Genomic DNA, 57671 nt, shown 5'->3' on the forward strand with positions numbered 1-57671 from the left:
CAGCGTCCTTCTCCCGCCTCCTAGAGGCACTGAACAAGCTGAAAGCTGAGGGGTTCATTTCAGCTCATTCGCTGTTCTCTCCCAATGACCCCGCGCAGCGTGAGGTGCGCGGCGTTGGTGACTGCTGGAACTTTCTGTCGGACGAGGTAGCCAATGGGGAGAACATGAGCGGCAAGCTCCCTCGCCGCGGATGGGTGATCCTCAGACCCGGTGAAGGTAGGCCGCTTCCTCGAGCGGCTCTCGTGGTGCACATTGCAATGGGCAGCAGTGATATCTACTGGGTCGAGATCGAACGACGCACAGCCCACGACGGCATGCGCTCTCCTATCCTGGCCAATATTCCAGCGTCACGAGCTGAGTCAATCATCGGGGAAATGCTGCTTAAGATTGCCGAAAGCGAAGGTCGAGGGCTGCCGGCGATCGCCCGGCGGGCGGTGGCTGACCAAAGTTCGCCTGCCAATTCTGCCGTGTTCAAGCACGCCTACACCTACAAGAAATCGCCCCCGATGTCGCCGACCGAAGCCAAGCAGGCCGACGAGAGCGCGGCCTCTGATGCTGCTGCAAGCCAGTCAGCCGAGGGCGACTCGCCTGTGCAGAAAGAGCAACCACCGGCGCGGATTGTCGAGGGACTAAACATCGAGGCGATGAAACGGGTGCTACGGCTGGCCATCGGCGCGCCAAGCACGTTGAAGAAGGAGGCGGCCGCATAGAGGGGCCCAACCATCGTCTGTCGAACCGCCTTGTGTTCGACTTCCCGTCTCCTCACGTGGCCCAGCCGTCGGATGGGCCAGCCATCGTCCGAGCCGTCGTTTGATTCGAGCCTGGGGCGTGTCGTACCTATGCTGACCAGTGGCGGAGAGTCCTTTGGCTGCCGGATGACAGGCCACCGTCTCTACGGGTCATCGCCACCAAACTCGGTGCGAGCAGCGTGCAGCACACGATTTGGGTCGACGGTGAGCATTGCAGCCGGTGAGATATCGTCGAGAAGGCGGTGCGCGGAGAGGAACCATTCGAGCTCGCCCCATCCAGTGGTACGACGCATCCCGCCTGACTCGCGCTCAAAAGGTCCGAAGTCGCGTAGCACTGCCAAGATCTCGGCCAACTGGCCTATTGGGCGGCCATCGGCATGAAACTGCCAGGGAGGGTACCGGTAGCCCGGGGCCGGGTGGGCGACGTAAACACCCAGCAGGTGCCCACTGCGGCGCAGCTCGCTGACGTAGCGGATGCCGCGGCCGCGCTGTGCGCCTATGTTGTCTCCAACCTCTTCTGCACCGAGCCATTCGTTGCTCAGCTCCACGCGCAGCGCGGCCGCATCGAGCAGGATCGCCTGTGCAGGGTCCTCCGTACTGATCTCAACTACCAGGTTCGGATCAAACTCAGCATTCTCTGGGCACCAGCGTCCTTCTGAATCGATCAGGGGGTAGCCCAGAGGGTTGCAGACGACTCTGGCTTTACCCACCTGGTAGTCGATTGAATCGTGGATGTGGCCGTGGATCCACAGATCTGCCTTGGACACCAACGCCTCCAAGTCCGAAGCGTAGGCCGCCGACAGAGAATGCCCGCTGTATCTGTCAGGGACTGATCGCGCAGACGGCGCCATGTGGGTGACAACAACCGTCGAACCAGCAAACGGCTTCGCCAGCTGGCTCGCAAGCCAGCGTCGTTCATCCGAATGCCACTGAAGGACATCGATGGGCCGGATCTTTCGGTATCCGGCTCTGGCCAGCCTGATCTTCCGATAGTCGTTCATTGACGTCGCGGCCGATTGCATCGCTTCCCGAACGCTGTCTGGGCCCAGCAGGCGGAAGTCTGTCCACAGGGTTGCGCCGAGAATACGCACGTTCCCTACGACCAGCTCGCCCTTATCGAGAAAGTGAATATGGCCGGTGGCGGAGCAGGCTTCAGCCAGCTTTACCTTCAGGGTGTCGATCTTCTGTCCATAGGCCTCGTGGTTCCCATGGACATAGACAACCGGGAGGTCGGGAAAGGTCTGGTCGGCCCACGATACGGCTCGCTCACCCACATCAATGTCGCCGGCCAGAATGACCAGGCTTGGCTGACATATACCCAAGTTGGGCTGCAAAGCACCCAAGAGCTGCTGCGCCTGCTGAGGTGCATCACCCCACACCTCATGATGGAGGTCGGACAAGATCAAGATTGGCATCGCTAGACGCCTCAGCTCTAAGCACAACGCCCGCACTTGGCCGCGAGACCGCGCCATTGTCACAGGCACGGTCGCCAGTGCGCGCTACAACCTTGCACCCTTGGTTGAACGGTGTCTATCGCGTGAGCCTGCTGGTACGCCTCGCGCCTGAGCCACTCCGGCCTATGGCAATAGCCACGCTATTGGACATGGCCACGCGCAACCCAAGGAAGCTGTTCAGCTATTCAGCGTTCGACAAAGTGCCCCTCCCGTAACGTTGCGATGACCAGTGGCTTACCAGAGGGGCGTGGCTATACTCAACCGGCCCACGGAGCGCATGGAGACACAATGGGATGGGTCAAGCACATGTGGATGGACGCCCAGGAGCGTGGGTGGAACTCGCTTGAGGGAAAAGCCTGCGAGAGCTGCGTAAATCAGAAGGATATATGGCGACTGTCGCACTCATGCATTGAGAACGGACAATGCGACTACTGTGAGAAGCCGGACACCGCTGTTCTAGCCGTCGACAAGGTGCAAGAGCACCTGTATGAGGTCCTTGATGCTTACTACGCGGAGCCTGCGAACGCAGGTACGCCCTGGGTCGATGGCGAATGGATCGTAGAGTTGATCGACACGGACGATGTCCTGCAGGACCTCGGCTTCTATCCCAATGACGCGCTACGCGCTGAGATCATTGATGCGGATCTGACGGAGCAGTGGGTCAGGGCTGCACGCGGCCATTGGGCAGACATCCAGGATGAGGAGGTGATGCTCTACTCCTGGGACAGCTTCTGCCAGGCGACAAAGCACCAGACCAGGTTCAACTTCCGAAGCGTGCGCCATGAAGCGTATGAGCAGGAAGTACCCGTTGCAGACATGCTGGACGTTGTTGGAAATGCAGTAAGCGCGCTGATCAAGACGCTTCCAGATGGGACAGAGCTGTATCGGGCAAGGTATCTTCCCGCTGCCGAGTTAGCTCAGGTATCAGCATCTACCATGGGGCCTCCACCCAAGGAGGTGGCTTCGGCTGGACGTATGAATCCTGCTGGGATCCCCTACTTCTACGCGGCGTTCGACGTGTCCACAGCGCTCGCGGAGATCGGGCCAGCCCCTGAGGGAAAGCTGCCGGCAGCCGCGATATTCCACAACTCAAAGCCGCTTAAGGTTGTGGACTTTTGTGAGCTGCCAGACGTTCCCTCGGTGTTCGCAACGGATCAAAGGGCCGAAAGGGTTACGGCGCGCTTTTTGCAAGGGTTCGTGAGCGCGATTACTCGCCGTGTCGAGAAGGATGGACGGGAGCACATTGACTATGTCCCTTCGCAGATCGTTTGTGAATACCTGGCGCAGTCATACACGCCTGAGGGAGACGAAGCGATCGATGGAATACTATTCCCCAGTGCGGTGCACGAGGGCGGAAGGAATCTTGTCGTCTTCCCGTCAGGAAAGTACTTCCAGACGGATCGATTCAAAGCACTGTCGTTCGTAGGTGCCGCCCAGGTTTGACGCCCCTTCGCCCGCTTCCCACGGATCTGCCACCTCCTTCCAGTGGCGTCACCTTGCTGCCGAAAGGAAGTGAGGGCGGCGATGATCGTTCCCTGCCATGGCCTTGGGCTAGCGCGCAGCTAGCCTTGTCGGTTTGGAGTGCGTGCCTGCGGTGGCCGTCCGAGGCCCGTGCTTAAAGCGGGTGACGCGTTACCGACTGAGCCTGCGCAAAAGCGCATCTCTTTCCCGGCTTGTACGTCCCCATTGGTCTCAGCCGTGGCGATGCCTGCTTCCCAAGCCATCGCCGCCGCTCCGGCGTCGCCGGCGGCCAAGTGCGCCTTTCCCAGCAACTTCCAGGCTGCCGAATAGTCAGCCTTCTGCCTGGTGGCCTCGGACAGGTGCTCCACAGCCTTTGGATAGTGCTGCTGGTCAAGATAGGCCTTGCCCAGACCGAAGCGAAGCAGCGCCGAATCAAGCCCAGCCTCTAGCATTCGCTCTAAGGCTTGGAGGTCAGTCATGACCAGGTCCCCGCGGCACCGGCAGGGTCAGATAGCCGCCTCGGTGAAAGATCAGTGGCGCTCCCTCGGGCTAGGCCATCTCAAGTACCCAACCAATGATCAGGTGATGATCGCCCAGGCGCTGCGCCTGGTAGGTATCACACTGAAATGTTGCCACTGCCCGCAAGGCATAGGCAGCCGGGCAGTGAAAAGAGGCCGTCAGGTACCTATTTTGGTCCATTCGGTCCAGAACGGTCCAAATTCTCACTGGAACAGAACGTGCCTAATCAATTAATCCGCTACACGGCACGCACGCACTATGCCTTCCACCTCCAGCGAGCACTGCTCGGCACCGCCCGTGGTGGGAGCCTTGAGCGTAAGATCGGCGTTTAGACCCTTCCTCCTTGGCTGTTCCAACTCCCTGCGAGATGCCATGAGCGAGTCGTTTTCCCGAGAAGATCGGCAACTTGCCGGCCCAGCGATGAAGGCGTTCACCCAGATCGCCCACGCTTGGTCACTGAGCTCGCAGGAACAGACCGCGCTTCTGGGACGGCCTGTGGAATTGGCATTCGCGATCCTGGACACAGGCATTGCTGATCGCCATTGGCCTGAAACCTTGGAGCGGATCAGCTACCTGATCGGGATCTACCGCCTGCTGCACCTCATCTTCTCTGATCAGCACCAGGCAGATGGGTGGGTCCGACGCCCCAACAGCGCCAGCCTATGCAAAGGAAAGAGTGCACTGGAACTCATGTGCAGTGGACAAATGGCTGACTTGGCCGCGGTGCGCCAACATCTGGAAGCCAATGCTCTGGGCTAAGCCTGCTTGAGGCTACCCGACCCGCCACGATCGGCGGTCCCGACACAAAGCCAGCCCGTCAGCTGGCCCCTCAACCAGCTTGGCAGCAACGCTCTGGCGACTGGCCCCGGCAGCCGCCCTATATAACCTGTAGGCAACCACTGAACTGCAGGCTTTTCGATCCCTAGACGCCCCTGCGGCAGCGCCCAGCTGCCACCCCATCCTGGGGCGTTCGGCCAGGACGCCATCACCCAGGCCTGCTGAGTTGGAAACAAGATCGAACATCCATCGCCAACGTTCTTGCAACCTGCCTAAATAGATATGTGGACATCCCTTGATGGGCGGCAATGATGCCGAGGTCCACGAACCTTTAGGAGATAAAATCTATGAAAATCAACATTTGCCGTATCACCCTCAATCGCTTCATCGCCGTTCCACAGGGTCACGCCCTGCCTGAGTCTTGGGCAGGAGCCAAGTTCTTCAAGACCATCGACCTCCATCCCGACGATGAAAGGATTGGTATTGGGAACCCCAAAGCCATCCTGGCAGCAATCGAGCAGGACGGCTTCGCGCTGATGTGAAGACCCGGGGCGCAATCGCCCTTGTAAGTTTGGTCACCCTCACGGGGAAGTCCACAGGGCGGCAATCGATGCCGCCCGTGACTTCTACAATCTTCCGGGTTGGCAACAGCAAAGGCCGATCAGGCTTTCCGAGAGTGGAATTGGACCATCACCAGCGAGCAGTCCATGGCCATCGCGTTCATGGCCTGGGCATCTCCGCGGCAATGGAAACCGGCCCAGTCTGCTTGGGCAATGCCGCCCAGACCCGTATGTTCGATGCTTATGGGCTGCCTATGCTTGACAGCGTGGACAAGAGCCACCCCGAAGTTCAGCGGCTGCGGGAATGGTCACTGTGGTCCGAGGGACAGGTCTGGGTTTCGCCAGAGCGACACGGAGCCGTCACTGGCGTGTCCAAGAACCAGCTCGACTGGTTGCCGTTCGAGGATGGCGTTGTGCGCCCCACGCAGGGCAGGACGCTGGCGGTGATGCAGGTGAGCGGTGGCTCCCAATCGTTCAATACGGTCAAGACCCTGCGGGTGCTCGGCCGGTGCCGGATCGCGCGTCCTCTTATCAGGGGCCAGTCCTCGATGCCTAGCCTCCAGGATCGGCTAGCTACCTGATTCTTCCGGGTTGGCCAGCTGCACTCGGTCGCCCAGCAAATCATTCTCGACCAGGTCGAACAGGCTGGCTATGAAGTGCGGCAGGGTGCGCTCCGTGGAACTCGGCCAGTGTTCGAGCTCACCGATCACGTCGGGCAGCAGTTCCTGGAGCTAGCAAGCAGCGTCGTCGAGGTCGCTCATACAAGTGACCGTAACATCGATATTTAACCGTAACACCTGCCGGTTACGGTCAAATCTATCTGTTACGGTCCCGCGCACGAACGTATTAATGGCTTTCTTGGTAGTGCAATAGCCAACGAACGCCATTGAGGGACTCTAAGCAATCTATATAAGTCCGGATCAGGATGATTCGTCCCCAGACGTAATACGCTACTCGCAGTCGATGTCTGCTCTCGGCCAGCAGAGGAAATTTTTGATGCAACAGAGAAGCGCTAAGCTTGCCGTCCTCGCACTGGCACTCCAATGCGTTCGCGCAAGTGAGGGGGCGCTGGAAGTGGCGTACTTGGAAGCCGCCTCGATCCATAGATCAAGCTTTTCATCTAGTTCAAGTCCAACAGCCGAGACGTCGGAATCTCCCAGCTGACCAAACAGCGCTGACGGCTTGTCGAAGTTCACCTCCATTGAACTTTCATCGAACTTCACAAAGATAGCGCTAAGCGGGGCGTAGAGCGCGACGCTAACATTATGACACGCCATAGAGATTATGATCAGAGGATTCACCAGGGGGACGGAAATAGAACTTTCCGACAAGTCGTCGCTGAGCGGCCAGCTCTGGGAAGGTGGCGACGATGCCGCTGGAGGTATAGCGATCCAGAATGCCGAATTCCTTCTCCCGCAGGCGCTCATCAATGACCAAACGCCGGTCATTGCCGCGCACGTCTGCCACTGCCTGTGCGGTTTGCTGCGCACGCACATACGGAGAGGCCAGTACAACCTGAGGTCGCTGATGTTCCTTAAGTCCCTTGATCCATGCGCCAAGCGCTTGGGATTGGCGCTGCCCAAGCGATGAGAGCGGTACATCTGCATCGCGGTGTTCCAGTTCGATCAGAGTGATGTTGTTTGCCTCGGCGTAGTCACGTGCCACGTTCCCAGCACTCTGGCCATGCCGTACCACCCAGATTCTCTCCGGCCACCGCGTGGTGCCCCCCTCCATCGCACTACTATGCTGCACGTCGGCCTCCTGCATCTCCTGTTCGGTCGTTCTAGCCCGGAGGGAGTAATTCAGGCGTGAATTTAACTCTGCCCCTACCACGCCCTGAAGCACTCCTAGCGCAATTTAGTTACCGATCAGCGAGCCGATATGTCCCAATTGATGCATGTTCTTTCCGAACATTATCAGCGCACCATTGCAGAGATTTAAGCTTATGAGGGAGAAAATTTCGGTGCGTGACGGACCAGTGCAAATATTACTTGGTTGGTGGTGGCCGCAAGGCAGAGGGCATTGATGCGCAGTTGCCGCAGGGTTAGGCATCGAATCGATGTGGGCTTGGGGCGAAAAGTCGCTACTCTTACCGCAAGATCATGTTCAACAGGGTCTATTCATGTCTGAACGGGAAATCCCGGACTTGTAGAAGGGACAGGAATTTTCAGGCCGGCTGTTGGGCGAGATTCAGGTGACCAGAACGTCGTAGGCTCAAAGGATGATCGGGGCTCGACGGTCGTGGCGACACTCGTCCGTGGACCACGCGGCGAATCCGAGGACACTTGCCCGCTCAGCTGCTCTTTAGAAGAGTGTTCGCTCGACACCTGTGGCGGCGACCGCGCTCTTGCTGTTGTTCCTCAAAGTTAAATCCCTTCCAAATACACGCGGCACTTGGGCATCAAGGAGCTGAAGAAAAATTAGTCGGAAAAGCTATTTTGCGTCATGGAAGATAATACCCAGCGTGTGTCGCTGGCCCGCGAGCAGCCTGCTCACCCCATGTCGTAAATTAGCTCTGTAGAATCCCCTTGCCGAACGTACCGGCCGATGGTTGACGGCGAATACCACTGCATCGCCTTGGCCCAAGGGCACCACCTCTGCCCTGCCTGGTCGCTTGGGATCGCTCTCAGTCAGCAGCAGCTCTCCTCCTTCAAAATCCCGGCCGGGCTGATCCAACAGAAACACTACCTGCAGCGGGAAGACGTGATCGCCGTACAGGTCTTGGTGCAAGCAGCAGTAATCGCCGGCTTGGTATCGCAGCAACAGTGGGGTTGGGCGCGGCTGGCCGGCCCGGTTGCAAATCTCCCGAAACTCCGCATGGGTAGCAGGAAAGCGCTCTCCAATGCGCATTGCGGTATGCCAACGGTTGGCTATGGGGGCGAGATGCGAATACAAGGATTCGCGCAGGCGACCCACTAGATCCGGCAACGGATAGCGAAAGTACTTGTAGACGCCTCGACCAAACGCGTAACGTTCCATCACAATGCGACTGCGGAACAAATCCTCTTCTAAAAATAGATCTGCTGTCTGGCGACACTGCGCAGGACTTAGCAGCCCGGGCAGGACGGCAAGCCCCTCGCGGGTGAGCTGGGTTTCAAGCGTGTTCCAGGCGCTGTGTTCGATTCGATCTTCCAGGCTTAGGTAATCGACAGGAAGAGGGCCGGGAAGGGACGTCTCAGGGAGGGTGAACAGGGTTTGCGTCGTCATGATCATGTCGCTTTCTTTGGGGAGTTTTCAGCCTTCCAAGCTGCGTACCGCTCAGGCATGCATACTGCACATGGGCGGTAGCCGGCGGCCACTGCTGTTGCTTCGTCGATGAAAAAGACGCGATGTTTGACGTACCCCCCCCGGGCGATGGCCTGGAGCGCTGCCCGACAGTTCAGCCGACCATATATCTTCCCGCCTCGATGCCCGCCCAGTGTTCCCGGCACACTGCTGGCGTATGGTTTCTTGTCCGCGCCAAGCAGTGTCCATGACTTTGCAGACACGGAAGTCGGGCGCGGAAGGCCGGTGTCATCGCGTGTCATGGAAGAAAAGCTCCAGTCCCCGACGTTCACCGCTGCGCACCCTGCTGATGGCGTGCTTGAGATTTACCCGGTAATACCCCTTACTGCCCTTGAAGGGCCGCTGTGCGGTGCTGATGATGGCCGCATCTCCTTGGGTCAGGGGCAGCACCATAGGCCGGGACTGCATGCGTGGCCTCTGTTCGGTCATCACGAATTCGCCGCCAGTGAAGTCTTGCCCAGGCGCCGACAACAGACCGATCAGCTGCAAGGGGAATATCAGCTCGTCCTCGGCGCGTTGGTGAAGCGCCAAGTAGTCCGATTCGCCAAGTTGGGACAGATGGCTCTGGCCACGCACCTGCCCCACTTCACGCTGCCGTTGTTGGAAGGCCTTGAGCGTTAGCGGGTAACGGTCATCGACTCCCAGTACCTGATTCCAGCTGTTGGCGATCGCGGCCAAATGCGGATAAAGCGACTGGCGCAGAGTGCCCAACGGTTCGGGCATATCGTCGGCATAGTAGTAGAGTTTGCCTCGCCCCATATCTACCGAGGTCAGGGACACCCATCCTTCGTCCGTTCCCTCCTCTATCGACGGCAAATCCGGCAACAGTAGACCGGGCAGGAGTGCATAGCCCTCCCCATCCAGCTGGCGGGCAATTTCTTCCCAATCCAAGGCTTCAATGGTGGTTGCCAATACACTCATGATTGCTGTCCTTTTGTAGCCTGCACCTCACGGCGCAATAGTTCTCGTTTACGCTCCACCCCCCAACGATAGCCCGATATATCACCGTTTCGTCGCACGACACGGTGACAAGGAATGGCAACCGCCAAGTGATTGGCAGCGCAGGCCTGGGCCACTGCACGCACCGCTTTGGGCGTGCCGATGCGCTCGGCGATCTGCGCATAGCTGGCGGTCTCGCCAGCAGGTATCTCACGAAGGGCTTGCCACACGCGCTGCTGAAAGACCGTACCTCGCACGTCCAATGGCAAATTCAGTCCAATCCCGGGCGCCTCAATGAACCCAACCACTTGGGCAACCAGCTTCTCGAAGTTGCCATCTCCGCCCACGAGCTCCGCTTTGGGGAACTGGTCCTGTAAGTCGCGCACCAGCCGATCAGGGTCGTCGCCCAAGAGAATGGTGCAAATGCCGCGTTGGCTCTGTGCCACCAAAATTGCGCCCAGTGCAGATTCACCTACAGCGAACCGAATCACCGTTCCGATGCCGCCCGCACGATACTCCTTTGCTCGCATGCCCAAGACCTCCTCGGACGTTTCGTAAAAACGGCTGTTGGAGTTGAAGCCCGCGCCGTAGATGGCGTCGGTCACCGTGCCGACGGACGAGTTCAATTCCTCACGCAGTTTGCGGGCACGAAATGCGGTGACGTAGGCCTTGGGCGTCAGGCCGGTTTCCGCTTTGAAAACGCGATGGAAGTGGAAGGGACTCATTCCCGCTTCCGCGGCCAACTCATCCAGATTTGGAGCGGTTTCGGCTGTCTCGATCTGACGGCAGGCACGCGCCACCAAGGCCGTGCGTTGTGCTGCGGCGATGGTGCGATCGCCCTTGGCGCGACGGCTCGCACGGTAGCCTGCTGCTTCAGCTGCCTGCTCGGAGTCAAAGAACACCACGTTCGCGCGCTTTGGCAGCCGCGCCGAAGAACTAGGGCGGCAATACACACCTGTGGTCCGCACGGCATAGACGAAGTGGCCGTCTGCGTGGACGTCTCTCGCCTGCACCGCTTCCCAGCGCGCATCGTCAGTATCGTAAGCAAAAGGAGAAGGATCTTGCATGTTCATGGTGTGGTCCTGAGTTCACGACGTGGACACTGTAAATTACAATTCATGCGCAAGAAATCTATTTCTTGCTATCGAACTCAAGCCCCTGTTCACGTGCTGGCAACCTCCAGAGATACCAAGCCGCCACTGTCCGATACGGACTCCAAGCCCGGCCCAGCTCACGCATCTGGCGTGGTGTTGGAGCTTTTTCCAGGTCTTTGAGGCGCCGATAGCCCTCTCGCACTCCAAAGTCATCCACTGGCAGGATGTCTGAACGCTCCAAGCTGTAAATCAGAAACATCTCCACGGTCCAGCGCCCGACCCCTTTGAGCGAAACCAGCCTTTCGATCAGCGCCTCGTCACTCAAAGCGCGCGCCTCTGCAAGGTTGGGGACCACGCCCTCCAGCGTAGCCTGGGCGATTCCCCGGATGGTGGCGAGCTTGGCCGCCGAAAACCCGCAAGCGAGTTGTTGCTCTGGATCAGTTGCCAGCAGCTGAGTTGCTGAGGGGAACGTCGAATCTGGGTACAACGCCAAAAATCGCGCCAAGATGGCGTCACCGGCCTTGGCGTGCAGTTGCTGGTAGGCGATGGCACGGACCAAGGCCTCATAAGGCTCTCGTGCCGGTTTCGCCGTGTGCCGGCACGGGCCGACCATCTCGATGTGGCGGGCCCATGCCGGATCAAGAGCGGAAAGAAAGGCGACCGCCTTTGCATAGGCGTGCGGCGAAAGGTCGGCTGCGCCAGCGGTAGTTGTCGAGGCAAGGATCATCGAATGCGGTTCTTATCTGGACCATCGTTGTGCTGCGGCCGGCGACGGCAACGTTGAACAGGGGCCACCTCATTCGGTGGCCCCCTTGCGGAGGAGGCGAGCGGCGGCGCGGGACTATCAGGCTCCCGGCCCAGGCGTTTCCGGCGCAGCTTGACCCAGCCGATCCAGCTCGGCGAAATCTTCGGCAGAGAGCTGAAGTCCCGCCGCAGCGACGTTCTCCTCAAGGTGCCTAACCTTACCGGTCCCGGGGATCGGCAACGTTACCGGGCTGCGCTGCAGCACCCATGCCAAAGCAATTTGTCCGGGGGTGAAACCCGTCCGCTTGGAGAGCCGATCCAGGAAGGAGCCCGGCTTGACCAAATCGCCCGCGCCCAGCGGGAACCATGGAATAAAGCCGATGCCTTGGTCTTGGCAGTAGTTGAGCACCGATTCGTGCCTGCGGGTCACCAGGTTGAACATGTTCTGAACCGTCACCACCGGAAAGTGCTGCTGCGCGGCCTGTATCTCATCAACGCCCACTTCGCTCAGACCAACATGGCGGATCAGCCCCTCCCTTTGCATCTGAGCGATGGCATCGAACTGCTCATCCTGCGGGACCTTGGGATCAATGCGATGCAGCTGCCACAGGTCGATCCGTTCTACGTTCAGGCGCCGCATGCTCTGCAGCACTGCATGCCGGAGGTATTCAGGGCGTCCCAGCGGCGCCCATTGATTCTCCCCATGACGAACGAACCCCCCTTTGGTAGCGATGAGCAACCCATCGTAGGGATACAACGCCTCCCGAATCAGTTCCTCACTGTCGTACGGGCCGTAGCTATCAGCGGTGTCGATGAAGTTCACACCGAGCTCCGGCAGTCGCCGAAGCGTCCGAAGGGCCTCGTGCACGTCCTTTGGAGGACCCCAGATTCCATCGCCCACGATTCGCATCGCGCCGTAGCCCAAGCGGTTGATGGAAATGTCGGAAATACAGAACTGCCCCGAATGGTGGGCATTGGGTTGATTCATGTTTGCTCTCTTCTGAAAAAGGATGAAAACACTAACGACTTAGCGACTGGCCGATGCTGCGTTCCCAGGCCAATAGGGTTGCGGGTACTGATCCATGCTCGAGCCATCGTTCCAGCGCGCTGCTGGTAGCGTGGGACAAAGCACGTTTCAAAACCCGGGCAATGTCCCGGTCTGGGGAACCGCTTGGCGCGGCATAAGCGCCTTTTCGTGTTCCAGCAGCCAGGACTTTCGGTGCAGCCCCCAAGCGTATCCTTTGAGGCCGCCATCACTGGCAATGACCCGGTGGCAGGGGACAACGATGGCGATGGGATTGGCGCCGTTGGCCGCGCCAACATCGATGGCCGCACGTGGGTCGTCGAAACCCAGGGCCTTGGCCAACTTTCCGTAAGACGTGGTGGTGCCGACCGGAATGCGACGAAGCGCCGTCCAGACCTGCTCCTGTAGGGGTGTGCCTCGCGTGGCGATAGGCAGCGCGTCGATCGCGTCCCACTGACCGGCGAAGTACCGAGTCAGTGCTTCTTCGATGAACGATGGGGCAGCTGCTTCGGTGAGTTCGACCGGACCATACTGCTGGTGCATGGCGCGCTGCATGTGGCCCTCGTGGCCGGCAAAATCCAAGGCTCGAATGGCCTGCTGGGCGTCGGTGGCCAACAGCATCTCGCCCAATGGCGTTGCCAGGCGGCTCTTGATCCAACTCAGGTTTGTCGGCATCGCAGTAGCTCCTCAGTGTTCCATTCGCGCGGCCGGCTCCGACCCGGCCAACCCTTCCTCGGCCAGTGCCTCACACACATCAGGGTCTGCGCATAGCCGTGCGAAATGCGTGTTCACCCCATCGAAGCCACCTAGATCCACGCCCCTGGCGCGGGCCCAGCGGGTGAGCACGAAAAGGTAGGGATCGGCAATGCTGCGGTGATCGCCAGCGATCCAAGGCCGCTCTCCCAACGCTTTGTCGAACACCCCAAAATGCTTGCGCAGCACTTTTCTAGCGTCATCGAGTGTTTGCTCGCGCTCGTCCTGGTCAACAGCCAACCGTTCTGGATGCATCAGCGGAGAAAACGCTTTGTGAACGTCGGAGTTGATGTAGGCCAGCCAGCGATTCACCAAGGCCCGTCCACGCACCCCCTCCCCGCCCAGACGCGCCTGCGGGGAGATCTCTGCCAAGTAGCGCAGGACCGCAACGTTCTGGCTGAGCGCCCAACCGTCTTCGTCCACCAAGACCGGGACGGTTGACGATGGATTCAAGCGCAAGAAGGCGTTCGACTGTCGCGTGTCGAGATCCGCCAGCTTCAACCGATACGGCGAACCTATCCACCGCAGGACGATGTGAGCGGCCAACGAACAATAACCAGGCCAATAGTGCAACGTCAGCATGTAAGTCCTTATTCACACCACCTTGGTGAGGCCAAACTCACCGAAGAGGTAGACCTCTCCGGTATGCAAGTGCAACTGAGCAGCGCCCTCCGAACCCTCCCCCCAGCGCGCTTGACCGGCGTTGACCAAGGTCTGGCAATACGCTGTGACTTGCTGTCGAGCGTTAGGTGCATGGTCCGGCGGCACAACGAATACTGCGTCCTTGACGGATGGCTGGGCTGCGTGCATCTCAGTCCTCTTGAGTCCAGAAGGCGCGCAGCGCTTCGTTCAACTCCTTTGCCCGCTCCTCAGGGAACAGCAACCGCGCGTTGGCCACCTCCAACTGCGTAACGGGCCCGCCCAGGGTTCGTGCCAGGAAATCCGACCACTCCTTGCCGAAGAAGATGTCGCCGGTGCCCCAAACGACCAAGGCAGGCACAGCGACCCCCCGCAATGCTCGTTCGATCTTTACCGTCTGCGAATGGTCGAACGCCAGGATGAAACGCACCAGATCCTGGGTGCGTTCGGGCGATGCCAGATGCGGGCGGATATAGGTCTCGATGGTTTCGTCTGACACGTCAGAGGAACGTTCGTAGGCGCCCTCCATTGCGTCAGGTCCCCGGAAAAAATCCTTGTCCTCCAGCATCCGTCGGAGCGTTTGCGGCAACCCGCCGGCTTTGACCATATCGAGGAAGCCAGAGAAGTTCGCCGGAGGCCAATTGTCCTGAACGTCGCCGTTGGTCAGGGTCAAGCTGCGCAGGCGATCGGGGTAGCGTGCTGCAAAAATCTGAGCCACACCTGTGCCGCTGTCATTGGCGACCAGATCGACTTGATCTATGGACAATGCGTCGAGGAACTCGCGAACCATTTCGGCCTGAGCTTCAAAGGACACGGCCTGATCCGCGGCGATAGTGGTATGGCCGTGACCCATCAAATCGATGGCCACGCAGCGTCGCAAGTCAGCCAGAGCAGAGAGCTGGTGGCGCCAAAGGTAGCCGTTGACCAGCACTCCGTGAATAAACAGAGCCACCGGTCCCGTGTCGGCGGTCTGAAGATAGCTGATGTGACCCGACGCGGTCTGGACGGATGCTCGCTGAATGGACGGATTCATCGGTTGGCCTTTAACGGAGGAATATTTGCAACGTTACGCCCGTCAGAAGCCCGGTAAACTCCGACTCTTGCGGTCAAATTCGCTACCCGCTCCACCGTCAGCAACCTTGCCACTACGCTCTTGTGCTGCAATCGCCCGCATAGTCGATCGCATTTAGCCATGCCGGCGCTTCCTGGAATGGCGATCTTGCCCTGCTTGCTGATCAACCCAAATGTCAGTCATCAAACGCCCGTCCAAATGGTCGATTTCATGCTGGATGACCGCACTGTCCCAACCGACCATCTCCTGTTCGAACAGCTGCCCATCCAGCCCAGTTGAACGCAGTGTCACGCGTCGTGCGCGGTAGACGTCCACGAAAATACCTGGAAGTGACAGACAGCCCTCCTCAAACCTGGCTTGACGTTGGCCCACGGCCACCAACTCCGGGTTGAGATAGATCCAAGGGCGATTACGTTCACGCGAAGTATCCATCACGATCAAGCGAACGCGTGCATTGACCTGGGGCGCAGCCAAGCCGCACGCGCCCATGCGGTACATCGTCGCCAACATGTCTCGCGCCAGCGCCCGAACTCTGTCATCGACCCTCAAGATCTGGTGTGACGGCTTCCGCAAACGAGGGTCGGATTCCGTCAGAAGTGATAGAAATGTCATGCCCGCTCTCAAGCGAATTGGATAGCGGCCAAAGCATCTGCACGATCCGCGTGAGCTGTCGGCCGGCGTTTTTGAAGGTAAGGACACTAGCGGACGAAGGCTTTCGGGGCAGTCCGTTTCTTGCGATTGAAACGGGACCCCATGAGATCACTTCGGAAGCAACAAACAGAGTTTCCGACCTGCGACGACCGCCTAAATTGGCTGCATCGAATGATTACATTCGGTGCCGCGCATCGAACGGTGCGCGGTGATCACTAATGCGAGGAGATACACATGTCGCAGAACAAACTCGAAGAGAACAAGGCCATCGTGGAGCGCTGGTTCAAGGCGTTCTGGGGAAGCCCAGCCGACCTTAGTGTCATCGAAGAACTCTTGGCACCCAATGGTCTGGTCCACTACCCGATGCATGGCCCCATCCGAGGCCATCAAGCGGTACGCAAGATGATGACGGAATTCCGTGAAGCATTCCCGGATCTGAACTTCTGGGGGACCAGTCCGTTGATCGCCGAAGGCGATTACGTGGTGGGACGTTGGGACGGCGGTGGCACGCACACCGGTCCGGCCTTTAGCGACCTTCCCGTCGGCTCGCTGCCGGAAGCGTCGGGAAAGAAGATTCGCTTCACCGGCACCTCGGTTTTCCGCATCGAGAACGGCAAGATCGTCGAGGAGATCGGAGAAGAGGGCGCTCTCGTGGCTCTGCAGCAGTTGGATCTGCTGGAAAAGCCGAATGAGAGCTACCTTGAAAAATACAAGGATGAGGCTGCCGCGTAAACGACTGGCTTACAGAGAGAGGCTCAAATTAGAGCCTCTCTCTCTTTGATATAGATGCGGACCTTAATTATTACCTCCGCATACATTCTCCCCGAAGTTAGATGACAGAGCTGCCACCCAGCACTGTGCTCAATTCGGGTCCGCTACCAAGGGTGTCAATAGAACGAGGATCTCTCCTCTTTCCGTTGAACTCCCACCCTTCCACTGCCCATTTCGCGCCCATCGACCGCCGTTGCCCTGGAGGCCGGCGCTCTGATCTCGCCCTCGCTCATTGCCGAGCAGACCCGCAATTATCGCGGTTTCACCCACTTTGAGCGCGACTTCGGTCCTGATTCCCCTCGTACTGAGCACTGGCGCCGACGTACCGCCAGCCGATCCAAGCGGTGAGGAGAGATCATATTCAACATTCACAATGGACGCGCCATCGTCAGCAATGAGCGGAACGATCTTCAGGTGGCTTCCGGTTGCCATATAGCCACCATGCGTCTCAACTCCTCCACTGCCGAACTTCCGTCTTTCTTCGATATAGGGAATGAGCTCACCCGATCGGAGTATCGCGGCATTGCTGGAAGAGACCGCAACAATGAAACTGGACAGCACGGTTGCGGAGCCGCTCTTCTGTAAAGAATTGATGATTGCAAGTTCATCGCCGCGGAGCACCGCCGCGCCGAGGCCATGCTGTTCACTGATCTCGGCGCCTAGCGGGATCCAATTCTGTGGAGCTTGAGCTCCCTGCTGCACTGACGACATTCGAGCTATCTCTTCTTGCGAAAGCGGTCTCAGCGCAGCCATCAGGGACTGTGCTTGCTCGGACCAAATTTCCAGCACAGTCACCAGTATCCTAAGCATCCTGGCCGTCCGATCAAGCTTCTGAAGCACGGGCAGCACCTGCTTCCATTCGTCCGGCGTCGCATAGATCAGGACTGTGCCTGCCTCATCATCGCCCGATACCTTTTCCCGGATCTCAGCTTGACCAAGTGCGTCGTTCGCGTAAACGGAGCGGAGCGCGGCCGAGATACTTTTCGCATTTGCGTGCTGAAGACGAAAGGCGAAGAGCGACCTGCCGCCATTGGTCAATGCGCCGATGTCGGATGCCGCATGCGTGGCTGGTGTCGTGCCCTGCGCCGCGACGCTTGTTTGGCAGAACTTCCAACAACTGGAGACCGGCAGGCGCGGGTCACTCCCAACAGGGCATGACACCGAGTCGACTGCAGCGGCAGCCCATTCCTCGTCCGAATGTCGCATCCGAGCCGCCGAATCAACTGTGCTCTCAACCGCGCGAGCAAGATAAATTGCCGCTTTTGAAGGTTGACACTGCACCGTCATGACTGCCAACCCGAGGCACCGTAGTACAAACGTAGGCCCAATACTCATAACTGACGCCTTGGGTTTGCGAGCGATAAAAGACGGATGCGACGACCAAGGTGTGAGGCCAATGTTTATGTGCTTGATCAAGACACAACGGGCCGATGCATCTTTAGCGCCCGATCCAGTCAGATCCAGTCTACGCAGTTCGCTTCCAGGATCACGAGGCATGGAGCGGAGTCAGTAGCGAACAGACTCCGCTCCATCTCGCTATCTTGAGGTGATAGAGGCAGCGGGCTATTAACTACATCCCTGTAGCCGACGATGTCTCTGACGAGGCGCTTTCACCACTGTATCCTGAAGCCCTGACGGCGTACCGGTAGTTGGTACCGGGACGGACGTCTGCGTCGGTGAAGCTTTGCGAGTTGACCTCCGTAGCAATCAAGGCCAAGTCGGAATCACCGGAGGCACGATAAACGTCAAAATAGACAACGTTGGCCAGATCGCTTTTCCACGTCAGATCGATCTTGCCCGCGCTTGGATTGGCGCTAAGTGCTGTGGGTGCCAGTGGCAGTGAGCTTGGATTGGATCCGAATCTCACATCTTCGAAGCGAGCTGTGCTTGTCTCGCCCACTGAGCCGCTGAAGTTGAATGCCCCTACCAGGACTTTCGACCCAAGACTGTCGTCACCCTCCGCAGGGAACACAACGCTGTACGTCGGTGACCAACTGACGCCATCTGCAGACGTGAAACCGTAGATGAAATTCCCTCGCCGGACCAGCTTTATCCAGTATGGCTCCCCCGCCGCCGCGTAGTCTTTGTACCCCATGTAATAGGTTGTGCTACCGCGCCGCCAGTTCAACCTCACCCCGGCAGATGTGGTTCCGGGGGGAGACATTGTCAGAGCTACATAGGGCGTGCGCGGCGAGGCATCGGCGGACTTGCGAATCATGATTCCCGCTCGCCCCGCACTACCGGCGGTGCCGGACGTCTTTACCTTCGCTTGGAAAGTGAAATCTCCTTCGGCCATCCTACTCGCGAACTGATAATTCTTCTCGATTCCGACGCCGGAGCCAGTAAGAGTCAGGCTGTCTCCAGCACTCTGCATGCCAGGTGTCGAACTAGGAGAACCTATGCCCTGGTTAACGAGGCTGGGCACTTCATTGGCGGTCGGCTGCTCCCAAGATGCCTTGAGTAAATCTCTTTTTGGGTTGTTGTCTTGAACTCTTCTGAAAATGAATCCCGGGAAGACGAAGCCCGACGTGTAATCAGGGACGAGTGTGCGGTAGTGCGAGAGATATGGCGCCGACACTCCTTTTCTATTGACGTAAGCATTGTAAATCAGATGCCCGGCCGACGCAGGAATGTCGGTGCGTCGACCCTTCGCATCCAGCCCAATTGACGTGTACAGGCCATATGTTGGCCCGTAGGGAATGAAATTACGCGAGCCCCCTGAGTTGAAGTCGGCGTAATATTCCATCATAGATAGCAGGCGATTGTCTGCGTATGCATAAGCATCCGAGCCTTGCGCCCACAAGGTCTCTGCCGTATAGACTGTGTTTGCAATTTGACCAAAGGCGTGACCCTGGTCGCGCCCTGTATCGCCGGCCTGACCATTGGGCAACGTGTTGCTGAATCCGCTGGCAGGGTCTGTCAAATACGCGTTCAAGGCCATGTTGTACTTGACCGTGTCATCGCTGAAGACTGCGACAGCCATGGCTGACCATATTTGTAGAGCACCCTGGCCACCGCCGAGCGTCTGCGAACCTGCCCCCCATCGCTCACCGCCAATGAAAAGCGATGGCCAATAGACCAGATCCAAGTAGTCCTTAAACGTCTGGGTGTCGTCGTCCGTCCAGCCGGAGTATGTGCTACGCAATATCTCTGCACTGCCAATGCTTTGGATCGCAGCATCGCCTATCGCGAAACTGGACTCAGCACCGCTAAATTCCTTTTGAACGGTTGCCCATGCCAGTAGAATTTCGCGTGCCTTGCTAGCGTATGCGGTATTGTCAGTGAAGTACCACATGAGTGTCAGGTTTGATGCCGCCATCATGTCATGCTTATACGCGTCCAGATTCATATCCGGATTACGGGACACCGCTTTGAAAGGCCCCAGAGGCTGATAGCTGAGCGAGCTATGCGAATTGGACGCCAGCATTGCGTAGCCGGCTTTCCAGGGATCCTGCGTGAGCCTTGACTTGATCGCATCCAAGTGGTCTCGCGTGAACACGATACCGGGATGACTGAAGGTGCGGGTTGGACTTGGCACAGGGGCCGGCGCCTCTGTGGGTGCCTCGGCCGGCGGGACGGAGGGCTGGGTTGGCGTCACCGGCAGCGGCTGGGCGACCTCGGCTTGCGCGCTTGACCCTCCGCCACATGCGGACAACATCGATACGCACAGCCAGAGTGAAGGGCATAGGTACTGCATTCCGCGTCGCCACGGAGTCGAGTAGTGATTCATAGCTTCCCCAACTGCTAGGTTTCAAAGACGTCCGGCGCGCGTACCTAGCTTCCGCTGTGCCTCCCCTACACCTGGATCATAGCGCGGTGGCGAACGCGCCACACTAACCAAGCTAACGGCGCAGGCGCATCTGGGCGACGCCGCGGCAGGAGGTCGAAGGTGTAAGCGTGGATGAGAGTGTCGAACCAGAGTGCCGCTACAATGGTGACGCGTCAGGCGTCAGGCGTCAGGCGTCAGGCGTCAGGGTTCATTTCTGACCATCGGGGCCGCCCCACATTTATCACGAACATCGCAGCGGGAGCTGTTCAAGTGCATGCGTTTCGTCGTTGGCTTCTGGTTCCGCAGTTCCAAGACATGGTGGAATCGCGGAATTCCCCGTTCATGCAAGTCTTGTATGTACTCTTCGCCGTCCTCCCCGTTGCGAACAAGGCAATCTCTTTGTGGGTCAGCTTGGCTGATCCCGGCAGAATCGACAGCGTCGAGCTAGCGGATATCTTTAGTGATTTCATTGTATCCGGCGCATCCATCTGGGCCTTGGCATACACACGTGCAGAAAGATTTGGCATTGGCGCCAAAGTTTTTCTCTTTGGAATTATCGCAAGTCTTGCTGTTGGCTACTGGAGTGTTGAGCCCGGAAATCTCACGCGGGATCCTCTCCCCTTGTTTGTAGTTCTTCTAGCCGGCCTTCTCTTCGGACGCCGAATGCTGTGGACTTGCTACGGTCTTTTGAGCCTCGTTTTCCTGGAGGTGGCCTGGCTGGCCACACTTAGGGGACAACCACTGTCAATCATGGCGGTGTACCTCGCCCAGCTTTGCATCACCTATGCGTTGATTGGCTTGTTGGTCGACCACACCACCAATGCCCTGCGGAGCTCGTATAACACCGCTCGAATCAAGGCAAAGGAGCTTGAGGATGCCCTCACAGAGCTAGGTCGCGTGATGTCGGCTCGCGAGTCGGCCGAAGCAGCCCTGACGCGCATGCAGAAATTTGACACCGCCTCTCAGCTGGCCGTGGGCGTAATCCATGATGTAGCTAACAATCTCAGCGTCATTTCGGCGTTTGCCGCGGACGCTGAGCGGCTTGCGGACGGAGGCGTGGATGCCCTCATTTGCGCAATGGAGGAGATTAGCAAGTCTTGCGAAATGGGGTTCGACGTCATCGACAGGATTCTTGATTTCGCGAAGCGAGAGAAATCCGAGATCATGGTGACCCCTCTGAGCGAGACGCTTGAACACCTAGCACCGCTGATACGAAAACTGCTGCCCCGTCGCGCGTCGCTCGACATCGACGTGCCTGACGACTTGGAACTGGCAATCGATCCCGCACATTTCCAACACGTGATCATGAATCTAAGCACCAATGCAGGCCAAGCGATAAGCGAGGGCGGAACGTTCAGCATTAGTGCGTCATCTGAGGAGTGTGTCGCGACCATCACCATCCGGGACACCGGTAGCGGAATGGATGCCTCCACACTTCGTAGAGCCTTTGAGCCACTGTTTAGTGCGAGGTCATCTTCTGAAGGCGTTGGTCTTGGCTTAGCTATCGTCAAGGAATTGGTCGAGCACGCTGGTGGCCAGGTAGAACTGGCCTCATCGCCAGGGACGGGCACGACTGTCACCGTTCGGCTATCGGCAGCAAATTTGAACTAGCCTCCAGGGAGTATCCAATTCCTCGGCGAGCGACGATTTGCAGTGTCTCACCTGAGGCATTGAGCGTAGCAAGCTTCTTGCGCAATCGATGAATCACCATATCCAGCCGGGTTACATCGCACGCCGCAACATCCTCGCTCAGCAGCGCCGCCAACGCGCCTCTCGTGATGCTCTTACCTCGCGCGGCAACAAGTGCGCGCATGAGAAGCCGCTCCGAAACATTCAGTGCCACTGATCCCGAATCTTCCATCCAAAGGACCCAGCCATCGTCCTGTAACTTCCAAGTAGCGAGCTGCCTATTCTGCTTTTCTGGACTCTCAGACTGACCCTCTTGATCAGCAAGCCTCTTAGTGTCCAGCCTCTTTGCTAGCTGCCGCATTGACAGCGCAACCAGTTCGATGTCAGCCGGCTTCTTGAAGTACAAATCGGCTCCTTTCAATAGTGCAGCTAGGTGATCCTGCCGTCCCCTCCTCGCAGTGAGAACGACAATTCCCACGTCTTCCTGCCGCTGGCGGAGTCTGGATAGAAGTTCCAGCCCGTCCAGATCAGGCAAGCTCAGATCGACCAGCACCAAATCGGTGTCACGCACCTTTATCAAACGGAAGAAATCTGCGGCAGTTCCTGCGCTTCGGACGTCGAACCCATAGTCTCGCAGCCCTGGGACGAGTATTTTGTCCCGCATCTGCGCATCGTCTTCTACCAAGGCCAAGCTGATCATTCTCATATCTTATTCTTCTCGCCTACCACATCGATCGCTTTCTCCTTTGCGCGCTTCTCCTAGTAGTCTTTTTTGGATCTTCTGCACAATCGGCGTCGGCTGATGGCGACCTCCGATACTGGTTAGTGAGACCTCACACAATCCTTTATGTAATCCTATGCGCCGCTCGCCCCTAACGCCGCGTCCCCTTGCGCCGAGCACTCCAGGCGTTGCGATCGAACACTTGAGCGACTGGCGTTCCCAATTTTGCACGAATAGTCGGCCTTTGGGCGTCTTGCGCCAGCGTCGACTCATCGCACGATACCTCAATGTAGGTCGCTGCCGTGACCGGGCGCACATTTTTGTCTACCCATGGACTGAAACGTCTTCTTTTCGACGCGATAAGCAACAGCGGTGTGGCGACTGATCCGGCCTCAGTGGTCCATTTCTTTGCCGCCAGCATCTTCGGGATCCAGCTTTCAGTTGCATTTGCTTGGCTTTGGACCTTTGAATGCCAACGGGCAATCGTGATGTTGGAATTCACGCGCTGCAAGTGTCGGCTGTCAAACAGTAGAAATGGAGGTTGCGTGCGCTGTCAGAGATCGGTCCAACATCAATTCGCAGAGCGCTATTGACTCCCTTTCACTCAAGCAGCTTGAGCCCTTCGTTGGTATTGACAGAGACTTAGCCAGCCCTACGGAAAGTAAAATTGATGCGCTGCTCACCAAGCAGAGGGTGGGCTGTGCCCTTCAGCGGCATCACGCCGTGATACCGCATCCTGTCTTCACCTCCCCAAACCACCACGTCGCCATGATGGAGTTCGACCTTAAGGCACCGATCTGTTCTGTCCAACCCGCCGAAGAGAAAAGTGGCCGACATGCCCAATGAAACTGAGACGATCGGCGAGTTGAAGTCGCGCTCATTCTTGTCTTGATGTAGGGACAAGCGGGACCCAGGTAAATAGCGATTGATCAGGCATGCGTCCGGTTCGAAGCTCTCGAATCCGGCCTGGCAAGCGGCCGCGACAGCCAGCGCTCTGAAGGAGCTCGGCATAGGCGGCCAAGGCTTGCCGCTGTCTGGATCGAGCGCTGTGTAGCGATAGCCACGACGGTCCGTGGACCATCCAAGATCACCGCAATTGGTGAGCGCTACTGACATGGTGAATCCGCCGGGCGTCACCATGTTCCGGAACGGTGACCGCTCAACCAATGAGTGAATAGCCGGCAAGAGAGTCCCTATATGAGGGAGCGCGAAACCCCTCAGCACAACAGCACTGGGACCAAGTTGCACGACCGGGCACATTGGAAACAGATCTAGGTTACTCATTTTTTCAATGCCTACTTCGAATCGTGAAAAATCAAACCCAAGGTGTGGCGCTTTCCAGCTCGAATCCTACTGACTCCATGTCGCGCTTGCCCTTTAATTGAGGTGCCGCGCTTGCCCACAACGGGCCGATAATTGACAGCAAAAACGACCGCGTCCCCCTGCTGTAGATCGACCACGTCGGCGAAGCTACTAGAGCCGCTCTTCATGGCCATGACAAACTGCCCACCGTGAAAGTCCTGTTCCGGCGCTGACAGCAAAATGGCTACTTGCAGGGGGAATACGTGCTCGCCATAGAGATCCTGATGGAGGCAGTTGTAATCGCCTGAACTGTACTCAAGCAACAAGGGCGTAGGCCTGAGCTGGCCAACGTCATGGCAACGCGCGAGGAACGACCCCAGATCATCTGGGTAGCGTGTACCCATTTTCAGCTGCTCGACCCATTGATTCGCAATCGGGACGAGCTTGGAATAGAGGGCATGCCGAAGGTCTTCAATCGCCGTTGGAAGCGGATAGGCAAAATACTTGTATTCACCCTTTCCAAATCCATGCTTTGCCATGACAATTCGGGTTCGGTAGAGCAAATCATTGTTGTAACTGCCGGCAATCGCCTGGCACTGCTCCGGACTCAAGAGCCGAGGCAGGCAAGAATTTCCGCGCTCCCTCAGCTCATCGGCCACGCGCCCCCAATCTACTCCGTTCAGAATAGAGCTTGGTTCAAGGTTGATTGCGTTCACGACGCTGCCTCGTCGGCGAGGAGATTTCGCTTCCGTTCGATGCCCCAACGGTAGCCGGCGAGCGCTCCATCCTTACGCACCACACGGTGGCAGGGGATGGCTAACGCAAGAACATTGGCGGCGCAGGCACTGGCAACGGCCCTCACAGCTTCTGGCACGCCCAGATGCTCAGCAACATCGCTATAGCTTCTTGTCTCGCCCATGGGAATGCCGCACAAAGTCTGCCAAACCTTCTGCTGGAACGCGCTGCCACCCACGTCAAGATCTACAATGCCGTCGGCGCTGTCTTTGTCAATGAATGCAATAACTTGCCCAAGCTCTCGGTAGAGTTCCGACTGGGCTTTTACCAAGGGAAGATGTGGAAATGCCTCTTTCAGCTGCGCTACGAGGTCACCGTCATTACTCCCAAGGAAAATTGCGCAAATGCCACGTTCACTCCGGCCGATAAGGGCTTTCCCGCGCGTCGTCTCGCCTACGGCGTAGCGAATGGTACCGGTCTGCTCGGAGCCAGGCGCGCGAAAGTTGTATTTGAAGAAAGACTGATCAATGTTCATTTTCCTGTTCTCGAAGCGATTGGTTGACCATCACAGTCTGGACGCTTTGCGCCCAATACGAACTCCGCTCCTTGCGATCAAATTCGCGAGACGTCACCATCGCCTGGGGCCGCCCCCGTTCTCACGGACGCTCAGAAGATGTTCGACCCCGGCCGCAAGGGGCGCTCATGTCAAAGGGTAGAGGTCGATATGCGGTCAAACTCTAGACCCTCCAGCAGCAATGGCGTGGACACCGTACGTTTTGGCAGATTCCAACTCATGTGACTCACGCGCTGCCTGATCGCGAAAGCACTATGTGGCAGCTTGGCGTGCTTACCCTGCGCAACAGCCTGGAGGTGCCTTTGCTTCATCCCGAATCAACTCCGTGCGGAATGTGCTGATTCGACTGCCGTCGGACCTCGGTCTGGAAGTCGGTTCACAGCGTCGCGCCAAGGAGGCGGATATTGCCGCTCACTAGCGCCCCTGATCTAGGAAGTGGATGTGAACAGTGCCGAGGCACGCCTCTGCAAGCCGCCCCCTGTTCAGCTTTTCACTTGGCCTCTTCAGTTCCATGCGCGTAGATCAAAGGAAGATTGGGGGAACGTTCGTTCGGCCCAGAACACGGCGCGGTCACCCACGTCAATGTCGCCGGCAACTACCTCTTGTTGACCAACATCAATATCAAGCTGCACTGCATCTACGAGCCCATTCGTCTTCTTCGGCGCGTCAGGCCTCGGCCTAGGATGAAGTTCAGAAAGGATCAGTATGCGCCTGGCTACAGCTCTTCGAACCGAGCTGCCGTCCTTGGGAAACATTCAGCATCACCGAGGCGATCAAGGAGACGTCGGAGAGCGACATTGAGGCCATCGTCGCTGGACGGATAGGGAGACCCAAAGAGCGGAATCGGTATCCAAAGGTGCTCTTGCCCGGAATGTACGTAGGGCGCGTGATCATCAAGCAGTAGAGCATCACCTAGCCGCGGTGACGCTAGAAGCAAGTCTTTCGTCTTGCCTGACCAGCAGATGTAGCGCAGTTCGGCGAACCAGGCAGGCGCGCTGCCTTCGCGAACCAGTAGCGATGCGATGCTACGAAAACGCTTTTCCGGAACAGTCGTGAACATTACCAACTGATCAAAATGCCCGAATACGTCCTCCAGGAACCTGTAGAGCCCAGGCCTGGGAATCTGGCTGATCGCATTGGAGATGAGGGTACCCTCAAGGTCCAGCGCCAATATGGTCGGCTTCATCACTGCCTCCGCCGTCGATGCGTGCGACTACCTTGCTCTCTTGGTGCAATGCTGTCTATCGCGTGAGCCTACTGGTACGGACGGGGTGTGAGCCCACCGGTACGGCGCGCGTCGCGTGCCATTCGCGAACGCCGACGCCACTTCAGTTAATCGTTAAGACTCGGTGCTAAGCCACCGTGACGTGAGGCATCACCAGAGCAATCAGCCTATCCATCGCGGTAGCATTCGCCGCCTCGGCATCACCCTGTCGGCGGAAGCCTGTCCAGTCACTATGGGCAACGATGCTCAGTTCGTTTGGACTGACCGATAGCCGACGCATGGACCAGAAAGGGAGTCGGCGCTGACCAACCCGACCCCGCTGGAGCTCGACCAAGCCCGAATGGCTCGTTGCGCCCACCACTCGGGAATAGGCGATGTCGACCCCATCGTCCGGGCCCTCCAGATATTGGAGGAACCTGCCCCCATCGAACAACAGCACGCCGGTTACGCCGGCATTGCAGTTGAACCGCGACGCATCGCCGATCAGCCATTGCAGCCGCTCCTCGACTGCCTCCCGAACGTCACCCGCTAAAGCTGGGCCTGCCTCGCTTACGTAGACCACGGCCTTGATGGGCATGTAATGCTTCTCCTAAGCGCCAGTCCCCCAGTTCAGCTGTCTCACCGTACCACTTCTCACGGGCCACGAGCAGTCCGCGGTCCTGAATGCTTCACACGACATGCCATTTATGGCAACGGCCGGACCAGCTGGAGAGCTGGATCCGGCGTTAGATGCGCAAGATCCAACAGGCTTTACCGACCTTGCCTCTTTGACCATTCCAGCACGATGCCCTTCATCTCAGCCTGGACCCGCACAAGCCCATCCCTGGTAACAATATCCCCCTCCGGGGTGACCCCGGTCATAGCCCGGCGCAGCTCTGCGGGTTCAAGTTGGTAGACCAGACAGAGGATGGCGGCCAGGTCCCCGTAGTCCGCTTTTGGCAGATCCTTGACCCGCGCCAACAGATCCACCAGTTTCACCGCTCCCCGCTTGAGGCTCGGCGCCTTGGGCGCTCGAGGCGGCATAGTCACCTGCCAGTCGTAGCACCTTTGCACGAAGGTGACCCAGACACTGATGGTTGCCCGAGCACCCGGAACCTTCGCCAGATAGGCGAGCAGTTGCTCTTGGCCGAATGGCCCCTCCAGTTGCGCACTTTCACAGAATGCATCGGCAACTCCTAGGTACTGGGAAACCGTACGGGTCTGCTTCCCAGTGAGCCACACCCGGTACTCGCGCAGGAAAGGCCCCCACGGTTTGCTGTCGGCAGCGGACAAGCGATCCTCGATGAGAGCGAGGTCACGAGCTTCATTGCGTGCGTCCTTGTCGATGGACAGGCCGTAGTGTTCGCAAACGTACTGTGTGGCATTGAGGTTTGCCCGGAGCGTCTTGGTATCGTAGATGCGGAGAAGATCGGCAGCAATGAGTGGCTGGCGAGCCTGGGCATCACTGTCGATTGCCAAGAAAAATCCCGCAGCCTTTCCAGCTTTCTTCGGCAACGCGCCCGTAGGCACGTTCTTGACCAACAGCCACTCACCATACTGCCGGTACAGATCGGCGACCCATGATCGCTGGAAGATCGGCAGCTGCTGCTCAACTTCTCGGCGCACCCTGGACTTGATGCTGCATCCATCGCAGCGCGCACGACCGGTCCCATTGACCGTAGTCCCACACTCCGGACAGTCATGAGTGGCCGGCTGATCAGTGCTGCAGTGGCCGCAGAGCTTGCGGCCATCATCTGTGGTCTGCACCAGCTTTCGGTAGCGTCGGCACCTTGAACACGTGATGTGTGTTGCCTTATTGATGCACCGCGGACAGGCCTTCTGTCCCGGCTGAAGATGGCTGGCACCGCTCAGGCGTTGGCTCGGTTCCTTGCAAATGTCACAAGGAACGGCTTCGGTGAAGTACGGATAGCAAGACAGACAGGCAACAACGCACTCAGTGATGCTACCCCCGTCCGGAGCCGGGACTACCAGCGTCACGTGTCTTGCTTCAGGAGCCAGGCGGTTGCATCGATTACAGCGCCGCTCAGAACGATCGCATCGTGGGCACTGAGGCGCCTTCGATTCTGACCGATGATGCACCACGGTACCCTCACAAGAAGGACATTGCGCCCGCTTGAACTCACGCTTGTAGCACGTTGCGCAGTACTCCTTCCCTTCGTGAATTCGCTGGGCTTTGGTGATGTGCCGGCTGCAACCATCGCAGCTACGGCGCCCTAACTTATCGGTACTCATCGTGCTTTTCCAACCATCTTGAATAACAAAGCTGCCCTTTTCTCGCGCCACCCAACCTGTCTTTTTCGCTCCGCTTCTCCCACCGTTCGTATCTCTTGCCTGTTGAAGCTACATCCCCTGTTTCGGCGGCCTGGGGGCAATCGCCCCACAAAGGCGGCTAGCCAAGGTGGCATGCTCTGACGGAAGCTGCGCTGCGTAAGGTGGCAACGATCTGCGCTGGCTTCCAGCGCCACCGCGTCTCCGATCAGCGATTCTGTCAGTTGCATGTACGCATGCCGGGCTTCCACTGACCTGAACTCCATACGTACCGTGGGTGAATAAGCAGGGCGCCCCGCGGCCCCAAATCCGGATAGCAAGGCATCGACGCCCCAGAGTAGGTCTTTGCCACTGCAGCGAGAGTCGCACGGCAAGAACCAATCGCACGGTCCCACCAGGGCATTGAAGAGAAGAGACTGGGCCGCGGTCACTTCTGCAGGCAGTGCTTTTGCAGCGTCCAAGTTCGCAAAGCAGTTCCAGCAGACCGTTATGTCAAAGCCCTGGCGTTGCGGCTGGGCCGGAACACCACAACGGGGGCACCGGTCCAGCATCAGCGTTTGGTGGATGGGGCATACCGTCCAAAAGGAAAGCCGCCATTGCCTCAGGAAGCCCCCGCCCTCAGCCAAGCAGGCCGGGCAGAATGCCAAACCAGGCCGCAAACGCCTGCGGTGGTACACGCCAATGCTCCCTATCCAGTGGTAGGCCCCCTGTAACGGTTCAGGCTGTCGCCGGGTTACCTCTTCCCACCGGCCCAAGGTCAATTCTTCCAGTACCTCTCTGGGTTGCCCGGATGCGACAGCCAGATCATCAATCAGGCGGGATGAGGCGCTGACGTCGACATCGCGGTTCCATACGGCCGTCCCTGGAGATGCAAGTTGGATTAGCGTATGGGGCGAGACCCCCCACAAGATGGCCTGACGCGCTAAGTAGCTGGTAAGCAACTCACCGGGAATCGGAGGTGGCCAGTTGGTATGCACTAGACATCTGCCAGTGCATCTTCCTTTGGCCGCGCTTCCTTCACCGCCTGAATCAGGTTGACGGTGATCTTCTCGCTACCGTCGGTGATAGCCAAGATTGCCGCGTCCTTCAGAAGACGTACGGTCCCGCCAATGGTCTCCTCTCCCAGAGCAAACAGGGCAGTGGACAGCTCCTCGGTCGCCAGGCCCGAAGGCTTGCCCAGCGGCAAGAGACGCTCGTAGGTGTTGAGGAAGTTGAGGTAGGGAATGTCCAGCTCCCACCTCGGCATGGCCACAGTTTGAAAGCGCGACTTCATCTGCGCGTCAAAGGAGAGCGCATTCACAGCAGCGGTGGTACCCGCCGCCACAATGCTGATGTTCAAGTCATTGCTGAGCTTGCGCAGGCCGGCGAGGATATCGGCCGCCCCCTTCCGTGCGAGGGTCACATCATTGAACTCATCGATGGCCAGAACCCGTACCATGCGCAAGCGCATCACTGCCAGCACCATCTGATATTTGGTGTGGGCCGGATCAGACCGGCGATGGGTCACGGCGCAGCGCGTCAGGATCTCAGACCAGACCTGCGACAGATCGGCCGGCACAGGCATAGCCATGCGAACAACGGGCGAGCAGAGCGTTCCGTTCTCTTTCTCCACTGACTTGTGCCTGAGCTGGAACTGTCGGAGCAACGCAGTCTTGCCATTGTCCGCTCGTGCCACGATCACACGACAAGGTGGGCGCTGGGTGGTGGGGTACATGACCAACTGATCCAAGGAATCCAGGATAGACTTGGCCTTTTCATAGCCGATCCAGCGATCTGCTCTGCAGATCTCAATACGCTTCTCGACGTTGCTGTCCATGTGGACAGCGATGCTATCCATCAGATGCGGGAATGCGTTCATCAGTTGATCTCTCCTACCTCGAGTACTTCAAGAACCTGGGAGAAGATGCCGCGATCTTTCACCGCTGCCACAGGGAATTTCGGTACCGCGGGTACCGTAGGCGTTGTGCCGGGCACAGGCGCAGCATCGCCTTGCTTGGGACGCTTGGCGTGCTGCCGGCGGGCCGCCTTCGTCTTAGACACCGACTCGTCCACCAGCTGCCGATTCCTGCGGATACTGTCGAAGATGCGATCTTCGTCCACCGCTGCTTTGCCCTCGGCGCGAATGGCACGCTGTGCTTCACGCAGTTCGCCAACAGAAACCGCCGGATGGCCGAGGTTGCGGTAAGGGATAGCGATGTAGTCGCCCACGGCCGGGTCTAGGAAGTAGATGACGCTGACGTTGCGAGGGTCCCTTGCGAAGGTGAACTTCTGGTGGCGCTTGGGAAATTCCGGATCCGTGGCGCCGATGTACGGGTCCAGGACAGGGTCGTAGTAGTAGACGTAGTCGATGCGAACGCCGTAGCGCTGGACGGTGCTGCTGAAGTAAGGCAGGAAGTCCAAGCGAATGCGATCGGGGTTGGCGGGCAGCATCCGGCCAATACCAGGCTTGTCACCACCGAGAATGCCTTGCTGCCAGATTCGCATGGGGGAGGAGTCCTGGAGCTGACTGTGGCTACGCTGGTGATAGTTGTTGACTATGAATTCAACCAGATAGCGCTCCACGTCCTTCAATGTCAGGGCTGCTTCTTTCTCAGAATCGTAGCTATCCTTCTCCTGAGTATTGGAGAACGTAGTGCCCGGCACCTTCTTCATCTCCGTGGCCACCGTTCCCATGTAGCGCTCGATGTGCCCACCGTAGTTAGGCTTCTTCACTGGCCGCCACTGCATGTCGATGTTGTTTGCTTGGCAACCGCGGTCAACCGCTTTGCACTTGAACTCGCGTGCATTGTCCGCGTGTAGCGTGCCAATCTGGCCCCAAACCGGCCAGTCTCCCTCAACGCCAAGCTCCCGCAGGTACTCACTCTTGGTGTTGATTGCATGTGATACGCACATGGCCACCGAGGTAGCCGAGGGTGCGTCCAAGGTCACATAGAGCCCGACAACCGACCTGCTGAAGACGTCGATGGCCAAAGTGAGGAAGGGTCGGCCAAGCGGCTTGCGGTACACCTCATCAACAACGATCACGTCGAGCGGGGTATGGTCTATCTGGACGACCGCCATCGGGAAGTCAGCGCCAGGGAAAGAGCCCTGAATCGGCTCATATTTGTTGCGGGCCTGATCCTTCTGACCACGCGAGCGCAGCGCTGTAGCAGGTCTGACCTCAGCCAACCGCTTACGAATGGTGTTTTCGTGCGGCGCATCAATGCTCGCGACGCGACAACGCTGGAGCACCTCGGCAACGACCTCCTTGGGCGAACGGCGCTGCTTGGTCAGGTAGAAGTCCTCTATGACAGAGGCGATGACCAGCTCTTGGTCGGCATGAAGAAAGCGGTCGCCCTTGTTGCGACCAGGCTTCCGAGGCACCAGCGCTGCGACGTGCTGGTGATCCAAGTACAACGACAGCCACTTATAGAGCGTTGAGGTGTTAACACCCGCGGCCAAAGCGGCCCGGCTGACATCATCCTTGCTGCGGTATGGCATCTCGATTAGAGGTTTGATAGCCTCGAAACGGCGCTGCGCCACCGCCCAAACTTCGTCTGAATAGTGGTGCACAGAGTAGTTGGGGGTGCCATCGGCCGTCGCTGCCTCGATAACACGCGACATGGTCTCAATTCGCAGCCGTGCGGGCACCTGAGTCTCAACATCCTCGGCCAGGACGCTATAGAGATCGAGCGAACGGGTGATGCGATAGCGGCGCTGGCCAACCATCACCTCAGCTCCGGGCGCGATGCTCATGAAGTTGGATTCAGACATGGGTTACCCCCTCAGCTGCATCGGCATGCGCATGCTGAGCGGCTTGTTCAGATCAATGTCGAAGTCACCCCGGGCGACCATCTGCCACAGCGCAGGGATGGCCAATGCCCGCTCCTCCTCCGGCCAGTAGGCGGCGGCAAGCAAGGCTTCGGGTGTAGTAGGACCAAGCGCGCTTGCGGTGTAGCGCAGCTGGGCCTGCCTGACATACAGCGGGTCCATCGCCCGATACCGGCGAAGGAACTTGGCGTTTTGGAGGTAGGGCGTGCGGATATGACGCTCAGTCACGATCTTGAACTGCCAGTCCCTCCTACGACAGTAGGCGACCGCGGCCTTGAAGCGAGGCCGCAGCTCTTGCCAGTCCTCCTTCAGGGACTCAAGAGGTTTGACCTCATAGACAACGGTCGGGATCTCGTCCCGATTGAACTCCGCCAGCACGTCAGGTGTGTACCGCCGAACCCGGCCGGCATCTACGTAGGTCAGAGTGAAGGGCTGTTCCTGGACCCGAAGGACCTGAGGGTTGGAGTCCAGAACAATCAGTAGATCGCGCTCGAGCGACGACTCAAAGCCGGCTACCCCGCCAGCTTCCAAATTGACCTTCCCGGTCAGGGCCCGTCGACTATTTTTCAACTTTCGAACGGGGGCGCTGGAAACGAGTCTCTTCATCAGATGTTTTATGCAATCCGGTCGTGTTAATTCGTGTTTTCGTTCGCATCCTCTAATGTTGAGCCTAGACTAGATATGCTTTGGTGAAGGGCTCTAACCGGGGCTTTCTGCGAGGGGGTTTCTCGCCATTTGGTGTGAATGACACGGCAATTGCCGCACACCCAGCCGCAGGAGCAATGTCGCTTCTGTGGGCGCAGATGTTGCCTGAGATCTCGGATCGTCATGCTTCGACTGGTCACGTTGACTTCAATGCGGCTCTGCAACATGGCCTAAGGACGGTTGGCGCGCAGATCAACGAAGCGGCAGGGATCGTGCCCTCCGATCCCGTGAGCTAGTTCGAGGGAATGCTGTCCCGGGGAACCCGATCAACTGATGAGCGCGCATGGAGTGCCCGCTTCCGGTCGCATCACGCCTTGCTTCTAGGCTCGGACGAAGCCTGACCAACCCCTTCAACAGGAGTAACTCATGGCAATTATTCATACACACCAGCCCCACGAGCCCTGGAACAAGGGAAAGCTGATCGGCCAGAAGGCGCCGCTCAAGCTGAAAGATATCTGGGCCATCCGGATCAGACTTCAGCTTGGCCACTAGGTTCGAGATCTAGCCCTATTCAATCTGGCAATCGACTCCAAGCTCCGCGCCTGCGACTTGGTGAAACTCCGGGTGTCCGATGTATCTCACGGCAGGCAGATGGCTTCGCGAGCTATGGTGATGCAACAGAAGACCGGTCGCCCTGTCCAGTTCGAAATCACCCAATCGACTCGCGAGGCTGTACAGGCTTGGATCACTCATGCTGACCTGAAGACCTCTGACTTCTTGTTCGCGAGCCGCGTGTCGGACTCGCCCCACCTTTCGACGAGGCAGTACGCCAGGATTGTCCACCGCTGGGTGGAGGAAGCTGGTCTCGAGTCAGGTTCCTATGGCACGCACACGATGCGCAGGATAAAAGCTTAGTTGATCTACCGCAGGACGCGAAACCTCAGGGCTGTCCAGCTATTGCTTGGGCACACGAAGCTCGAAAGCACCGTGCGTTACCTAGGCATCGAGGTCGATGATGCCTTGGAGATTGCCGAGGAGACTGATGTGTGAGTCCATAAGGGGCGCTCCTCGCCCATCGAAGGTCGAGGAGCGGCCAGAAGCGGTCGATCAACTCTGGAATCGAGCGAAATCGAAAAGCGCCTTCGCCCTGAATGAACTGTCAGGCACCGGCATGGTGTTGTATCTCCGGGCCTGGCTGAAGTGCTGTGCCACAGAACCTGCAGCGACGATTCCACTCCCAACGCCGAATATCAGCGAAGTCATCCCTAGGGCACCATTGCTCCTTCGAGCACATGGACACCACACCACAGGAAATGACCCTTGTGGACTAGAGGCGCCGATCTACCTAGAGCTTCCTGACCCCGGAGCAATCCTGGAAGTGGAACCCTGCAGAGTAGTACTCCCCTTCCCACTGCCCCGGAGAAACCGGTTGAATGATTACTGTGCGAGCGAATCGGCTTGCCGATAGGAACTGCGGGAGGATACATTTGCTCCGAGGGGGGTATCAGGCGATCAACGGGGAGCATCCAGTGCCCATCCGGGCTTGTGGTCTATGTCAGCGAGGTCTCAGATACGCTGAGGGGCGATCTGCTCGGTCTCCGCAGCGGGAAGTTCCAGGAACTGGCTGACGACGCGACGCGCTTCAATCGCGATGTCGGCGTCAGCGGCTTTCTGTTGTTCGACGACATCCGATTTCTACAGTATCTGGAGAGCCCGCCCGATGGCGTCGATGTCGCACTGTCCCGCGTGCTAGGGGCTTCAAGTCACCACCATGTGATCGAGTTGCAGCGGGGGACGGTCGCGGATCGTCGGGTGCCCTATTGGCTCATGCGCTGGCTTCCTGTCGAAGTCAAAGATCTGACCGAAGTCGCGATGAGCGCCTGGGGTGGGTTCAAGGTGCGCGACGACGGAAAGGCCCTCAAAGCGACGGCCATCGACCGACTGATTTTCTTAGTGAGCCGGCGGGCCTTGCGTGGAGCAGCTCAACCCGGTCTTAGTCGAGTCAAGGACGTGTGAGTCGCTTTTTAGTTAGGTCGTACTCGATCGTGGCCGGACAATGCAACGAAAGCCAATGTGGCTGGTAGTCGTGTCCACAGGATGCGGGTGACGGGCTGCGGGACGGTATCGACGGCAATACGAAGGGGCACACAAGTGTGAGCCGCCCTTCAGTACCATCCGTCCAACATCTTGCTGCCCCGGATCAATGCTCGTCTCACGGCGACCACCTTGCGGATTCCTGGGCACGCAGCACGGCTTTGCGGCGTCATCTGGATGGCGGTTGGTGAACCAGTCGTCGGTCCATTCCCAGACGTTTCCAATCATGTCCAACAGACCATATCCATTTGCGGGATAGGCTCCCACGGGAGAGGTTCGCACGTAACCATCCTCTTCCAGGTTCTGCCAAGGAAACAGCCCCTGCCAAGTGTTCGCCATGTGTTGACCGTCTGGGGTCAGCTCATTCCCCCACGCAAACTCCGTGCCGCCCCTCCCTCCCAACGCCGCGAACTCCCACTCGGCTTCCGTTGGCACCTGCTTGCCGCTCCACGCGGCGTAAGCGCGAACGTCGTCAATGCCGACGTGCACAACGGGATGGTCTTCAAGGCCCTCGATGCCAGAACCGGGCCCGAGAGGCTGCCGCCAGTTGGCTCCGAATACAAATGACCACCAATGACGTACGTCGTGTGGAACCGGGCCCGGCGGCGGGGTAAAGACCATGGACCCCGGCTGCAGCATTTCTTCGGAGGCGCCCGGGTAGTCTTGAAGCATAGGGGCTATCTCCGCAAAGGTCACGTGGCCGGTGCTGGCCACAAACCGATCAAACTGACGATTGGTGACAGGACCAATATCCATCCAGAATCCATCAACCCTAACCCGGTGGCTTGGCTTTTCTTCAGGGTAATGTTCATCCGATCCCATACGGAACTCGCCCCCTGGAATCCAAACCATCCCCGGTTGATCCGAGCCTGTCTCACCCACAGAGAGATTGTTGTCATCCATCCAATGGTCCTTTGATCAAAATTTATCGAGGGACTACTTTGGCCAACCTGTCCGACCGACAACGCCTAGGTCGCCGTTCTTCACAGATCCACGCGGGCCGCAACAGACTTCCGCTTGTTGTCCAGGCTCGGCAACGTCACAGGTGTCGTCCAGAAGGCCAAGCTCTTGAGCGCGGCGAACAAGTGCCGTGGATGTATGAGCGCCCAACGCCTGCATAGCTGCATACCGGTGCGACTCCACCGTCCGCCTGGATAGGCCAAGCTGTTTAGCTATGTCGATCGAACGCTTTCCTTCTGCCACCAGTAAGGTCACCCGCTTCTGGGCAGGGGTCAGTGGCCCTGAGCCAAGGCGGAATTCCTTCAAGCAAGGGCCCTTCGCGCGGGAGTTCGGGGCGCATTCGAGAAGGCGAGCGACCACATTGACCAGCTCGAGACAGGAGCATTCCTCCTCCATATAAAGGACCGCCCCCCTTTGTCGAGAGCCACCTCTATCCTCGCGAATGTTGCTGGCTCGGCCTAGGACGAGAACTGGGATGCCAGGAGATGCAGACTTGGCGTCGTCCAGCAGCGCCAAGGGAACGCGCCTTTCGCCCACGTGATACACCAACAAACGGACAGGATGGTCTCGAATCTTATCCAATGCTTCGGCTTCCGACTTCGCCACAGCCGTGGTCGGAAAGTACTGGGAAAGCACGCGCGAGAGCGCGTCGATAAACAAGTATTGACTTCGGGAAACGAGCAGCGGCATTTGTGACTCCTGTCGCACAAATCCAAGTCTCTCGGTCGATTGTCTCTACTTCAATCCCGCGGCAGCGTCGGGCTGCGGCGTAAATACACATAAAACGGCCAATCAAAATAGTGAAGCCGGACCAGTATCGCTAAGCATTTCTACGGATTTCATTGCGGGAACACCCCTGCGAGCATGTGCCTACCACTCCTCTGAGCAGATGGCATGCATCTTCTCTCAAGCAACTACCCATTCTTGCCGCTGTGGTTGCTCACGATTCTCCTATTCTTAGCCCTGTTGGCTGCCCGGGAACTCGGCGCATTTGTGGGGATGAGGCTGAGAACCACTGGCGAGACTGACGACGATGCGTTCGCCATGACGACAGTATTGGGCCTCCTTGCCCTGCTGATTGGATTCACATTCTCCATTGCGCTACAGCGTTACGACGCCCGCAGAGCGTTGGTGGTTGAGGAGGCCAACGCAATCGGAACGACCTGGCTCAGGCTTGCGCTGCTGCCTGCTGAAGATCAACCGAGGTTGCGCGGCTTGCTACGGGATTACACCCAAGCGCGCGTGGATTTCGGCCACGCCAAGTCCAGCGAGGAAGAGCAGGTTCTGCACGTTCGCTCCCAGCGGCTCCAGGCAGTGGTCTGGCAAGAAATGGTCGGGGCAACTTCGGACTTCAAAGACACTGCCAGGGCTTCACTGCTTCTTACAACCACCAATCAGGCCATCGACCTGTCTGAAGAACGGCTTGCAAGCCGCCAAGCACACGTTCCCGCTCGGATCCTATGGATGCTGGTGCTTTTCGCCGTTCTGGCGTCTGGTCTGGTCGGCTACGAGCGGCCGCGCCACAGACGGACGTCGGCACTTGTTCTTGCGCTCTTCACGTTGGCGGCTGCGCTTGTCGTCGATTTGGATCGGCCGACCACTGGCATTACCAACGTTCCGCAGGTGGCGATGCAGTCCCTGCTAGATAGCATGCAGACGAATGCCCAGTGACATCCCACTCATCAACGCGAAGGAACTACCATGAATAAGGCTCTGTGCCTGGCTGCCGTCCTGATGTGCAGTTGGAATGCGCACGCGCAAGAAGGAACGGAGGACGCCGATGCGTTGGCAAAGGCTCTTGCCAATCCAGTTGCGGCGCTCATCAGCGTCCCATTCCAATACAACTACGATCGCACATTTGGGGAGGATGGAGATCGTCATCTGCTGAATATCCAGCCGGTCATTCCATTCTCGCTAAACGAAAATTGGAACATCATCTCCAGAACAATCATCCCCCTGACCTATCAGGACGACGTCGTTCCAGGGAGCGATCAGGCGGGTTTGGGGGACGTTGTTCAAAGTATCTTCATTTCCCCAAAGGAGCCTACCGCTGGGGGCCTGGTGTGGGGCGTGGGACCCGTTGTGATGCTACCAACAGGAACTGACGATCTAAGCGCTGATACCTGGGCTGCCGGCCCGACCGGCGTCGCACTGGTTCAGCGAGGTCGATGGACTTACGGGGCCTTGGTAAATCACTTGGTAGATGTCGCGGGACACGGTACTCGTCGAGCAGACATCAGCTCCACCATGCTCCAGCCCTTCGTCACCCGGGGACTATCAGGGGGCCGGACCGTGGCGGTGAACCTTGAGTCGACATACGACTGGAAGGCTCGCCGGTGGCTGGTTCCGATCAACCTGCAGTACTCCAAGGTAGTCAAGATCGGGACTCAGCAGGTCAGCTTGCAAGGGGGACTCAGGTCTTACCTGGAAGGGCCGTCTGGCGGTCCGGACTGGGGGTTGCGGTTCAACGTTACGTTGCTGTATCCGAAATAATCCGAACAGGACGTGCGTTGCGGGTGCCATTTAGGATTAGCTATCAACCGTGGGACATCCTTGGAGGAGCTGGTCTTGGGTGTTGCCGTCGCGCCCCGCCTTCTTCAAGTTTTTCACCGCAGCGCTGCATCTTGCTGTGTCCTACGTATCAATCCAATGGACCAATGTTGAAGGCCATGTGGCACACCGCTGAGATGCCAAGCAGCAGCAAGCAGATTGCGATGAGCAGCGTCACCGAATATTCCAAGTCTGGCTGGTCTCGGTGAAGCAGGCCTGCTTCTTGCATAGCAGCGCGATCACGCCGCAGCCGTCTCATGAATCGAACATGCTTCCAGATCCCAAGTGCCATCAAGACAACACCGATACTGACCATGGCAATCCCGAACCGTGCGGGACCGCCTTCAGAGAGCTTTGGGCTGCCAATGTCTGCCAGATAGCGAAAGAACTGGAACAGCGTGAATCCGAAGCCGATCAGGGACAGGGAGGTCCGCATTATCGACATCAAGGTGCGGTCCGCGCTCATTCGCGTGCGCTCGAAGGACATGGCGGTTCGGTGAGAGGAAAGATCTACCGAAGGTTCTGACAATGGTGTGACTTGCATAGGTGCTCCTTGAAGGCGAAATTTGATCCTGCTTCATGACACGGTGACCACCCTCAAGACATTCGCATGAGGGAAGCGGATGCGCCCACGATGAACTGAAGGGCCAGCGCTACCTGCATTACTCCCAAGATCGCGCCAACAATGGCCAGTGTGGTGGTTCCGACGGTTCGCACAATCCACGGAATGAACGCAAGAAACAGCGCGTCCAAGGCCAGCACGACAACTGCAAGTGATAGCACCAGCAGTGTCCGTGGCGCGCCATGACTAAGAGCAACCAAGACGATGACGGCTGCGAAGGCATACGCTGGGACCGTGATAGGAAACGAAAGAGCGGTCGCTGAAATCTTTGTCGCGAAGTTGCTGGATGAAGCAGGCCCGCTCTCATACTGAGACAACAGCATCCGCAGTGCTACGAGAAGAAACACAAGACCGCCCGCCGCTTGGAGCACAGCGGGGGCGATATGCCAGTTTCTGAGTAGGTTTCCGCCCACAAGGCCTGCGGCCAGGACTGCCGCACTGGATATGAGAAACACGCGGAGCGACAACTTTCTCCGTTCGGCCCCTCCTAGCTGACCCGCCTTGGCGGCGTAAAAGGCGATGGACTTGATGGGTCCCATCATTATGAAGAACAGAACAAAAACATCGGCCAAAGGCAAGCCATAAGCATCGCCCGAACTGCCGATGGTGTACTGAAGCGTCTGCGTCATGGTGGGAGAGGCCAAGGTTGGTTCGAGAGATAGGAGTCAGCGAAGCTCTGCTGGTGTGCTCCCGTGAGCTTCAATGGCTTCACGAGAGGCATTCTCCAGATCCCGTTCGAGGAAATAGTTTAGGAAGGTTCGGATGACCGCTATGGCTGCGAGTTGGCCGATGTCGTTCCAATCGGGTGAGATCGCGGTGCGCACGATGTCCGCGGCGAGCATGAATTCCAAGCCAAGCAGCAGCCAGCGTCCCAAGCTCAACCAAGCGGCCCTTCGCGCACCCTGGCTGCCTAGGCGAATCCGAACTGCGGGCAACATCTTTAAAAGAGCATCTAGCGATCCAATGGCAATGGTCAACACAGACAGTCCTTCAAGAAACAGGGCGATCCAGCCGCTGACGTCTACGAACATGTGCTCCACGGTGATCTCCAGTCATTGGACGGGACTGAGCTATGTCTACTAAATAAGAACGCAATTGGCCTCATTGCCAAGGCCTGCCTGAATGCCCGCGCGACTGTTAGAACCTGCTAACCTTTCCAAGTATTAGCTCAACTCGATCGAGGGCCGCAATGTCTGGTGAAAAGACTGAATTATGGATGGTTCTCCTTTTTGTTCTGCTTGTGCCGATGCTGCTCGTCGTCGCTCTTAATCTCGCGCTCAAGAAAAGAGGAGGACTGGGACGTGGTTGGGGGGCGGCCATCGTTCTCATCTTTGCTGGCCTTACGGCGCTATTGATGATCCTGGAGAGGGTTCGCGTTTGAGGGACCTCGGATTTCTAGAGCACGGTGGGAGTGGTCCGTAGCGCGGGGGCTGGGGAGGATTGGGCGTCCCGCGCGCTACGGCCAACCTTGAGAACCGGAAGATGTTCGTTCTGGATCATACTGACAGGAACGAATGCATTGGAAATCAGTAGAAATGCTGATCCCGCAGAGATGGCCGTTGATATGGCTTGTGGAACTGGGACGCGCGCCCCAGACTGATTCAAAGCCTCCGCCATTCATAAGGGGCGCGCGTAGATCAGTGAGGTGACACGTGGCTGTTAGGCATGCTCCAGCGTCGTTTCACAGCGTCACGCTGTCCGTAAATGGGCGCGCTTACACAGCCAACATTTGGCGAGGCAGTGGGTCACAGTGGAGGGTGCTCACCGTAGAGGTCCACGGGTTTCCCCGGGTCACAGCAAACATGGTCGACTTCCCCTCCTGCCGGGCCTCACTCGAGGCCGCCGAACTGCTCGCGAAGGAAGTTCTGGAGCAAAGGTCGCCTTACCGTTCATCTACTCCCGAGAGCGGCTAATCAGCGGCAGAGCAAGAGCTTGTCGCAGAACCATACCAGGAGACGCGAACCACCTGAGCGGCAAGCCAACGCAGCAAACTGCCGTTCGGCCAGGCCGACCAGACGCTACAACAGCGGCGGACCTCTATGGCGAATGCACTTACAGGTGCCAGTCACGAAGGCGTTACGACTGGTGCACCGGCGAGCCAGCGCCAGCAGTTCATCGCGCAAGTGGGGTGCGAAATGCCGGGCATCAGATGGCCATCACGCTCTTCATTTCTCCAAGCTCGATCTAAGTAGTAATACGGTTTCTTGACTCGCAACTGCGTGCAAACATTATTCGGCGGTGACTGGATGCACTCTCCGCTCCTCCGCTTCCTCGCTGGCGCCTTAAGTATCAAGAGCCAACAGAAGTTTGCCGCTCAGCCCATTCCACTCACGTGTAGGAGTTCGACATGAGCAGTTCCGTAGCGAAGAAGCGCCCCAACATTCTTGTGATCTGGGGCGACGACATCGGCTGGCAGAATGTCAGTGCGTATGGCCTTGGAACTATGGGCTACACCACCCCCAACATTGACAGGGTCGGGCTGGAAGGCATCCGCTTTACGGACCACTACGCGCAGGCGTCTTGCACAGCTGGACGTGCCGCGTTTATCACTGGTCAGTATCCAATTCGATCGGGAATGACCACCGTCGGTCAGCCAGGTGATGCGCTTGGCCTTCAAACCGCCTCGCCCTGCTTGGCGGAAGTACTCAAGGGTGCCGGTTATCGCACGGGGCATTTCGGAAAAAGTCACTTGGGTGACCGAAATGAACATCTTCCTACGAATCACGGCTTCGACGAATTCTTCGGTAACCTCTACCACCTCAATGTCTCCGAAGAAGATCAGCAGCGTGATTACAAGAACTTTGCGGAGAAGTACTCAGGGAGCGTCGAAGCCTACGAGGCGAAATTTGGAGCCCGAGGGGTGATTCATAGCTGGGCGACTGATATCGATGACCCCACCGAGGATCCGAGGTTTGGCAGGGTGGGAAAGCAAAAGATCATTGATACAGGCCCACTGCATCAAGAGCGCATGCACGAGGTCGACGAGAAAGAGTTCATTCCGCCTGCGCTTTCCTTTATGAAGAGCGCACAAGAGGCTGGCGAGCCTTTCTTCGTATGGTTGAACACGAGCCGCATGCATCTTTACACGAGGCTAAACGAGAAATGGCGCTACGCCGCTGAGAAATACACCTCGGAAGCCGACGTGCATGGATCTGGCATGCTGCAGCATGACCATGACATCGGCATTGTCTTGGACTGGTTGAAGGAGAACGGGCTAGAGGAGGACACCGTTGTTTGGTACAGCACGGACAACGGCCCGGAGCACGCGTCTTGGCCTCATGGTGGAACGACGCCCTTCCGTAGCGAGAAGATGTCGACTTGGGAAGGAGGCGTGCGCGTCATCTCGATGCTGCGCTGGCCTGGAGTCATCGCGCCTCAGCAACTCAAGAACGGCATCCAAGCCCATCAAGACATGTTCACAACGTTGGCCGCCATTGCTGGCGTTCCCGACATCAAGTCGAAAATGCTTGAGGAGAAAGCCCAGTACATCGATGGCGTCAACAACCTCGATTACTGGACTGGCACAGCCGACGCTTCCGCCAGGGATCATTTGTTCCACTACAACGAGAGCAAGCTGACGGCGGTGAGAATGGGCCCTTGGAAATGGCATTTCTCGACTGCGGACGGCTACTACGGGACCCTGGAGGGCCGCAGCAAACCACTGGTTTTCAATGTGCGAATGGATCCATTTGAGAGTTACGACACTGCGGATTCGTATGGCCATCTCTGTCAGAAGGTCTCGTGGATGATGGGGCCGATGGGCCAGATCATGAACGAACACCTCCAGACCTTGAGGGACTACCCTCCGGTGCAGGGCGGGAAATCCTTCGACATGTCGAATGTTGTGGAGCAATTCATCGCCAAGGGGCACGACTGACCACGACTTGGTGGTTGCAAGAGGCTCGCCCTCTCCCGACGCCTCTTGCAGCCGCCTCGCTTCGACCCGGCACCAAAGCGCCTGTTCACGATCAGTGCCCAGTCTGCGCAACTTCCGTAGATCGCCTATTGGTTCCCGAGAGAGTCGGCGGCAGCACCCTGCGTCAGCAGGCTGAATGCTACGAAGCGGGGACATGCCACCTCCCAGAATGAAAGGACCCAGCGGTCAACCACTGGGACAATCGAGCGTTCAACCGGCCCCAGCAGTAGAATCGGCCGCGGTACGAATGGCCACTATGGGTCGAGAGCAGGCTCTTGTTTTTTGGTCGTGCCGCTTGGTGCCGACGCGTCTGCTTTGGGACCAGTAGCCGTCAGTCGCCCAGTAGATGTCCGCTTCCGGCCAGAAGCGGACGATCGAAGTACCCCTAGTGGACAAGCGCAACTGTGCGGCGCGGCAACGGCGCGTCGATTCAAGACGTAGCAGAAATGCCTCCGTGGGGGGCATTGATCCAGTCGAATCTACAATTGAGCTGAAGCCTGGTTGTCGACTCTATCCCTGCTGATCCGGCTTATGCGGATCTCGAGCCGGCGCATCTTTTTCCAAGTCTGACAGCGTCCAGATCTCTCGACGCTCCAACCACTCCTGCCCTCATCGCCCCCCCAAAGCACTAATCCGCTCCCGTAAGCGCTTCAATGCGATCTTCAATCCATCATCGTCTGCAGGATAAGGTGACCCGAAAAGGGGGACTTCGACCCACAGGTGCTCCTGCCCAGGATGGACATAGGGGCCGTGGTCATCCAGCAACAACGCCGCCCCCTGTACCGCGGACACGAAGCTTAGGTCCTTCGTCTTACCAGACCAGTCGACGTACCGAAGCAGCGCGAACCAGCCCGGCGCGCTACCCTCATCTATAAGAAGAGAGGCAATGCTCCTGAAGCGGCACTCGGGCACCGTGGTGAACACCACCAGTTCGTCGAACAAGAATCGCGCATCTTCCAGGAACTGGTATAGACCCGGTCTGGGGATCTGACTGATGGCATTGGAAATGAGCGTACCTTCAAGGTCCAAAGCCAAGATGCTCGGCTTCATGAGGTGCCTCCTGTCGGCGCATGCGCCCACCTTGCGCCTTCCGCGCGGGAGTGTCTATCGTGTGAGCCTAATGGTACGCCTGCACCGTGAGCCTACTGGTGCAGCGTCGGCCGGCGAGCAAACACGGGCAGTGTCATTTTCCAGCCTGCGACCGACCACAGCATGCCGCCAGTTGGGTGCGTCGGCTGGTCCTGCCCCCACAGCCCCACTTATCCGCCACTACAACTGCCTCATAGCCAGGGTATACCGCCCGGCACGCTCAGGTAGGCCAACTCCTCTGCGCGGGGAAATGGAGCCACCTCTGGTTGCGCGTGCGCTAAGACTCCCCTCGCGTATGTGCCCATCTTGATGCGACATCCTCAAGCGCTGCGGGACAGGGTATGGCCTCACTGTTGGAAACGACATGCCATCGCTCGCCGCGCTTTTCGGGCCACCATTTTTGGGCCCTAATGGATCGCAGCGGTATCTTAAGGGCGATAGAGATGACGCTTTCCAGATCCTCGACCGCCGCCGAGTACCCATCCCTCTGTATTGCTTTCAGCAGCGCCCGTAAGCGGCGAACTGGCTTGGGTTCTGTGGCTCCACGTGCGGGACGCAGCGGCAGGGCAATATTGTGGCCCAGCGTGCCCCGTGCAAATCGTAGCACCGAGCTGAGATTGGCCCTGGCCCCTGGCACCCTCGCCAGGTGTAGCTCTAAAGATTGCTGATTCAGTTCAAGGAAGGATCTGGCACCTGCTGAGCGCATGAGCCCTGCAGCTGCCGATAAGTACAGCCTGCGAGTCCGCACCGGCCGGTCAGCTTTTATGAGCCACAGGTTGTACTGAAAGAGGTCATCGCTCCAATTGGCAGACTGTGCTTCTTCAAGGATCAAAGCTACTCGCGCGCTCTCCACGTGCTCCTGCTTTCCTTCCTCAGTAATTTCAATGCCCAGCACTTCGCAAGTGTAACGATAAGCTAATTGGTGGCGACGCAGACCAGCCACTGTGAAGTGATCCAACAGTGACTGCGGAAGCACGTGTTCCTGCGCAGAGAAACGCTCATCTAAACTAGAGAAGAATCGAAGGTGAGAGCGCAGGATCTTGGGCAACGCAGGATTGTCGGGCTGGCGCTCCATCAACCGACACACGAAGCCATTAAGCAAGCTGGCCACCCAGTCGCCTGTCAGCGTGACAGCGATCAGTTGGGTCTCGCGTCGTAGCACATCCCGATTGATACAAGACCTGCACCGGCCGCTGCCTGCCCCTTGGACGACCTGCCTACATTCTGGGCAGCAGCGCCAGGCTTCGCCAGATGGACCGCACTGAACGCAGAAGGCGGTCCCAGCATCGGTATGACCGGCGACAAGTCTGTGTCTTCGGCAGTAGACACAGGTAGCGTGGGTGGACGCGTTGCTGCATGGTGGGCACACCCTGGTCAGGATGTCTCCTTCACCTGACCAGAGCAATCTGCTGCTCGACCGCCCGCACTCCCAACACGGCTCCTTGTCTCTGAAATGTGGCGCGCACGATGGACACGCCACCGCGCTGTCACCCACCCTCTTGCCAGCCACAGGCACCGGTGCGCCACAGCGTATGCAGGCGCGTCCCGCTCTCTGACATGCCCCGCATAAGGGCACCGAGCTGTCCCGTTTATGCATCCGCGCGGTACCGGTGCAACCGGAGCATGGCACGGGCTTGAACTCGCTTGCATAGCAGCAGGCGCAATAGCCCTTGCCCTTGTGCAGGCGATGCATCTTGTCCACTTGGCGGCCACAGTTGTCACACCAGCGACCAGCCAGCTTTTGAGCCGGAGTGCTCATTTCGAGGCTGCTCTCAACAACGCCATTGCCCTCTTCTGTCTCCAGCCTACTGGCTTGGTCAATGCAAGCTCTCTCAGCCAAGAGGACAATCTACTCTTCTTTTTGGCCCCTCGTAGCCGAGGAATGGCCGATAAGCGTTCGGCGATACAGTCTATCCAGGGCGGCCGGGCATACCGTTCAAAGGTCGGGCGGGAAATTCTACCCTTAATATTCAAGCGATCAATGGATTGGGGCCACTGAGATGCCAGCTCGTGGATCAAATCGAAGTACATCCATCGGACAAACGCGCTGTCTGTCTCAATTGCATGGCCCTTTGCCTGCTCCGGCGTGCGCAGCATTCCCCAAGTCCGAAGCAGAGTCACGCCGCGCACAAGATCCGCTAGGGGTATTGGATCAGCTAGCGTTGGGATAGGCCTCCCTTCCAGACCTTCCATGAGCGTCTGCTGCGACGTGGGGCAAGGGCCCGCATGGTCCCAACCATGCCATGCATCCAGGTGATCGGTGTGGCAACAGTGGCATAGCGAGGAGCCCCTGAGCTGGCGATGGGGGACTATTGGAGCCCTGCATGTAGGGCAGCAAGCGTACAGAGGCACTAGGTGAACCGGACAATGCGTTACGAAGGAGAGCCGCCAGATACGACGATAGATGCCGTCCTCCGCCAAGCACAGTGGGCATACCTGCAGCCCGCTTAGCACACGAGTGCGATGGAAGATCCCGAGGGGATTGATCCAAGTTCCCCGCCCTTCGGCACCAACACTACCAAGCCCTTCAATGGCTTGCGTGTATTGTCTCAAGCACATCGTCTCGACTGTCGCTGGCAGAAGTCCGCAGCGATTTACCAGCAGTTCGGTAATTGCAACATGGGGCCGGCGATCTACATCGCGATTCCAGATCTGCACCCCCGGCAGAAGATGCGAGTAGAACCGATATGGATCAGCGCTATGGCCGTCGGCCAGGCGCAGTAGGTAGGAGCTTAAAAGCTCGCCCTCCACGGGGCGTATGCCCCGGTGGAAGGGAAACAGATCACACTGCCTTGGCGACTGCTTGCCAAGCATCGGAGCGGGTCCAAGCAAGTCCATTGAGCAAGTCAACACTGATCTGCTCAGCGCCGGACTCAACGGCCTCCACGGCGGCTCTTCGCAGCAACTTCACAGTCTGCCCTACTGTATCGCCTGCCAAAGCAAAGATTGCGTTGGCTAGTTCTGCCTTACTAAGACCGGATGGCTTTGCCAGAGGCAGCAGCTGCTCATAGGAAGCAAGGAAGGTCCGATACTCCCGATCGGCGCTCCAACGTGGCAGCCCAATTGGCTCAAACCGTGACTTCAGCTGGGGATCAAGGTTCAAAGCATTGATGGCTTTGGCGGTACCGGCCGCAACGATGGGAACGCGCAGCTCATTGCTCAAGTTTCTGATCGCGGCCAACAGGTCGGATGTGGCTCTGCCAGCGTCGGCCACGTTGTTGAACTCGTCCAGCGCCAGCATCTGCACATTGGCGTTCACCATTGCCGATTTGGCCTGGCGCTTCTTGTGCGCAGCTCGATCCCCCTCTCTGTGGGAGATGCCGAGCGTCCACAGGATGAGCGACCAGAACTCCGATTCATCGGGCTTACTGGGCATCTCGATCTTAAGCACAGGCACCACGGGCTTTCCCTCGTGGGTGACCAGGATGGGATGCCTGTTGGTGAAGTACTCAAGGATGGAGCTCTTGCCGTTTCCGCTTCCGGCCACGAGCAGGATGTTGTTCGGCCGCAGATTCTTCGGGAAGTTCAAAAGATCGTCTAGTTCATCCAACGCCTTGGTAGCTGCGGTGTAGCCCACCCAGCGATCCTGGCGGCAGAACTCAATACGGTGCTCGTTAGGTTCATCGAGAACCTCGGCCACTTCCGGCAGTAGGTGATCAGTGTTCATCGCTTTAAGGACACCTGGAAGGGAGTAATAGGCTCATCGGAAGCATCATCGACAACCCTAAGCGCTGGGGGTGCTGCGTACCCATGAACACTCTCGTCGTTGGCCGCCGCGGGGATCGGCACCGATCGCTCCGGCTGTACTTGAGCCGTAGGACGGGTGCCGGGCGGACGCCGGGCAGCAGAGCGGCGTGCCGATCTGGCCTTTTTGGTGGCATTGAGTGAATCGTCAACCCGTTGGCGAAGTCGATCAACTGTGGCAAAGATCTGGTCCTCGTCAACGTCCTTCAACCCGTCCTGCCTGAGGGCGTCATTGGCTGCATTGAGCTCCCAGAGACTAATCGCAGGGAAGCCCGTGTTTCGGTAGGGGACGGCGGTGTATCGGTTGTCTTGAGGATCCAAGAAGTAGGTGACGCTAATGTCTCGAGGATCGCGGCGAATCAGGAACTTTTTCTTATTCTTCGTGCCAGGGTCGACCGAATTGATGTAACGATCCAGAACAGGGTCGTAGTAGTGCACCTTATCCAGCTGGTACCCGTAGCGCTGGATTGTGCGCTCCTCGTACGGCATGAAGTCCAACTGCACGCGCATCGGGTCCTCTGGGATGGGCAGCAGTCCGATGCCAGCCTCTGTGGCCGAACCAGACAGCCCGCGCTCCCAGGCCGCAAGAGGGGTCATGCCAACGCCCGTGTGAAGGTTACGGTGGTACTTGTTGACGATGTAGTCAACCAAGTAGGCCTCCAACTCCTTGAGGGTCATCGCCGCTTTGGCATCTGAGTCGTAGCCCTTTCGCTGTGCGGGGTTGGAGAAGGTCTTGCCCGGAAGTCCCAAGAAGACACGAGCTGCAGTCCCCATCAGGCGCTCAATGTGGCCGCCGTAATGGGGAGTCTTCTTCATCCGATACTGCAAGTCGATGCCATAGTCCTCGCATGCGCGGGAAAGCGCGCGGGACCGGAACTCCTTTGCGTTGTCACAGTGAACTTTCCCCATGACACCCCACGTCGGCCAATCGCCTGCCACGCCCAGGTTGACCAAGTAGTCTCGCTTCTGGCAAATGGCCTGGGAGAGGCACAAACCAACAGCGACGGCTGAAGGCGGGTCCATGGACAGGTACAGCCCGGCCACCAAGCGGCTTCGCACATCGATGGCTAAGGTGAGATAGGGGCGCCCGATCGGAAGGCGGCTGACCTCATCGACCACAATGACGTTAGCTGGGGTGTGGTCGATTTGGATGACGCTATAAGGGTGGTCTGCACCAGGGAACGAGCCGCGGATGGGCTGATATTGATCACGAGCATCGTCGCGCCGTCCGCGCTTGCGCAGCGCAAACGCCACAGGAATGTCCTTGATCCGCGCGCGGACGGTGATGTGGCTTGGGGCCTTAAGCTTCAACTTCCTGCAGCGCTTTTTAACTTCATCAACCACGTCTTGCGCGGTACCTCGGTCGATCGACAAGTACTTGTCCTCGATCACCGAGCGAATGACCGCCTCCAGATCCTGGCTAAGCATCCTTGTGCCGGTGCGCCGACCAACTTTGGTGGGCACCAAGGAAGATACATGCCCCGAGAGCAAGAAGGCTTTGAGCCACTTGTACAAGGTGGTGAAATGGACTCCTGCAGACTTCGCAATGGCCTCGACGTCAGAGCGGGACCGCACCGGCATTTCAAGGAGAGGTTTGATGACCTGGAGCCTACGCTGCCCTTCGGCCCACTCTTCGTCGGTATAAAGCGCCAAGTCGCGCTCGGCGCGCCCCTGATCGTCGTCGGGTTCCAAGATCCGGCTGAGCGTCTCGACACGGAGGGTCTTGCTCTCACCGGTCCCGAGGTCCTTGGCCAGAACTGAGCTGGGGGTCATCACGTTTGTAACGACGTAACGTCGCCCCTCGCTGGCTACTTCTACGCCTGCGGTGATGGTCAAGAACTTGCGAGAGATGCCAACCATTCTACGACTCCATCCAAATGGTGGATGCCATCGTCAATGGCACTGTCAGATCGCAACCTACGCGTCCGTCAGCCACCATTTTCCACAGAGACGGGATAGCCCTGAGTCGCGACTCAGATGACTGATAAGTCGCACTCAGAAGTGCCTGCACCTTGGTCGGTCCGGTCGCCCTGAGGGTGTAGAGGAGCTGTTCGGAGATGAGCTCTTGTTCCGCGAGCCGATGGAAGCGGCGCAGGAATTTGACGTTGCCCAAGTAGGGGGTACGAATGTGCTTCTCGGTCAGAACCTTAAAGCGCCACCCATGATTGCGGCAGTGGCGATACGCAGCACCAAAGCGAGCACGGAACTTGTCCCAATCCGCCCTTAGTTCTTCTTGGTATTTGACCTCGTAGACGACAACTTCCGGTCTATCACCAACAAACGTGGCGCGCACATCCGGGGTGTAGCGTCTCCGCTTTCCATCTTCCTCGTGATAGATCGAAAACGGCTGGACCAATAGCTCAGTAACCCGAGCATCGAAGTCAAGCAGTTCGATGAGGTCCTGTTCCAACGAGGACTCGAAGCCGACCGCCCCGTCTTGAAGAGAAACGCGTCCGGAAAGTCCGCGAGACCTTACTCCCAGAAGCCTTTCGGGCGTCCCACCAATCATTAGCGCCATTAGCTAGGATCCTCTAATCCAGTAGCGACAATAAGCTTCAATCCGGTAGCTAGGCAAACTATCCGGATCCCTTTGGTATCAATGAGATACGTATCGTTACGGTAGTGACTTTAAGTGTATCTTACAGTGGCAATCCACCCTGCCCCGGCGAGATTTCGCTGGCACACCACGGGGTGCTGTTCCTGGACGAGCTGCCGGAATGGAATCGCAGCGCACTGGAAACGCTGCGTGAGCCCTTGGAATCCGGGCATATCCGCATCGCGCGTGCGGCGCGCAGCGTGCAGTACCCGGCGCGCTTCCAGCTGGTGGCGGCGATGAACCCCTGCCCGTGCGGGTGGGCTGGCGACCGCAGCAATCGCTGCCTGTGTACGGATGAGCGCATCACCCGCTACCGCGCGCGGGTGTCAGGGCCACTGCTGGACCGTATCGACCTGCATATCAGCGTGGCACGCATGGATGCGGTGGAACTGCGGGAAAGCACGCCACTGGGCGAGCCGAGCGCGGTGGTGCGGGCACGCGTGGAGGCGGCGCATGCACGACAGCGCGCGCGGGGTGGGTTGAACGCACATCTGCCACCGGCGGCGCTGAGGGCGTGTACGCGGTTGAGCGAGGCCGATCAGGATCTGCTGGAGCAGGCGATTGAACGGCTGCAGTTGTCGGCGCGGGCGATGCACCGGGTCTTGCGGGTGGCGAGGACGATTGCGGATCTGGATGGGTGCGAGGGGATCGGGACGGCACACCTCGCGGAGGCGATCGGTTATCGGCAGCTGGATCGGGGGAAGGTGGGGACCTGAAGGCGCTGCTCACTCTCGCCTCTGACCAAAGCCCCACCAACCCACCTCAGCCCGATGCAAACGGATTGATGTAACCGCGACGCGCCGCCAGTGTCACCGCATGCGTGCGGTCATGGACGCCCAGCTTGCCGAAGATCGTCTTCAGGTGCGCCTTGATGGTTTCCACCGACAGGTGCAGTTGCGAAGCAATCTGCTTGTTCGCCAGCCCATCCGCCACCAGCTGGAGAATGGCGATTTCCTTTTCGGTCAGCGGATCATCCAGAGCATGCGCCGCCAGCTCGCATGCAATCTCGGCAGACACCGCACGACGGCCGGCATGCACCGCGCGAACCGCATCGACCAGTTCCGAGCGGATGCCGTTCTTCAGCAGGTACCCCATGGCACCCGCCCGAATGGCGCGGGCGGCGTTCGCATCGCCCGGGTAGGTCGTCAGGACAAGGATCCGGGCCTTGGGTGCGAGCCGGCGGATCTCGGCAATGGCTTCCACGCCGCCGACGCCCGGCATCTGCACGTCCATCAGCGTTACGTCGGGCAGCAGTTGCCGGTACATCGCGATGGCTTCCGCCCCATCCGATGCTTCGCCAACCACCTCCATGTCCGCTTGCCGGTTGAGCAGCATGCTGATGCCATCGCGCACCATCGCATGGTCGTCAACGACGAGGACGCGTATGCGGGCAGGATTTTGCGGTGCGGCTTGCATCTGTAGTTCCTTACCGTCCGAAGCGTCCGAAGGGGCGCCGCTCGTCGCGCTTGTAGGCGATGGCGCCGGGCACTGAGAGTACGACCTCCGTGCCCCCGTCGGCGAGCGGCTCCACGCACAGGCGGGCACGCAGCTTCCGTGCACGTTCGGCCATGCCCACCAGGCCGAAGTGGCCGTCCCTGCCACCGCTGGCGGCGACGCCCGGCGCGATCCCCACCCCGTCATCGGCCAGCCGCAGGCCGAAACTCGAGTCGAAGCGGATCTCCACCGTCACCCGTCCCGCTGCGGCGTGCTGGCGCATGTTGTGCAGCGCCTCGCCCGCGATGGCAGTGACCTCCTCCAGTGCCAGGGGATCCAGTCGGCGCGGCGAGCCATGGACCGCCATTGCCACCTGGACGGCGGGATCGAACCCCGTCTGCGCGATCAGGTCGCACATCACCTGCTCGATGTTGCCCTCCTGCTGCGTCCGCAGCTCCCGCACCCGGTCGCGCCCCTCCGCGATCACCCGGTCGGCGGTATCGATCGCGGACACCAGCGATGCGCGTCCCGGATAGTCGGGCGGCAGATCATCCGCCGCCAGCTGGAAGCGAAGGGTCAGGGCCTGGATGGCCTGCAGCAGCGTGTCGTGCAGTTCGCGCGCGATGCGTTCGCGCTCCTCGACGCGCTCGGCCATCCTCAACCTGACGCTGCGCGCGACGGCCCGCAGCCGCAGCGAGTAGGCCATCCACAGCAGCACCACCAGGGCGACGCCGCACAGCAGCCGGAAGGGCCAGCTCTGCACGAACGTCGGGCGGATCCCGATGTCGAGCCGCGCGCTCTGCTGGCTCCAGATGCCGTCGTTGTTGGTGGCCATCACCAGTAAGCGGTACTGCCCCGGCCCGAGGTTCGAGTACGAAACGGTACGCCGCGTGCCCGCGTCGACCCATTGCTCATCCACGCCCTCCAGCTTGTACTTGAAGTGGACGCGCTGCGGCACGGTGAAGCTCAGGCCGGCGTAGGTGATGTCGAGGGTGCGGGTGCCGGCCGCCAGCGTGAGCTTCGTCGGGTCGCGCCAGGTGCACCCCCCACTTGAAAGCGCACGGATGGTGACGGGCGGTGCGATCTTGTTCGACGGCAGGTGCGCCGGATCGATGTAGGCAGCGCCTTGCCGGTTGAGGAACCAGATCCGGCCATCGCCCGCCAGGACGCTCTGGGTGCCGGCGAAACCGCCTCTCTGGACGGTACTTGCCAGGCCGTCCAGCGCATCAAGCTTCGTATACGGCAGCGGCGCCTGCGTATCGTCGAAGGCGCGATCGAAATCGACCGTGGCCACCTTGTACGCGCCCGTGCGGCTGAAAAGCCACGTTTCACCATCCGGCGTCTGCTGCAGCGTCCGCACCCAGGTAATCCAGGGGAAGCGGCGCTCGTCCAGCTGGCGCAGCCGGTCGCCTCGCATCCTCACCAGGCCGCTGCTGCCGCTCACGAACAGGTCGCGCGAGCCGGGAAGATTGCCGGGCAGGATCGCCCACGGCGTACCGATGCCGGAGGGGGCGAGCCGGATCGTCTTCAGGCGGTCCCCCTCCAGCACCGCAAGGTCCGGCGGCACGATCAGCGCGAGGTTGCCGTCGGGCGTGGTGGTCAGGTCCCACAGGTTGAGCTTGGCCAGCTCGCCCGACGCGCGGTGCCAGCCGTCCCCGTCGCGCCACATCAGCTGGCCGCTCGCGAGGCCAAGCCAGAGGCGCCCGCCCGCGTCTTCGGCGCAGGCAATCCTCCCCTCCTCGCCCGGGTAGCCCGGCCCGATCACCGCCTGCCGGCCATGGAGCAGCAGCGTCTGGTTGCGCTCCACCACCCACACGCCACCGTCGCGTGCCGGGCACATCGACACCTCGTCACTGTCGAGGGTACGGATCGGCGTGGGGGCCGCTCCCGGCGGCGCAAGGAACAGGGTTCTCCGCGTGGCGACATACACGCTGCCATCGCGCGCCTTGGCCATCGTCAAGCCAAAGGCGGGATCAGCCGGTATCGCGGCCTCCTGGATCGCACTCGCACGCCGGAACTGATCGATCCCGCTCTCGGTCGCGATCCAGACGTTTCCCTCCCGGTCGACGAACGGCACGTAGCTGATGTCGGAGGTGAGGCCGTTGATTTCCCGGAACGGATCCACGTTCCCGGCAGGCGTGGCACGCGGAGTGAAGGGATCCGCGATGTGGAATACGCCCACCGCGCCTGTCGTGCCCCACAACCCGCCATCGTGGTCGAACGCGAAGGCGGCCCGCGAGGTGCCCGGCAAGGCAGGAAAGACGATGCCTCCCTTTGCAGGGGCACCGTCAGGGCCGAACAGCATCCGGGTGCCGGCCGCATCGGAGGTCCACAAGGTGCCTTTGCGGTCGAGGGCGATCTTGGGCCGCCCGGACAACCGCACGTCCATGATCTGGAACCGGTCTGCGCCGGGCGCCAGCAGTGCCAGCGTGCCACTCCCGCCGTCTTCCGCGCTCAGCGCGACCCACAGGCCACCATCCCGGGCCACGACCAGATCCATGATGTAGCCGGGGGGCAGCGCCAGCCTCTCATCCACGCGCTCCCAACCGGCATCGCCCAGGCGTTGCAGCCGCTTGTCCAAGCCGAGCGAGGAGGCCCAGATCGCCCCGTCCGGCGTCTGCGCAAAGGCGGCCAGTCCTCGCGGAGGATCCGGCATGTGCATGTCCTGCAGGGCACCGTGCCGATAGACCGCCACGCCACCGGTATCGCGCAGGCCCACCCACAGTTCGCCTTTTCTGTCGGTCATCAGCGCCGAGGGCGATGCGTGCCGTCGTCCCGAACCCTCGGGCCAGTCGATCTGCTCGAACGTCGCACCGTCGAACCGGTACAACGTGTCACCTGCGAACCACAGGTAGCCATCGGCCGTCTGCGCGATGCGCAGCACGCCATCCGGCGCGCCATCATCGGCGGCCACCCGCACATGCTTGAACGGCGCAAACCCGGGCGGCGAGCGCTGGGCAAGGCAGGCCGAGGCGAAGAGCAGCGCGCTGATGGCCAGCAGCAGCGACAGCACCGTCGGAGCGATTCGGGACCGGGTCATTGCACTGTCACCCATTTCGCCTTGCCGGCAGAGACAGCGGGTCTGTCAGTCTGGCCAGTATTGGAGATAACCAAGGTTTCGACAATCGGTCCGCCCGCCCTCCCCGGGCGAGTTCGGGGATGCGGAGTGAAGTGCGTATCTGTCGGGCCGACACCGGTGATGTAGACCACCGCGGGGTCATCACGGGTCAGCGCGAAATGGGCATCATCGGCCGGCTCGGTGTAGAAGCTGCCGGCCGGCAGCTGTTTCAGGCGGTCCTCGGTCAACGCGGCCCCGTACCCGAAGTACCAGGTCCCGCTCACCACCACCGCGCTTCGCGCATCGCGGTGTGTGTGCGACGCGATCCGGGTGTGGGGCGGCACACGGATTTCGATGGCATAGGGGCCGGGCTTGCTGGGGTCGCCCATCAGCACGGTGGTACGGATGCCGTCGATGCCGGAAGTGCCGGGCCCTGCGCCGCCCTTGCCCAGGCTGGCGATCTCGCCCGGTGTCAGCCGGGCCTGTCCGCTGCCAGGATCTGCATGCGCTGCCAGTGCGAGGGCAATGCCGCATAGCGCGGCAGCGATGGCACGCGCGTTCACTGCTTTTCCCCCAGGAACGCGACGACACGGCTGACCGTGGCGGCGGGGTTCTCTTCCATGATCCAGTGCCCGGAGTCTGCGATGGTGCCTTCGGTTACGTCCGATGCCGCAGCGCGCATCACCACGGCCATGGTCAGGCCGAACGACTTCTCGCCGCCCAGCGCCAGGACCGGCATGGACAGACGATTGCCGGCCGCCAGCCACGCGCGGTTGTCGGCCGCATCCTGATCGAACGCGGCGAACTGCGCGAAGCCCGAACGCATGGCGCCGGGGCGGGCGTAAAGGGCCGCGTAGTGCTGGCGCGAGCGTTCATCGAAACGATCGGGATGCGCGGAAAATTCGTTCCAGAAGCGATCCAGGTAGATGCGCTCGCGGCCAGCCACAAGCCGCTCCATGTCCGGGCCGCCAAACCGGAAGTGCCACAGCAGCGGCGTCTTCAGGATCTCGTCCCAGGGGCCCACGCCAGGCACCGGCGCATCGATCAGCACCAGCCGGCCGACCCGCTCCGGCTGCTGCGTGGCCAGCGCAAAGGCCACCATGTTGCCGATGTCGTGCGCGACGATGTCGTAGCGTTCAACGCCCAGCGAGGCGAGCAGCGCCTGCATGTCACGCCCCTGGTTCATCTTGTCGTAGCCGCCGGCCGGGTGGGAGGAAAGCCCCATTCCCCGCAGGTCGGGCACGATGACCGTGTGCGTGTTTTCCAGTGCGGCAGCGAGAGGCGCCCACATGTCGCCCGTCTCGCCGTAGCCATGCAGCAGCAGGATGGCCGGCCCCTTTCCGCCCACGCGCACGTGCAGGTTCACGCCGTTCGCCGCCACCTCCTTGGCATGGAAGCTGTCGGGGAACGGGGGTACGTCGGCAAGCGCGGGGGCTGACAGGCAGAGCGCCGCGAGCAGCAGGATGGATCTGAACATGAGGCCTCCTTCGAGCCGAAAGGCTCTGCGACAGAGGCGATCAGTGTGGTGCTGGCCCGGGCGGGGCCCAATCCCAAGCTGAGTGCGAAGGGATACCCGAATGGGTAGGGGATTGGTTGGGCGGGGGGGTTGTGGCGTTGTCGCGCCTGATGTCGGCGGGGCAGCTGCTTTGGGCCAGAAACGGGCTGATGCGGCTCCTGAGTCTGGCCACGCCGCCCAGCGGCGCAGGCTTGAACGAACGGTCAGCGGGTGGGCACGCGACGAATGCTTCCGGTCCGAATCAGGTACTCGCGACCCACAAGGACGGGATGGTAGTAGTGCGTCTCGTTCTGGACGCCCTGCTGGAAATAGACCAAGCAGGATCCAGCGGGGTGGTTTTCGTTTACTTGGGTGTCATACCAAGCCTGTCCAGTCCAATCCAGCACTGATCCGTCATTGAGAGTCAGCCAGGTATGAGCTCGGATTTCCCGTTCGGGATGGGGATCTGCCATTTCAGCCAGGAGCGCATCCACAGACGTTGGAAAATAGTCCCATCCCTGTCCATGCATGCTGCCGATTGTCATGTGAGACTCCACGCCGCGACGCTGCAGATGATCTTGCAGCTGATCATGGACCTGGATGCAGTTGCCATTGAGCGATCGCGAACTGTCGAGTCCAAGCGAATAAAGGCGTTCCTCAAACTCCCACAGGATGGGATAGATCAAGCTTGCTTGAATGTCATCCGAGCTGAAAGAGGGTGCATTGTTCTCGCTCAGCAGGCCGAGGGACGTTGAAGCTGAGACTGCCTTCCTCACCAGGTTCTTGTAGTCGTCTTTCATATACTGATTCCGAGGAAGAACAGAAGGAGGTGCTTGTCAAAAGCGTCTTGTATATCGCTCGGGCAAAGGATCGCATTCCGGCAACGCAGCGAGATACGCTTCAAGAGCATCAACAGACTGCGAGTAATGAATCGCCATATCGA

Annotated in this window: 52 protein-coding genes and 4 pseudogenes (2 of these 56 only partly in view); 15 read left to right on the forward strand and 41 right to left on the reverse strand. The window is 59.2% G+C overall.

Going from position 1 to position 57671, the window contains the following annotated elements; genetic code table 11:
- Window positions 1-710: the end of a hypothetical protein gene (locus QMZ26_RS01835; protein WP_283220370.1), read on the forward strand. 1324 nt of this gene lie to the left of the window's left edge; the window shows 710 of its 2034 coding nt (coding positions 1325-2034); its start codon lies beyond the left edge, outside the window; its stop codon occupies window positions 708-710.
- 182 nt (window positions 711-892) lie between these two features.
- Here the strand turns inward: QMZ26_RS01835 and QMZ26_RS01840 are convergent, their stop codons facing one another.
- The gene (locus QMZ26_RS01840; RefSeq protein ID WP_283220371.1) at window positions 893-2155 is read right to left on the reverse strand and encodes a metallophosphoesterase; all 1263 of its coding nucleotides are present in this window, start codon (window positions 2153-2155) and stop codon (window positions 893-895) included.
- A 336-nt stretch (window positions 2156-2491) separates the two neighbouring features.
- Here QMZ26_RS01840 and QMZ26_RS01845 point away from each other — a divergent pair, with 336 nt between their 5' ends.
- A complete protein-coding gene (locus QMZ26_RS01845; protein ID WP_283220372.1) occupies window positions 2492-3646 on the forward strand; it encodes a HEPN-associated N-terminal domain-containing protein in 1155 nt (384 codons plus the stop codon).
- A 119-nt stretch (window positions 3647-3765) separates the two neighbouring features.
- Here the strand turns inward: QMZ26_RS01845 and QMZ26_RS01850 are convergent, their stop codons facing one another.
- Entirely contained in the window at window positions 3766-4143 is a 378-nt protein-coding gene (locus QMZ26_RS01850; protein WP_283220373.1) for a tetratricopeptide repeat protein, read from the reverse strand.
- A 412-nt stretch (window positions 4144-4555) separates the two neighbouring features.
- Here QMZ26_RS01850 and QMZ26_RS01855 point away from each other — a divergent pair, with 412 nt between their 5' ends.
- The 3 genes and pseudogenes from QMZ26_RS01855 to QMZ26_RS01865 form a co-directional block, all read left to right on the forward strand.
- Complete coding sequence (locus QMZ26_RS01855) at window positions 4556-4942, forward strand: antitoxin Xre/MbcA/ParS toxin-binding domain-containing protein (RefSeq protein WP_283220374.1); 387 nt, start codon at window positions 4556-4558, stop codon at window positions 4940-4942.
- A 365-nt stretch (window positions 4943-5307) separates the two neighbouring features.
- Window positions 5308-5502, forward strand: a complete 195-nt coding sequence (locus QMZ26_RS01860; protein WP_283220375.1) for a hypothetical protein — start codon at window positions 5308-5310, stop codon at window positions 5500-5502.
- A 239-nt stretch (window positions 5503-5741) separates the two neighbouring features.
- Window positions 5742-6029, forward strand: a pseudogene (locus QMZ26_RS01865) (NAD(P)H-dependent oxidoreductase); the annotation flags it as partial.
- Window positions 6030-6089: 60 nt separating this feature from the next.
- Here QMZ26_RS01865 and QMZ26_RS01870 read toward each other — a convergent pair.
- The 11 genes and pseudogenes from QMZ26_RS01870 to def form a co-directional block, all read right to left on the reverse strand.
- Complete coding sequence (locus QMZ26_RS01870) at window positions 6090-6230, reverse strand: hypothetical protein (protein ID WP_283220376.1); 141 nt, start codon at window positions 6228-6230, stop codon at window positions 6090-6092.
- Between the two features lie 589 nt (window positions 6231-6819).
- Window positions 6820-7287: pseudogene (locus QMZ26_RS01875) on the reverse strand (histidine phosphatase family protein); the annotation flags it as partial.
- 666 nt (window positions 7288-7953) lie between these two features.
- Window positions 7954-8733: a 2OG-Fe(II) oxygenase gene (locus QMZ26_RS01880; protein WP_283220377.1), complete on the reverse strand. Its 780-nt coding sequence runs from the start codon at window positions 8731-8733 to the stop codon at window positions 7954-7956.
- Between the two features lie 300 nt (window positions 8734-9033).
- Window positions 9034-9726, reverse strand: coding sequence for a 2OG-Fe(II) oxygenase (locus tag QMZ26_RS01890; RefSeq protein WP_283219335.1), 693 nt, complete (start codon window positions 9724-9726; stop codon window positions 9034-9036).
- Entirely contained in the window at window positions 9723-10817 is a 1095-nt protein-coding gene (ada, locus tag QMZ26_RS01895; protein ID WP_283219336.1) for a bifunctional DNA-binding transcriptional regulator/O6-methylguanine-DNA methyltransferase Ada, read from the reverse strand. Before ada ends, QMZ26_RS01890 begins: the two co-directional genes overlap by 4 nt.
- Before the next feature lie 58 nt (window positions 10818-10875).
- Complete coding sequence (locus QMZ26_RS01900) at window positions 10876-11565, reverse strand: DNA-3-methyladenine glycosylase (protein ID WP_283219337.1); 690 nt, start codon at window positions 11563-11565, stop codon at window positions 10876-10878.
- Between the two features lie 117 nt (window positions 11566-11682).
- Window positions 11683-12570 carry an aldo/keto reductase gene (locus tag QMZ26_RS01905; RefSeq protein WP_283220379.1) on the reverse strand — a complete coding sequence of 296 codons (888 nt, stop codon included), beginning with the start codon at window positions 12568-12570 and terminating at the stop codon, window positions 11683-11685.
- Window positions 12571-12717: 147 nt separating this feature from the next.
- Window positions 12718-13281, reverse strand: coding sequence for a methylated-DNA--[protein]-cysteine S-methyltransferase (locus tag QMZ26_RS01910; protein WP_283220380.1), 564 nt, complete (start codon window positions 13279-13281; stop codon window positions 12718-12720).
- Between the two features lie 12 nt (window positions 13282-13293).
- The gene (locus tag QMZ26_RS01915; RefSeq protein ID WP_283220381.1) at window positions 13294-13941 is read right to left on the reverse strand and encodes a glutathione binding-like protein; all 648 of its coding nucleotides are present in this window, start codon (window positions 13939-13941) and stop codon (window positions 13294-13296) included.
- A 229-nt stretch (window positions 13942-14170) separates the two neighbouring features.
- On the reverse strand, window positions 14171-15031 hold the full coding sequence (locus tag QMZ26_RS01920; RefSeq protein ID WP_283219341.1) for an alpha/beta hydrolase: 861 nt from the start codon (window positions 15029-15031) through the stop codon (window positions 14171-14173).
- A gap of 153 nt (window positions 15032-15184) precedes the next feature.
- Window positions 15185-15682 carry a peptide deformylase gene (gene def, locus QMZ26_RS01925; RefSeq protein WP_283219342.1) on the reverse strand — a complete coding sequence of 166 codons (498 nt, stop codon included), beginning with the start codon at window positions 15680-15682 and terminating at the stop codon, window positions 15185-15187.
- A gap of 273 nt (window positions 15683-15955) precedes the next feature.
- Here def and QMZ26_RS01930 point away from each other — a divergent pair, with 273 nt between their 5' ends.
- Window positions 15956-16453, forward strand: coding sequence for an ester cyclase (locus tag QMZ26_RS01930; RefSeq protein ID WP_283220382.1), 498 nt, complete (start codon window positions 15956-15958; stop codon window positions 16451-16453).
- A gap of 129 nt (window positions 16454-16582) precedes the next feature.
- Here QMZ26_RS01930 and QMZ26_RS01935 read toward each other — a convergent pair whose 3' ends face one another.
- Together QMZ26_RS01935 and QMZ26_RS01940 are read right to left on the reverse strand one after the other, a co-directional pair.
- Entirely contained in the window at window positions 16583-17779 is a 1197-nt protein-coding gene (locus tag QMZ26_RS01935; RefSeq protein WP_283220383.1) for a secretin N-terminal domain-containing protein, read from the reverse strand.
- Window positions 17780-18062: 283 nt separating this feature from the next.
- Window positions 18063-19973 (reverse strand): alginate lyase family protein, encoded by a 1911-nt coding sequence (locus QMZ26_RS01940; protein ID WP_283220384.1) that lies wholly within the window; start codon window positions 19971-19973, stop codon window positions 18063-18065.
- A gap of 630 nt (window positions 19974-20603) precedes the next feature.
- Between QMZ26_RS01940 and QMZ26_RS01945 the strand changes: the two genes are divergently transcribed.
- A complete protein-coding gene (locus QMZ26_RS01945) occupies window positions 20604-21872 on the forward strand; it encodes a HAMP domain-containing sensor histidine kinase (RefSeq protein ID WP_283220385.1) in 1269 nt (422 codons plus the stop codon).
- Here the strand turns inward: QMZ26_RS01945 and QMZ26_RS01950 are convergent.
- The 11 genes from QMZ26_RS01950 to QMZ26_RS02000 form a co-directional block, all read right to left on the reverse strand.
- Entirely contained in the window at window positions 21838-22590 is a 753-nt protein-coding gene (locus QMZ26_RS01950) for a response regulator transcription factor (RefSeq protein ID WP_283219347.1), read from the reverse strand. The two genes, QMZ26_RS01945 and QMZ26_RS01950, sit on opposite strands and share 35 nt — an antisense overlap.
- 172 nt (window positions 22591-22762) lie before the next feature.
- Window positions 22763-23113 carry a hypothetical protein gene (locus QMZ26_RS01955; protein WP_283219348.1) on the reverse strand — a complete coding sequence of 117 codons (351 nt, stop codon included), beginning with the start codon at window positions 23111-23113 and terminating at the stop codon, window positions 22763-22765.
- A 140-nt stretch (window positions 23114-23253) separates the two neighbouring features.
- Complete coding sequence (alkB, locus tag QMZ26_RS01960) at window positions 23254-23895, reverse strand: DNA oxidative demethylase AlkB (RefSeq protein ID WP_345782650.1); 642 nt, start codon at window positions 23893-23895, stop codon at window positions 23254-23256.
- Between the two features lie 11 nt (window positions 23896-23906).
- On the reverse strand, window positions 23907-24629 hold the full coding sequence (locus tag QMZ26_RS01965; protein WP_283220386.1) for a 2OG-Fe(II) oxygenase: 723 nt from the start codon (window positions 24627-24629) through the stop codon (window positions 23907-23909).
- A complete protein-coding gene (locus tag QMZ26_RS01970; RefSeq protein WP_283219350.1) occupies window positions 24626-25183 on the reverse strand; it encodes a methylated-DNA--[protein]-cysteine S-methyltransferase in 558 nt (185 codons plus the stop codon). Before QMZ26_RS01970 ends, QMZ26_RS01965 begins: the two co-directional genes overlap by 4 nt.
- Window positions 25184-25937: 754 nt before the next feature.
- Window positions 25938-26408, reverse strand: coding sequence for an NIF family HAD-type phosphatase (locus QMZ26_RS01975; protein ID WP_283220387.1), 471 nt, complete (start codon window positions 26406-26408; stop codon window positions 25938-25940).
- Window positions 26409-26574: 166 nt separating this feature from the next.
- Window positions 26575-27024: a BLUF domain-containing protein gene (locus tag QMZ26_RS01980; RefSeq protein WP_283219352.1), complete on the reverse strand. Its 450-nt coding sequence runs from the start codon at window positions 27022-27024 to the stop codon at window positions 26575-26577.
- A gap of 173 nt (window positions 27025-27197) precedes the next feature.
- Window positions 27198-28052: a hypothetical protein gene (locus QMZ26_RS01985; protein ID WP_283220388.1), complete on the reverse strand. Its 855-nt coding sequence runs from the start codon at window positions 28050-28052 to the stop codon at window positions 27198-27200.
- Window positions 28053-29691: 1639 nt separating this feature from the next.
- On the reverse strand, window positions 29692-30573 hold the full coding sequence (locus tag QMZ26_RS01990) for a TniB family NTP-binding protein (RefSeq protein WP_283219354.1): 882 nt from the start codon (window positions 30571-30573) through the stop codon (window positions 29692-29694).
- Entirely contained in the window at window positions 30573-32468 is a 1896-nt protein-coding gene (locus QMZ26_RS01995) for a Mu transposase C-terminal domain-containing protein (RefSeq protein WP_283220389.1), read from the reverse strand. Before QMZ26_RS01995 ends, QMZ26_RS01990 begins: the two co-directional genes overlap by 1 nt.
- A gap of 3 nt (window positions 32469-32471) precedes the next feature.
- Window positions 32472-33131: a TnsA endonuclease N-terminal domain-containing protein gene (locus QMZ26_RS02000; RefSeq protein ID WP_283220390.1), complete on the reverse strand. Its 660-nt coding sequence runs from the start codon at window positions 33129-33131 to the stop codon at window positions 32472-32474.
- 465 nt (window positions 33132-33596) lie between these two features.
- On the opposite strand from QMZ26_RS02000, the pseudogene QMZ26_RS21275 reads away from it, so the two are divergent.
- Window positions 33597-34220: pseudogene (locus tag QMZ26_RS21275) on the forward strand (tyrosine-type recombinase/integrase).
- Window positions 34221-34715: 495 nt separating this feature from the next.
- Window positions 34716-35186: a BLUF domain-containing protein gene (locus tag QMZ26_RS02015; RefSeq protein WP_283220392.1), complete on the forward strand. Its 471-nt coding sequence runs from the start codon at window positions 34716-34718 to the stop codon at window positions 35184-35186.
- Between the two features lie 12 nt (window positions 35187-35198).
- Here QMZ26_RS02015 and QMZ26_RS02020 read toward each other — a convergent pair whose 3' ends face one another.
- The gene (locus QMZ26_RS02020) at window positions 35199-36167 is read right to left on the reverse strand and encodes a formylglycine-generating enzyme family protein (RefSeq protein ID WP_283220393.1); all 969 of its coding nucleotides are present in this window, start codon (window positions 36165-36167) and stop codon (window positions 35199-35201) included.
- Between the two features lie 951 nt (window positions 36168-37118).
- Between QMZ26_RS02020 and QMZ26_RS02025 the strand changes: the two genes are divergently transcribed.
- Window positions 37119-37895: a hypothetical protein gene (locus QMZ26_RS02025; protein WP_283220394.1), complete on the forward strand. Its 777-nt coding sequence runs from the start codon at window positions 37119-37121 to the stop codon at window positions 37893-37895.
- Between the two features lie 30 nt (window positions 37896-37925).
- Window positions 37926-38717 (forward strand): transporter, encoded by a 792-nt coding sequence (locus QMZ26_RS02030; protein ID WP_283220395.1) that lies wholly within the window; start codon window positions 37926-37928, stop codon window positions 38715-38717.
- Between the two features lie 148 nt (window positions 38718-38865).
- Here the strand turns inward: QMZ26_RS02030 and QMZ26_RS02035 are convergent, their stop codons facing one another.
- From QMZ26_RS02035 to QMZ26_RS02045, 3 genes are all read right to left on the reverse strand, one after another.
- Window positions 38866-39261 (reverse strand): DUF202 domain-containing protein, encoded by a 396-nt coding sequence (locus QMZ26_RS02035; RefSeq protein ID WP_283220396.1) that lies wholly within the window; start codon window positions 39259-39261, stop codon window positions 38866-38868.
- Window positions 39262-39371: 110 nt separating this feature from the next.
- On the reverse strand, window positions 39372-40040 hold the full coding sequence (locus QMZ26_RS02040) for a MarC family protein (RefSeq protein ID WP_283220397.1): 669 nt from the start codon (window positions 40038-40040) through the stop codon (window positions 39372-39374).
- Between the two features lie 21 nt (window positions 40041-40061).
- Window positions 40062-40427, reverse strand: a complete 366-nt coding sequence (locus QMZ26_RS02045; RefSeq protein ID WP_283220485.1) for a DUF1622 domain-containing protein — start codon at window positions 40425-40427, stop codon at window positions 40062-40064.
- A gap of 158 nt (window positions 40428-40585) precedes the next feature.
- Between QMZ26_RS02045 and QMZ26_RS02050 the strand changes: the two genes are divergently transcribed.
- Together QMZ26_RS02050 and QMZ26_RS02055 are read left to right on the forward strand one after the other, a co-directional pair.
- Window positions 40586-40777 (forward strand): hypothetical protein, encoded by a 192-nt coding sequence (locus QMZ26_RS02050; protein ID WP_283220398.1) that lies wholly within the window; start codon window positions 40586-40588, stop codon window positions 40775-40777.
- A 966-nt stretch (window positions 40778-41743) separates the two neighbouring features.
- Window positions 41744-43273: an arylsulfatase gene (locus QMZ26_RS02055; protein WP_283220399.1), complete on the forward strand. Its 1530-nt coding sequence runs from the start codon at window positions 41744-41746 to the stop codon at window positions 43271-43273.
- Between the two features lie 648 nt (window positions 43274-43921).
- Here the strand turns inward: QMZ26_RS02055 and QMZ26_RS02060 are convergent.
- Both QMZ26_RS02060 and QMZ26_RS02065 read right to left on the reverse strand, forming a co-directional pair.
- Complete coding sequence (locus QMZ26_RS02060; RefSeq protein ID WP_283220400.1) at window positions 43922-44362, reverse strand: NIF family HAD-type phosphatase; 441 nt, start codon at window positions 44360-44362, stop codon at window positions 43922-43924.
- A 316-nt stretch (window positions 44363-44678) separates the two neighbouring features.
- The gene (locus QMZ26_RS02065; protein WP_283220401.1) at window positions 44679-45512 is read right to left on the reverse strand and encodes a hypothetical protein; all 834 of its coding nucleotides are present in this window, start codon (window positions 45510-45512) and stop codon (window positions 44679-44681) included.
- Between the two features lie 1352 nt (window positions 45513-46864).
- Between QMZ26_RS02065 and QMZ26_RS02070 the strand changes: the two genes are divergently transcribed.
- The gene (locus QMZ26_RS02070; protein ID WP_283220402.1) at window positions 46865-47125 is read left to right on the forward strand and encodes a hypothetical protein; all 261 of its coding nucleotides are present in this window, start codon (window positions 46865-46867) and stop codon (window positions 47123-47125) included.
- A gap of 58 nt (window positions 47126-47183) precedes the next feature.
- On the opposite strand, the gene QMZ26_RS02075 is transcribed toward QMZ26_RS02070, so the two are convergent.
- From QMZ26_RS02075 to QMZ26_RS02085, 3 genes are read right to left on the reverse strand one after another with little or no spacing between them, the layout of a single operon-like run.
- The gene (locus QMZ26_RS02075) at window positions 47184-48068 is read right to left on the reverse strand and encodes a TniB family NTP-binding protein (protein ID WP_283220403.1); all 885 of its coding nucleotides are present in this window, start codon (window positions 48066-48068) and stop codon (window positions 47184-47186) included.
- Window positions 48065-50005, reverse strand: coding sequence for a Mu transposase C-terminal domain-containing protein (locus QMZ26_RS02080; protein ID WP_283220404.1), 1941 nt, complete (start codon window positions 50003-50005; stop codon window positions 48065-48067). Before QMZ26_RS02080 ends, QMZ26_RS02075 begins: the two co-directional genes overlap by 4 nt.
- A gap of 1 nt (window position 50006) precedes the next feature.
- Complete coding sequence (locus QMZ26_RS02085) at window positions 50007-50654, reverse strand: TnsA endonuclease N-terminal domain-containing protein (RefSeq protein ID WP_345782652.1); 648 nt, start codon at window positions 50652-50654, stop codon at window positions 50007-50009.
- Window positions 50655-50791: 137 nt separating this feature from the next.
- On the opposite strand from QMZ26_RS02085, the pseudogene QMZ26_RS02090 reads away from it, so the two are divergent.
- Window positions 50792-51457: pseudogene (locus QMZ26_RS02090) on the forward strand (ATP-binding protein); the annotation flags it as partial.
- 46 nt (window positions 51458-51503) lie between these two features.
- Here QMZ26_RS02090 and QMZ26_RS02095 read toward each other — a convergent pair.
- The 6 genes from QMZ26_RS02095 to QMZ26_RS02120 form a co-directional block, all read right to left on the reverse strand.
- Window positions 51504-52157: a response regulator transcription factor gene (locus QMZ26_RS02095; protein ID WP_283220406.1), complete on the reverse strand. Its 654-nt coding sequence runs from the start codon at window positions 52155-52157 to the stop codon at window positions 51504-51506.
- 10 nt (window positions 52158-52167) lie between these two features.
- Complete coding sequence (locus QMZ26_RS02100; RefSeq protein ID WP_283220407.1) at window positions 52168-55188, reverse strand: sensor histidine kinase; 3021 nt, start codon at window positions 55186-55188, stop codon at window positions 52168-52170.
- A gap of 23 nt (window positions 55189-55211) precedes the next feature.
- Window positions 55212-55796, reverse strand: coding sequence for a cupin domain-containing protein (locus QMZ26_RS02105; RefSeq protein WP_283220408.1), 585 nt, complete (start codon window positions 55794-55796; stop codon window positions 55212-55214).
- The gene (locus QMZ26_RS02110) at window positions 55793-56710 is read right to left on the reverse strand and encodes an alpha/beta hydrolase (protein WP_283220409.1); all 918 of its coding nucleotides are present in this window, start codon (window positions 56708-56710) and stop codon (window positions 55793-55795) included. The genes QMZ26_RS02105 and QMZ26_RS02110 overlap by 4 nt, the downstream gene beginning before the upstream one ends.
- Window positions 56711-56952: 242 nt before the next feature.
- Window positions 56953-57528 (reverse strand): hypothetical protein, encoded by a 576-nt coding sequence (locus tag QMZ26_RS02115; protein ID WP_283220410.1) that lies wholly within the window; start codon window positions 57526-57528, stop codon window positions 56953-56955.
- Between the two features lie 36 nt (window positions 57529-57564).
- Window positions 57565-57671, reverse strand: the 3' portion of a protein-coding gene (locus QMZ26_RS02120) for a hypothetical protein (protein ID WP_283220411.1). The gene runs 52 nt beyond the window's last position; the window shows 107 of its 159 coding nt (coding positions 53-159); its start codon lies off the right edge, out of view; it ends in the stop codon at window positions 57565-57567.

Source organism: Stenotrophomonas sp. PFBMAA-4, from assembly GCF_030053215.1.
In the GTDB taxonomy this organism is placed as follows: domain Bacteria; phylum Pseudomonadota; class Gammaproteobacteria; order Xanthomonadales; family Xanthomonadaceae; genus Stenotrophomonas.

Coding starts and splice junctions, on each gene's coding strand:
- QMZ26_RS01845 (WP_283220372.1), top strand. CDS start 2,492: ATGGGATGGGTCAAGCACATGTGGATGGACGCCCAGGAGCGTGGGTGG.
- QMZ26_RS01850 (WP_283220373.1), bottom strand. CDS start 4,143: ATGACTGACCTCCAAGCCTTAGAGCGAATGCTAGAGGCTGGGCTTGAT.
- QMZ26_RS01855 (WP_283220374.1), top strand. CDS start 4,556: ATGAGCGAGTCGTTTTCCCGAGAAGATCGGCAACTTGCCGGCCCAGCG.
- QMZ26_RS01860 (WP_283220375.1), top strand. CDS start 5,308: ATGAAAATCAACATTTGCCGTATCACCCTCAATCGCTTCATCGCCGTT.
- QMZ26_RS01880 (WP_283220377.1), bottom strand. CDS start 8,733: ATGATCATGACGACGCAAACCCTGTTCACCCTCCCTGAGACGTCCCTT.
- QMZ26_RS01890 (WP_283219335.1), bottom strand. CDS start 9,726: ATGAGTGTATTGGCAACCACCATTGAAGCCTTGGATTGGGAAGAAATT.
- ada (WP_283219336.1), bottom strand. CDS start 10,817: ATGAACATGCAAGATCCTTCTCCTTTTGCTTACGATACTGACGATGCG.
- QMZ26_RS01900 (WP_283219337.1), bottom strand. CDS start 11,565: ATGATCCTTGCCTCGACAACTACCGCTGGCGCAGCCGACCTTTCGCCG.
- QMZ26_RS01905 (WP_283220379.1), bottom strand. CDS start 12,570: ATGAATCAACCCAATGCCCACCATTCGGGGCAGTTCTGTATTTCCGAC.
- QMZ26_RS01910 (WP_283220380.1), bottom strand. CDS start 13,281: ATGCCGACAAACCTGAGTTGGATCAAGAGCCGCCTGGCAACGCCATTG.
- QMZ26_RS01915 (WP_283220381.1), bottom strand. CDS start 13,941: ATGCTGACGTTGCACTATTGGCCTGGTTATTGTTCGTTGGCCGCTCAC.
- QMZ26_RS01920 (WP_283219341.1), bottom strand. CDS start 15,031: ATGAATCCGTCCATTCAGCGAGCATCCGTCCAGACCGCGTCGGGTCAC.
- def (WP_283219342.1), bottom strand. CDS start 15,682: ATGACATTTCTATCACTTCTGACGGAATCCGACCCTCGTTTGCGGAAG.
- QMZ26_RS01930 (WP_283220382.1), top strand. CDS start 15,956: ATGTCGCAGAACAAACTCGAAGAGAACAAGGCCATCGTGGAGCGCTGG.
- QMZ26_RS01935 (WP_283220383.1), bottom strand. CDS start 17,779: ATGACGGTGCAGTGTCAACCTTCAAAAGCGGCAATTTATCTTGCTCGC.
- QMZ26_RS01945 (WP_283220385.1), top strand. CDS start 20,604: ATGCAAGTCTTGTATGTACTCTTCGCCGTCCTCCCCGTTGCGAACAAG.
- QMZ26_RS01950 (WP_283219347.1), bottom strand. CDS start 22,590: ATGATCAGCTTGGCCTTGGTAGAAGACGATGCGCAGATGCGGGACAAA.
- alkB (WP_345782650.1), bottom strand. CDS start 23,895: ATGAGTAACCTAGATCTGTTTCCAATGTGCCCGGTCGTGCAACTTGGT.
- QMZ26_RS01970 (WP_283219350.1), bottom strand. CDS start 25,183: ATGAACATTGATCAGTCTTTCTTCAAATACAACTTTCGCGCGCCTGGC.
- QMZ26_RS01975 (WP_283220387.1), bottom strand. CDS start 26,408: ATGAAGCCGACCATATTGGCGCTGGACCTTGAGGGTACCCTCATCTCC.
- QMZ26_RS01980 (WP_283219352.1), bottom strand. CDS start 27,024: ATGCCCATCAAGGCCGTGGTCTACGTAAGCGAGGCAGGCCCAGCTTTA.
- QMZ26_RS01990 (WP_283219354.1), bottom strand. CDS start 30,573: ATGAACGCATTCCCGCATCTGATGGATAGCATCGCTGTCCACATGGAC.
- QMZ26_RS01995 (WP_283220389.1), bottom strand. CDS start 32,468: ATGTCTGAATCCAACTTCATGAGCATCGCGCCCGGAGCTGAGGTGATG.
- QMZ26_RS02000 (WP_283220390.1), bottom strand. CDS start 33,131: ATGAAGAGACTCGTTTCCAGCGCCCCCGTTCGAAAGTTGAAAAATAGT.
- QMZ26_RS02020 (WP_283220393.1), bottom strand. CDS start 36,167: ATGGATGACAACAATCTCTCTGTGGGTGAGACAGGCTCGGATCAACCG.
- QMZ26_RS02025 (WP_283220394.1), top strand. CDS start 37,119: ATGCATCTTCTCTCAAGCAACTACCCATTCTTGCCGCTGTGGTTGCTC.
- QMZ26_RS02030 (WP_283220395.1), top strand. CDS start 37,926: ATGAATAAGGCTCTGTGCCTGGCTGCCGTCCTGATGTGCAGTTGGAAT.
- QMZ26_RS02035 (WP_283220396.1), bottom strand. CDS start 39,261: ATGTCCTTCGAGCGCACGCGAATGAGCGCGGACCGCACCTTGATGTCG.
- QMZ26_RS02045 (WP_283220485.1), bottom strand. CDS start 40,427: ATGTTCGTAGACGTCAGCGGCTGGATCGCCCTGTTTCTTGAAGGACTG.
- QMZ26_RS02050 (WP_283220398.1), top strand. CDS start 40,586: ATGTCTGGTGAAAAGACTGAATTATGGATGGTTCTCCTTTTTGTTCTG.
- QMZ26_RS02055 (WP_283220399.1), top strand. CDS start 41,744: ATGAGCAGTTCCGTAGCGAAGAAGCGCCCCAACATTCTTGTGATCTGG.
- QMZ26_RS02060 (WP_283220400.1), bottom strand. CDS start 44,362: ATGAAGCCGAGCATCTTGGCTTTGGACCTTGAAGGTACGCTCATTTCC.
- QMZ26_RS02070 (WP_283220402.1), top strand. CDS start 46,865: ATGGAAGATCCCGAGGGGATTGATCCAAGTTCCCCGCCCTTCGGCACC.
- QMZ26_RS02075 (WP_283220403.1), bottom strand. CDS start 48,068: ATGAACACTGATCACCTACTGCCGGAAGTGGCCGAGGTTCTCGATGAA.
- QMZ26_RS02080 (WP_283220404.1), bottom strand. CDS start 50,005: ATGGTTGGCATCTCTCGCAAGTTCTTGACCATCACCGCAGGCGTAGAA.
- QMZ26_RS02085 (WP_345782652.1), bottom strand. CDS start 50,654: ATGATTGGTGGGACGCCCGAAAGGCTTCTGGGAGTAAGGTCTCGCGGA.
- QMZ26_RS02095 (WP_283220406.1), bottom strand. CDS start 52,157: ATGCAAGCCGCACCGCAAAATCCTGCCCGCATACGCGTCCTCGTCGTT.
- QMZ26_RS02110 (WP_283220409.1), bottom strand. CDS start 56,710: ATGTTCAGATCCATCCTGCTGCTCGCGGCGCTCTGCCTGTCAGCCCCC.
- QMZ26_RS02115 (WP_283220410.1), bottom strand. CDS start 57,528: ATGAAAGACGACTACAAGAACCTGGTGAGGAAGGCAGTCTCAGCTTCA.